At 61.6% G+C, this 56,608-nt stretch carries 53 protein-coding genes and 1 pseudogene (1 of these 54 cut by a window edge); 39 read left to right on the top strand and 15 right to left on the bottom strand.

Annotation, left to right across the window (positions count from 1 at the left end; genetic code table 11):
• The 12 genes and pseudogenes from N6L25_RS16110 to lpxC form a co-directional block, all read left to right on the top strand.
• A protein-coding gene (locus tag N6L25_RS16110) for a UDP-N-acetylmuramoyl-L-alanyl-D-glutamate--2,6-diaminopimelate ligase (RefSeq protein ID WP_271982309.1) crosses the window boundary here: on the top strand, positions 1 to 865 show its 3' portion. Its footprint begins 620 nt before the window's first position; the window shows 865 of its 1,485 coding nt (coding positions 621-1,485); its start codon lies off the left edge, out of view; its stop codon occupies positions 863 to 865.
• Positions 862 to 2,244: a UDP-N-acetylmuramoyl-tripeptide--D-alanyl-D-alanine ligase gene (locus N6L25_RS16105; RefSeq protein ID WP_271982306.1), complete on the top strand. Its 1,383-nt coding sequence runs from the start codon at positions 862 to 864 to the stop codon at positions 2,242 to 2,244. Before N6L25_RS16110 ends, N6L25_RS16105 begins: the two co-directional genes overlap by 4 nt.
• Positions 2,229 to 3,314: a phospho-N-acetylmuramoyl-pentapeptide-transferase gene (mraY, locus tag N6L25_RS16100; RefSeq protein WP_271982303.1), complete on the top strand. Its 1,086-nt coding sequence runs from the start codon at positions 2,229 to 2,231 to the stop codon at positions 3,312 to 3,314. Before N6L25_RS16105 ends, mraY begins: the two co-directional genes overlap by 16 nt.
• Positions 3,315 to 3,330: 16 nt before the next feature.
• Entirely contained in the window at positions 3,331 to 4,671 is a 1,341-nt protein-coding gene (murD, locus tag N6L25_RS16095; RefSeq protein WP_271982301.1) for a UDP-N-acetylmuramoyl-L-alanine--D-glutamate ligase, read from the top strand.
• Entirely contained in the window at positions 4,671 to 5,873 is a 1,203-nt protein-coding gene (ftsW, locus tag N6L25_RS16090) for a putative lipid II flippase FtsW (protein ID WP_271982299.1), read from the top strand. Before murD ends, ftsW begins: the two co-directional genes overlap by 1 nt.
• On the top strand, positions 5,863 to 6,945 hold the full coding sequence (murG, locus tag N6L25_RS16085) for an undecaprenyldiphospho-muramoylpentapeptide beta-N-acetylglucosaminyltransferase (protein WP_271982295.1): 1,083 nt from the start codon (positions 5,863 to 5,865) through the stop codon (positions 6,943 to 6,945). Before ftsW ends, murG begins: the two co-directional genes overlap by 11 nt.
• A complete protein-coding gene (gene murC, locus N6L25_RS16080; protein ID WP_271982292.1) occupies positions 6,938 to 8,383 on the top strand; it encodes a UDP-N-acetylmuramate--L-alanine ligase in 1,446 nt (481 codons plus the stop codon). Before murG ends, murC begins: the two co-directional genes overlap by 8 nt.
• 1 nt (position 8,384) lies before the next feature.
• On the top strand, positions 8,385 to 9,332 hold the full coding sequence (locus N6L25_RS16075) for a D-alanine--D-alanine ligase (protein ID WP_271982289.1): 948 nt from the start codon (positions 8,385 to 8,387) through the stop codon (positions 9,330 to 9,332).
• A 1-nt stretch (position 9,333) separates the two neighbouring features.
• Positions 9,334 to 10,173, top strand: a complete 840-nt coding sequence (locus N6L25_RS16070) for a cell division protein FtsQ/DivIB (protein ID WP_271982287.1) — start codon at positions 9,334 to 9,336, stop codon at positions 10,171 to 10,173.
• Positions 10,174 to 10,205: 32 nt separating this feature from the next.
• Positions 10,206 to 11,441 carry a cell division protein FtsA gene (gene ftsA / locus N6L25_RS16065; protein WP_271982285.1) on the top strand — a complete coding sequence of 412 codons (1,236 nt, stop codon included), beginning with the start codon at positions 10,206 to 10,208 and terminating at the stop codon, positions 11,439 to 11,441.
• A gap of 115 nt (positions 11,442 to 11,556) precedes the next feature.
• Positions 11,557 to 12,543 (top strand): annotated as a pseudogene (gene ftsZ, locus N6L25_RS16060) (cell division protein FtsZ); the annotation flags it as partial.
• Positions 12,544 to 12,924: 381 nt separating this feature from the next.
• Entirely contained in the window at positions 12,925 to 13,842 is a 918-nt protein-coding gene (lpxC, locus tag N6L25_RS16055; protein ID WP_271982280.1) for a UDP-3-O-acyl-N-acetylglucosamine deacetylase, read from the top strand.
• An 11-nt stretch (positions 13,843 to 13,853) separates the two neighbouring features.
• Here lpxC and N6L25_RS16050 read toward each other — a convergent pair whose 3' ends face one another.
• Positions 13,854 to 14,300, bottom strand: coding sequence for a DciA family protein (locus tag N6L25_RS16050; protein ID WP_271982278.1), 447 nt, complete (start codon positions 14,298 to 14,300; stop codon positions 13,854 to 13,856).
• 321 nt (positions 14,301 to 14,621) lie between these two features.
• Here N6L25_RS16050 and N6L25_RS16045 point away from each other — a divergent pair, with 321 nt between their 5' ends.
• The 7 genes from N6L25_RS16045 to ribA all read left to right on the top strand — a co-directional run bounded on the left by N6L25_RS16045 (position 14,622) and on the right by ribA (position 23,041).
• Positions 14,622 to 15,560 carry a M23 family metallopeptidase gene (locus tag N6L25_RS16045; RefSeq protein ID WP_271982276.1) on the top strand — a complete coding sequence of 313 codons (939 nt, stop codon included), beginning with the start codon at positions 14,622 to 14,624 and terminating at the stop codon, positions 15,558 to 15,560.
• Between the two features lie 131 nt (positions 15,561 to 15,691).
• On the top strand, positions 15,692 to 18,430 hold the full coding sequence (gene secA / locus N6L25_RS16040) for a preprotein translocase subunit SecA (protein ID WP_271982274.1): 2,739 nt from the start codon (positions 15,692 to 15,694) through the stop codon (positions 18,428 to 18,430).
• 104 nt (positions 18,431 to 18,534) lie between these two features.
• Positions 18,535 to 19,752 carry a bifunctional glutamate N-acetyltransferase/amino-acid acetyltransferase ArgJ gene (argJ, locus tag N6L25_RS16035; RefSeq protein ID WP_271982270.1) on the top strand — a complete coding sequence of 406 codons (1,218 nt, stop codon included), beginning with the start codon at positions 18,535 to 18,537 and terminating at the stop codon, positions 19,750 to 19,752.
• A 2-nt stretch (positions 19,753 to 19,754) separates the two neighbouring features.
• Positions 19,755 to 20,693: a Nudix family hydrolase gene (locus N6L25_RS16030; protein ID WP_271982267.1), complete on the top strand. Its 939-nt coding sequence runs from the start codon at positions 19,755 to 19,757 to the stop codon at positions 20,691 to 20,693.
• A gap of 63 nt (positions 20,694 to 20,756) precedes the next feature.
• The gene (gene moaC, locus N6L25_RS16025) at positions 20,757 to 21,233 is read left to right on the top strand and encodes a cyclic pyranopterin monophosphate synthase MoaC (protein WP_271982265.1); all 477 of its coding nucleotides are present in this window, start codon (positions 20,757 to 20,759) and stop codon (positions 21,231 to 21,233) included.
• A 20-nt stretch (positions 21,234 to 21,253) separates the two neighbouring features.
• Positions 21,254 to 22,264, top strand: coding sequence for a GTP 3',8-cyclase MoaA (gene moaA, locus N6L25_RS16020; protein ID WP_271982263.1), 1,011 nt, complete (start codon positions 21,254 to 21,256; stop codon positions 22,262 to 22,264).
• A gap of 162 nt (positions 22,265 to 22,426) precedes the next feature.
• Positions 22,427 to 23,041, top strand: coding sequence for a GTP cyclohydrolase II (gene ribA, locus N6L25_RS16015; RefSeq protein WP_271982260.1), 615 nt, complete (start codon positions 22,427 to 22,429; stop codon positions 23,039 to 23,041).
• 25 nt (positions 23,042 to 23,066) lie between these two features.
• Here the strand turns inward: ribA and dxs are convergent, their stop codons facing one another.
• The 4 genes from dxs to N6L25_RS15995 all read right to left on the bottom strand — a co-directional run bounded on the left by dxs (position 23,067) and on the right by N6L25_RS15995 (position 27,109).
• On the bottom strand, positions 23,067 to 25,004 hold the full coding sequence (dxs, locus tag N6L25_RS16010) for a 1-deoxy-D-xylulose-5-phosphate synthase (protein ID WP_271982258.1): 1,938 nt from the start codon (positions 25,002 to 25,004) through the stop codon (positions 23,067 to 23,069).
• A gap of 124 nt (positions 25,005 to 25,128) precedes the next feature.
• Positions 25,129 to 26,028, bottom strand: coding sequence for a polyprenyl synthetase family protein (locus tag N6L25_RS16005; protein ID WP_271982255.1), 900 nt, complete (start codon positions 26,026 to 26,028; stop codon positions 25,129 to 25,131).
• Positions 26,028 to 26,282 (bottom strand): exodeoxyribonuclease VII small subunit, encoded by a 255-nt coding sequence (locus N6L25_RS16000; RefSeq protein WP_271982253.1) that lies wholly within the window; start codon positions 26,280 to 26,282, stop codon positions 26,028 to 26,030. Before N6L25_RS16000 ends, N6L25_RS16005 begins: the two co-directional genes overlap by 1 nt.
• A 38-nt stretch (positions 26,283 to 26,320) precedes the next feature.
• The gene (locus N6L25_RS15995) at positions 26,321 to 27,109 is read right to left on the bottom strand and encodes an NRDE family protein (protein WP_271982251.1); all 789 of its coding nucleotides are present in this window, start codon (positions 27,107 to 27,109) and stop codon (positions 26,321 to 26,323) included.
• Positions 27,110 to 27,228: 119 nt separating this feature from the next.
• Between N6L25_RS15995 and N6L25_RS15990 the strand changes: the two genes are divergently transcribed.
• Genes N6L25_RS15990 through N6L25_RS15975 form a run of 4 tightly spaced genes read left to right on the top strand, consistent with a single transcriptional unit; the run spans position 27,229 to position 30,226 of the window.
• A complete protein-coding gene (locus N6L25_RS15990) occupies positions 27,229 to 28,023 on the top strand; it encodes a sulfite exporter TauE/SafE family protein (protein ID WP_271982248.1) in 795 nt (264 codons plus the stop codon).
• Between the two features lie 34 nt (positions 28,024 to 28,057).
• Positions 28,058 to 28,846, top strand: coding sequence for a prolipoprotein diacylglyceryl transferase (lgt, locus tag N6L25_RS15985; RefSeq protein WP_271982246.1), 789 nt, complete (start codon positions 28,058 to 28,060; stop codon positions 28,844 to 28,846).
• The gene (locus tag N6L25_RS15980) at positions 28,843 to 29,682 is read left to right on the top strand and encodes a thymidylate synthase (protein ID WP_271982244.1); all 840 of its coding nucleotides are present in this window, start codon (positions 28,843 to 28,845) and stop codon (positions 29,680 to 29,682) included. The genes lgt and N6L25_RS15980 overlap by 4 nt, the downstream gene beginning before the upstream one ends.
• Positions 29,683 to 29,710: 28 nt before the next feature.
• Positions 29,711 to 30,226 carry a dihydrofolate reductase gene (locus tag N6L25_RS15975; RefSeq protein ID WP_271982241.1) on the top strand — a complete coding sequence of 172 codons (516 nt, stop codon included), beginning with the start codon at positions 29,711 to 29,713 and terminating at the stop codon, positions 30,224 to 30,226.
• Here N6L25_RS15975 and N6L25_RS15970 read toward each other — a convergent pair.
• Positions 30,205 to 31,707 carry a DEAD/DEAH box helicase gene (locus N6L25_RS15970; protein ID WP_271982239.1) on the bottom strand — a complete coding sequence of 501 codons (1,503 nt, stop codon included), beginning with the start codon at positions 31,705 to 31,707 and terminating at the stop codon, positions 30,205 to 30,207. The two genes, N6L25_RS15975 and N6L25_RS15970, sit on opposite strands and share 22 nt — an antisense overlap.
• A 182-nt stretch (positions 31,708 to 31,889) precedes the next feature.
• Between N6L25_RS15970 and N6L25_RS15965 the strand changes: the two genes are divergently transcribed.
• Positions 31,890 to 32,675: an acyl-CoA thioesterase gene (locus N6L25_RS15965; protein ID WP_271982237.1), complete on the top strand. Its 786-nt coding sequence runs from the start codon at positions 31,890 to 31,892 to the stop codon at positions 32,673 to 32,675.
• Between the two features lie 27 nt (positions 32,676 to 32,702).
• Here N6L25_RS15965 and N6L25_RS15960 read toward each other — a convergent pair whose 3' ends face one another.
• The 3 genes from N6L25_RS15960 to N6L25_RS15950 form a co-directional block, all read right to left on the bottom strand.
• Positions 32,703 to 33,602: a haloalkane dehalogenase gene (locus N6L25_RS15960; protein WP_271982235.1), complete on the bottom strand. Its 900-nt coding sequence runs from the start codon at positions 33,600 to 33,602 to the stop codon at positions 32,703 to 32,705.
• 121 nt (positions 33,603 to 33,723) lie between these two features.
• Positions 33,724 to 33,972 (bottom strand): hypothetical protein, encoded by a 249-nt coding sequence (locus N6L25_RS15955; protein WP_271982233.1) that lies wholly within the window; start codon positions 33,970 to 33,972, stop codon positions 33,724 to 33,726.
• Positions 33,973 to 34,067: 95 nt separating this feature from the next.
• Positions 34,068 to 34,412 carry a hypothetical protein gene (locus N6L25_RS15950; protein WP_442915263.1) on the bottom strand — a complete coding sequence of 115 codons (345 nt, stop codon included), beginning with the start codon at positions 34,410 to 34,412 and terminating at the stop codon, positions 34,068 to 34,070.
• A gap of 147 nt (positions 34,413 to 34,559) precedes the next feature.
• Between N6L25_RS15950 and N6L25_RS15945 the strand changes: the two genes are divergently transcribed.
• Positions 34,560 to 35,684: an AI-2E family transporter gene (locus N6L25_RS15945; protein ID WP_271982231.1), complete on the top strand. Its 1,125-nt coding sequence runs from the start codon at positions 34,560 to 34,562 to the stop codon at positions 35,682 to 35,684.
• Positions 35,685 to 35,762: 78 nt separating this feature from the next.
• On the opposite strand, the gene ilvD is transcribed toward N6L25_RS15945, so the two are convergent.
• Complete coding sequence (gene ilvD / locus N6L25_RS15940) at positions 35,763 to 37,598, bottom strand: dihydroxy-acid dehydratase (RefSeq protein ID WP_271982229.1); 1,836 nt, start codon at positions 37,596 to 37,598, stop codon at positions 35,763 to 35,765.
• Between the two features lie 279 nt (positions 37,599 to 37,877).
• On the opposite strand from ilvD, the gene N6L25_RS15935 reads away from it, so the two are divergent.
• Both N6L25_RS15935 and N6L25_RS15930 read left to right on the top strand, forming a co-directional pair.
• Entirely contained in the window at positions 37,878 to 39,128 is a 1,251-nt protein-coding gene (locus N6L25_RS15935) for an HDOD domain-containing protein (RefSeq protein WP_271982227.1), read from the top strand.
• Between the two features lie 50 nt (positions 39,129 to 39,178).
• Positions 39,179 to 39,766: an LON peptidase substrate-binding domain-containing protein gene (locus N6L25_RS15930; protein WP_271982224.1), complete on the top strand. Its 588-nt coding sequence runs from the start codon at positions 39,179 to 39,181 to the stop codon at positions 39,764 to 39,766.
• Positions 39,767 to 39,775: 9 nt separating this feature from the next.
• Here N6L25_RS15930 and N6L25_RS15925 read toward each other — a convergent pair whose 3' ends face one another.
• Genes N6L25_RS15925 through N6L25_RS15915 form a run of 3 tightly spaced genes read right to left on the bottom strand, consistent with a single transcriptional unit; the run spans position 39,776 to position 43,220 of the window.
• A complete protein-coding gene (locus N6L25_RS15925; protein WP_271982222.1) occupies positions 39,776 to 41,221 on the bottom strand; it encodes a VTT domain-containing protein in 1,446 nt (481 codons plus the stop codon).
• Entirely contained in the window at positions 41,218 to 42,216 is a 999-nt protein-coding gene (locus N6L25_RS15920; protein WP_271982220.1) for a GGDEF domain-containing protein, read from the bottom strand. The genes N6L25_RS15925 and N6L25_RS15920 overlap by 4 nt, the downstream gene beginning before the upstream one ends.
• Positions 42,213 to 43,220, bottom strand: coding sequence for a GGDEF domain-containing protein (locus tag N6L25_RS15915; protein WP_271982218.1), 1,008 nt, complete (start codon positions 43,218 to 43,220; stop codon positions 42,213 to 42,215). The genes N6L25_RS15920 and N6L25_RS15915 overlap by 4 nt, the downstream gene beginning before the upstream one ends.
• Positions 43,221 to 43,567: 347 nt before the next feature.
• On the opposite strand from N6L25_RS15915, the gene N6L25_RS15910 reads away from it, so the two are divergent.
• From N6L25_RS15910 to lipB, 10 genes are all read left to right on the top strand, one after another.
• A complete protein-coding gene (locus tag N6L25_RS15910; RefSeq protein ID WP_271982215.1) occupies positions 43,568 to 44,824 on the top strand; it encodes a glutamate-5-semialdehyde dehydrogenase in 1,257 nt (418 codons plus the stop codon).
• A 5-nt stretch (positions 44,825 to 44,829) separates the two neighbouring features.
• Positions 44,830 to 45,468: a nicotinate-nucleotide adenylyltransferase gene (gene nadD, locus N6L25_RS15905; RefSeq protein ID WP_271982213.1), complete on the top strand. Its 639-nt coding sequence runs from the start codon at positions 44,830 to 44,832 to the stop codon at positions 45,466 to 45,468.
• 103 nt (positions 45,469 to 45,571) lie between these two features.
• Positions 45,572 to 45,922 carry a ribosome silencing factor gene (rsfS, locus tag N6L25_RS15900; protein WP_271982211.1) on the top strand — a complete coding sequence of 117 codons (351 nt, stop codon included), beginning with the start codon at positions 45,572 to 45,574 and terminating at the stop codon, positions 45,920 to 45,922.
• A gap of 6 nt (positions 45,923 to 45,928) precedes the next feature.
• Positions 45,929 to 46,399, top strand: coding sequence for a 23S rRNA (pseudouridine(1915)-N(3))-methyltransferase RlmH (gene rlmH, locus N6L25_RS15895; protein WP_271982209.1), 471 nt, complete (start codon positions 45,929 to 45,931; stop codon positions 46,397 to 46,399).
• A gap of 9 nt (positions 46,400 to 46,408) precedes the next feature.
• Complete coding sequence (mrdA, locus tag N6L25_RS15890) at positions 46,409 to 48,301, top strand: penicillin-binding protein 2 (RefSeq protein ID WP_271982207.1); 1,893 nt, start codon at positions 46,409 to 46,411, stop codon at positions 48,299 to 48,301.
• On the top strand, positions 48,301 to 49,443 hold the full coding sequence (gene rodA / locus N6L25_RS15885; RefSeq protein WP_271982205.1) for a rod shape-determining protein RodA: 1,143 nt from the start codon (positions 48,301 to 48,303) through the stop codon (positions 49,441 to 49,443). The genes mrdA and rodA overlap by 1 nt, the downstream gene beginning before the upstream one ends.
• Before the next feature lie 235 nt (positions 49,444 to 49,678).
• Positions 49,679 to 50,506 carry a septal ring lytic transglycosylase RlpA family protein gene (locus N6L25_RS15880; RefSeq protein WP_271982363.1) on the top strand — a complete coding sequence of 276 codons (828 nt, stop codon included), beginning with the start codon at positions 49,679 to 49,681 and terminating at the stop codon, positions 50,504 to 50,506.
• A 61-nt stretch (positions 50,507 to 50,567) separates the two neighbouring features.
• Positions 50,568 to 51,734: a D-alanyl-D-alanine carboxypeptidase family protein gene (locus N6L25_RS15875; RefSeq protein ID WP_271982203.1), complete on the top strand. Its 1,167-nt coding sequence runs from the start codon at positions 50,568 to 50,570 to the stop codon at positions 51,732 to 51,734.
• Positions 51,735 to 51,765: 31 nt separating this feature from the next.
• Entirely contained in the window at positions 51,766 to 52,035 is a 270-nt protein-coding gene (locus tag N6L25_RS15870; RefSeq protein ID WP_271982201.1) for an HP0495 family protein, read from the top strand.
• Between the two features lie 3 nt (positions 52,036 to 52,038).
• Positions 52,039 to 52,698 (top strand): lipoyl(octanoyl) transferase LipB, encoded by a 660-nt coding sequence (gene lipB / locus N6L25_RS15865; protein ID WP_271982199.1) that lies wholly within the window; start codon positions 52,039 to 52,041, stop codon positions 52,696 to 52,698.
• Between the two features lie 14 nt (positions 52,699 to 52,712).
• Here the strand turns inward: lipB and N6L25_RS15860 are convergent, their stop codons facing one another.
• Positions 52,713 to 53,807, bottom strand: coding sequence for a GGDEF domain-containing protein (locus tag N6L25_RS15860; RefSeq protein ID WP_271982197.1), 1,095 nt, complete (start codon positions 53,805 to 53,807; stop codon positions 52,713 to 52,715).
• Between the two features lie 315 nt (positions 53,808 to 54,122).
• On the opposite strand from N6L25_RS15860, the gene N6L25_RS15855 reads away from it, so the two are divergent.
• Positions 54,123 to 55,529, top strand: coding sequence for an ABC1 kinase family protein (locus N6L25_RS15855; RefSeq protein ID WP_271982195.1), 1,407 nt, complete (start codon positions 54,123 to 54,125; stop codon positions 55,527 to 55,529).
• A gap of 9 nt (positions 55,530 to 55,538) precedes the next feature.
• On the opposite strand, the gene N6L25_RS15850 is transcribed toward N6L25_RS15855, so the two are convergent.
• Positions 55,539 to 55,973: a YqaA family protein gene (locus N6L25_RS15850; RefSeq protein WP_271982193.1), complete on the bottom strand. Its 435-nt coding sequence runs from the start codon at positions 55,971 to 55,973 to the stop codon at positions 55,539 to 55,541.
• A 221-nt stretch (positions 55,974 to 56,194) separates the two neighbouring features.
• Between N6L25_RS15850 and N6L25_RS15845 the strand changes: the two genes are divergently transcribed.
• Complete coding sequence (locus N6L25_RS15845; protein WP_271982191.1) at positions 56,195 to 56,449, top strand: GrxA family glutaredoxin; 255 nt, start codon at positions 56,195 to 56,197, stop codon at positions 56,447 to 56,449.
• The last annotated feature ends 159 nt before the right edge of the window (positions 56,450 to 56,608 follow it).

Here is a 56,608-nt window from a genome sequence, read left to right as displayed (position 1 = left end):
TCGGGACCATCTGGATTATCACGGCTCCATGGAAGCCTATGGCGCCGCCAAGGCCCGTTTGTTCGAACGTGAAGAATTGCATTTCGCCGTTATCAATTTCGATGATCCGTTTGGACGCCAGCTCTACGGCCAACTGGACGGAAAATGCGACCGGGTGCGTTATAGCCTGCACGAAGCCCAGACCGAACTGTGGTTGACCCGCTTTCAACCTACTGCCGGTGGGTTCGAGGCCAGTATCGATGGTTTGTGGGGCCGCTTTGAGGTGTCGGCACCGCTGCTGGGCAGTTTCAATGCCAGCAACTTGCTGGCGGCCATGGGCGTTGTACTGAGCCTGGGCGTTCCGGTCGCCCGCGTGGTGCAGGCGGTGGAGCGTTTGACGCCTCCGGCGGGGCGGTTGGAATCGTTTGTCGGCGCCAATGGTGTCCAGGTTGTCGTGGACTACGCCCACACACCGGATGCCTTGGCCAATGCCCTGGCCGCGTTACGCCCCCACGCCGCGAAGCGCCTGATTTGCGTATTCGGTTGCGGTGGAGATCGGGATGCGGGCAAACGACCGGAAATGGCGCAAGAGGCAGAAAAGAGGGCGGATGTCGTGCTCGTCACCGATGACAACCCCAGGAGCGAGGCACCGGAACACATTGCCCGGGACATTCTGGCGGGTTTCTCCAAGCCGGGCAGTGCCACCGTTATCCATGATCGTGCCACCGCCATTCGTCAGGCGATTGCCATGGCCGAGCCGGGTGATGTGGTACTGGTGGCCGGCAAGGGCCATGAGTCTTGGCAGGAAGCCGCTGGACAGCGGCTGCCATTCAGCGATGTCGAGCAAGTGAGGCACGCCTTGGACCTTAACGGAGGCGTGGCATGATTCGGCCATTTTCCCTGGCCGAGGCGGCGGGCTGGCTGGAGGCAGTCCCGTCTTCGCTCGCGGGGCAGTTTACTGGCGTTTCCACCGATACTCGCAGCCTGGCGAGCGGCGATCTGTTTGTTGCCCTGCGGGGCGAGCGTTTTGATGGTCACAAGTTCCTGGCTGCAGCCCAGGATGCCGGTGCGGTCGCCGCCGTGGTTGATCGCGTTGACGGAACGGTGGCACTGCCTCAGTTGAAGGTGGTCGATACGCTGGTTGCCTTGGGGCAGCTTGCCGCCCGCAACCGGACCCAGAGCGACGCCCGCTTTGTCGCGGTGACCGGGAGCAGTGGCAAAACCACAGTAAAGGAAATGGTCGCGGCGATTCTCGCCCAGGCCGGATCAACGCTGGCCACGGCCGGCAACCTGAATAATCACATCGGCGTGCCGCTGACCTTGCTGCGAGTCGCCTCGGAGCACCAGTACGCCGTCATCGAGCATGGTGCCAGCGGTGTGGGCGAGATCGCACAAACCATCCAGCTGACCCGGCCGGAGGTCGGCATCATCACCAACGCCGGTGAAGCCCATCTGGAAGGCTTTGGCAGCTACGACAACATCGTGGTGGCGAAGGGTGAGCTGATCGACGGAGTCGAGGACCGTGGCGTGATGGTGCTGAACCGGGATGACCCGGCATTCCCGATCTGGCGTGATCGGGCCGGGGATCGTCAGGTGTTGAGCGTCAGCGGTCGCCAGTGCGAAGACGCCAGTTTCCGCCACGAGGCCTTGGCACTGCAGCGTGGCCAGCAGCGGTTCCGGGTCTTGGGTCCGGGCGGCTGGCACTGCAATCTGACACTGTCCCTGTTGGGCGAGCACAACGTCATCAATGCCCTGATGGCGGTGGCCGCCAGCTTCGCGCTCGGCATTCCGGCGGCAACCATCGCCGAGGGGCTGGCGAGCATGCAGCCGGTCAAGGGGCGACTCCAGCCGGTTGAACTGGCTGGCGGCATCACCCTCATTGATGACAGCTACAATGCCAACCCAACGTCCATGAAGGCGGCGCTTGGGGTGCTGGCGGGCCAGCCCGGACTTCGGGTCGCCTGTCTGGGCGCCATGGCGGAGCTCGGCAACGAGTCCGGGCGTCTGCATCAGGACATTGGCGTTGCTGCCCGGACTTTGGGGGTCGACCGATTAGTGGCCGTGGGAGCGGGATGCGACGACTACCTCACCGGCTTTGGCGAGGGCGCTGTCGCTTGCGCCAGCCACCAAGAGGCCGTCGATTATTTACTAAAGCAACTCAAGGGCCCGGCCACTGTGCTGTTCAAGGGTTCTCGCAGTTCTGCCATGGAGCGCGTGGCGGAAGGATTCAAAGATAAGGTGACCAATTCATGCTGCTCTGGCTGACAGAGATTCTTTCACAGTATTTTTCTGCCCTTACGGTGTTTCAGTACCTGACGCTGCGTGGCATTTTCGGCGTCCTGACTGCGCTGCTGATCTCATTGCTGATCGGGCCGTACATGATTCGCAAGCTCAGCCAGTATCAGATCGGTCAGGCGGTGCGCGACGATGGCCCGCAAACCCATTTGAGTAAAGCCGGCACGCCGACCATGGGCGGGGCGCTGATCCTGGTGGCCATTGCCGTCAGTACATTGCTGTGGGCGGATCTGAGCAATCGCTATGTGTGGATCACCCTCCTGGTCACGCTGCTCTTTGGCGCCATTGGCTGGGTGGACGACTACCGCAAGGTTGTGGAGCGGAACCCCCGCGGCCTGCCCGGGCGCTGGAAATACTTCTGGCAGTCGGTTATTGGCGCCATCGCTGCGGTGGCGTTGTACTACAGTGCCGCCATGCCCCAGGAAACCTCGTTGTTTGTGCCGTTCTTCAAGGACGTTTCGCTCACCTTGGGGCCGGTACTGTTTGTCCTCCTGACGTACTTTGTCATTGTTGGCAGCAGCAACGCGGTCAACCTGACTGACGGCCTCGATGGCCTGGCCATCATGCCTACCGTCATGGTGGCCGGTGCGTTGGCCATTTTTGCCTACCTGTCCGGCCATGCCCAGTTTGCCAATTACCTGCTCATTCCCCACTTACCCGGCACCGGCGAGTTGATTGTGTTCTGCGGCGCTCTGGTGGGAGCCGGGCTTGGGTTTTTGTGGTTCAACACCTATCCCGCCCAGGTCTTTATGGGCGATGTGGGGGCGCTGGCACTGGGGGCCGCTCTCGGTGTGGTGGCGGTGATCGTGCGCCAGGAAATGGTGCTGTTCATTATGGGCGGGGTGTTCGTGATGGAAACTGTCTCGGTCATCCTGCAGGTGGCTTCGTTCCGGCTCACCGGGCGGCGGATTTTTCGCATGGCGCCGTTGCACCACCACTTTGAACTGAAAGGCTGGCCGGAACCCCGTGTGATCGTGCGGTTTTGGGTCATTACCGTGGTTCTGGTCCTGGTGGGCCTGTCCACGTTGAAAATTCGCTAGGCGTTACGGGTAATCCATGACAGTCATCGTTTCGGATCGTCGCATACTGGTGGTAGGGCTCGGCAAAACCGGGCTCTCCTGCGTGCGATACCTGTGCGCCCAGGGCCGGGAAGTCGCGGTGGCTGACAGCCGCCAGTCGCCGCCTGGGCTGGCCGAGTTGCAGGCCGGCTGGCCAAACGTACCGGTCTACCTGGGCGATTTCGATGCTGAGCTGTTTTGTCGCTTTAACGAGCTGGTCGTCAGCCCAGGTATCAGCATCGCGCTGCCAGCGATCCAGGCAGCGGCCCAGCAGGGCGCCCGCGTTCGTGGTGACATTGACCTGTTCAGCGAAGCGGCCAAGGCGCCCATCGTTGCCATCACCGGTTCCAACGGCAAAACCACTGTGACCACACTGGTGGGCGAGATGGCCAAGGCGGCCGGTGTGCGGGTCGCCGTTGGTGGCAATATCGGCACCCCGGCGCTGGATCTGCTGGACCAGACCGTTGAGCTGTATGTGCTGGAACTGTCCAGCTTCCAGCTGGAAACCACTGAGACTCTCGGGGCGCTGGCGGCCACCGTGCTCAACGTCAGCGACGACCACATGGATCGTTACGAATCCAAGATGGATTACTACCAGGCCAAGCAAAGGATTTACCGTGGCTGCCAGCATGCCATCATCAATCTGGACGATGCCCTCAGCACGCCGATGGCCCGCGATAACCTGAAGTTCTTGTGCTTTGGCTTCCATCGGGTCAACCCGGACACCTTCAGCACCCGCGATGACGACGAAGGTACCTGGATCACCTTTGGCTTTGACAACCTGATTCTCAGCGAATCCCTGCACCTGCTGGGCCGGCATAACGTCAGCAATGTCATGGCCGCGTTGGCTCTGGGCCGTGCTGCCGGCTTGCCGATGGCGGCCATGCTGGCGGTGGCCCAGCAGTTTCGAGGCCTGCCCCATCGCTGCGAGTTTGTGCGGCGAGTCGAGGGCGTTGACTACATCAATGATTCCAAGGGAACGAATGTGGGCGCGACGGTGGCCGCGCTGGAAAGTCTGGCCCCCCGTGACGGACGCATCGTGCTGATTGCCGGTGGCGATGGCAAGGGCGCGGATTTCGCACCATTGAGCAAACCGGCGGCTGCCCATTGTCGGGCGGTGGTACTGATGGGCGCCGATGCCGACCGGCTGGGTCAAATCGTACCGGCGGAGGTTGAATGCCTCACTGTAGGCAGCTTGGCCGAGGCCGTGCGCAGAGCTGCGGCTATCGCCGAGCCTGGTGACCGGGTGCTGTTGTCCCCGGCCTGTGCGAGCTTCGATATGTTCCGGGATTACCTCGACCGCGGCGACCAGTTTCGGCGCCAGGTGGAGGCGTTGTGATGCCGGCCGCGCCGACTCTCGGCCTCGACCAGGGCCTGTTTGGCCGCTTCCGGCCGTTGCCGTGGCTGGTGCTCAGTGCGGCATCCCTGCTGGTGTTGGGCATCATCATGATTTCCTCTGCGTCGATGGACATGGCGGCGGAGACCGTTGGCAACAGTTATCACTATGTGCTGCGACAGCTGATCTTTGCTGCGCTGGGCTGTGCTCTGGCGCTGGCCGCGGCCAATGTGCCACTGGCCTGGTGGGAACGCAGCGGCTGGCTGCTGCTCGGCGTTGGTTTGCTGGTGCTGGTGCTGGTGCTGACGCCCCTCGGCCGCACGGTCAACGGCTCGACGCGCTGGATTCCCTTTGGGCTCTTTAACGTCCAGGTCTCGGAGATCGCCAAGTTGTGCCTGATCGCCTATCTCGCCGGTTACGTGGTGCGGCGTCGGGACGAACTGGTGAACACCTGGTCTGGCTTTATCAAGCCGGTGGGGGTGTTGACCTTCGCCTCGGTACTGCTGGTCATCGAGCCGGATTTTGGCGCTACTGTCGTGCTGATGGCCGCCGCGCTGGGAATGATCTTCTTGAGTGGCGTTCGACTCAGCCGCTTCCTGCCATTGATTGCCGTTTGCGTGGTGGTCGGAGTCGCCCTGGTGGTGACCCAGCCCTACCGTCTGAAGCGGGTGGTCAGTTACCTGGACCCGTGGAAGGACCAGTTTGATACCGGTTACCAGCTCACCCAGTCGCTGATTGCTTTCGGGCGTGGCGACTGGGCCGGGGTGGGGCTCGGCAACTCGATTCAGAAACTGTTCTACCTGCCCGAGGCCCATACCGATTTTATTTTTGCCATCGTGGCGGAGGAGTTTGGTCTGTTGGGCTCGCTGCTGGTGCTGGCCTTGCTGACGCTGCTGGTGTTGTCGGGGTTTGCCATCGCGCGCAAGGCCGAAAAGGCCGGCATGACCTTCGGTGCCTGTTTTTCCTACGGCATATCGCTGCTGATTGGGCTCCAGGCGACCATCAACATCGGCGTGAACACCGGGCTGCTGCCGACCAAGGGACTGACCCTGCCATTAATGAGTTACGGCGGCTCCAGCCTGATGGTGACCTGTGTCTGTATTGGGATTCTGGCCCGGGTGGAAATGGAGCGCTCGGATCAGCTGGAGCAGGCCGCCGCGGGTACGACAGTAAAGTCTGCAGGAGGTGCGTCCTATGACGACTAAACGCTTCCTGATTATGGCCGGCGGCACCGGCGGCCATGTGTTTCCTGCTCTGGCCACGGCGCGCATGTTGCAGGAGAAGGGGCATGAGGTTTACTGGCTGGGCTCCCGGGGCGGTATGGAGGAACGGCTGCTCGGTGCAACCGACATCCCGCTATCACTGATTGCGGTATCCGGGCTCCGAGGAAAGGGCCGGTTGGCGTTACTGGCTGCCCCGTTCAGGCTTACCCGGGCGCTGGTGCAGGCGTTGGCGATCGTGCGCAGCCTGAAGCCCGACTGCGTCATTGGAATGGGGGGCTTTGTCACCGGTCCCGGCGGTCTGGCGGCCTGGTTGACCAGGACCCCTCTGCTGGTACACGAACAGAATGCCATCGCCGGTCTCACCAACCGGATCCTGGCTCGATTCGCGAAGACCGTAATGGAAGCGTTTCCGGGTAGCTTTGGTCCCCAGAAAGTGACTCGCTGTACCGGAAATCCGGTGCGGCAGGATCTGGCCCGGATTCCCGAGCCGGTCTCCCGCTTCGAAGGACGCAGCGGCCCCCTGCGGATGCTGGTGGTGGGCGGTAGCCTGGGTGCCCAGGCGATCAACCAGCGGGTGCCGGAGGCGTTGGCCAAGCTCGACGCCGGCATTCGCCCGATCGTGCGTCACCAAAGCGGTGAACGCAACCTGGACCTGGCCCGGGAGGCCTATCAGACAGCGGGCGTGGAGGCCACCATCGAGCCGTTTATCGAAGATATGGCTCAGGCCTATGAATGGGCCGATCTGGTGCTGTGCCGCTCTGGCGCACTGACGGTGTCAGAGCTGTGTATCGCGGGCGTGGGGGCGATTCTGGTGCCGTTTCCCCATGCCGTGGATGATCATCAAACCCGCAACGGTCAGCAGATGGTGGCAGCCCAAGCTGCAATCCTGATCCCTCAGCAACGGCTGAGCGCGGAGTTACTGGCCGATACCCTGGCCGAGCTCTGCAGTGACCGGCAGCGGATAACCAACATGGCGCAGGCGGCCCGCTCTCTGGCTCGTCCTGACGCAACGGAGAGAGTTGTGAATTACTGTCTGGAGGCGGCGAATGCCTGAGATGACCAATCCACCGCTGGTGTACCAAGTGCCCGAGATGCGCCGGATCCGCAATATCCATTTCGTGGGTATCGGTGGCGCCGGCATGAGTGGAATTGCCGAGGTTCTGAAGAATCAGGGCTATGACGTGTCCGGTTCCGACATTCGTCACAGTGCGGTGACCGACCGCCTGAGCGCCCTTGGCGTCCAGGTGTTTATTGGCCATGCCGAGCAAAACAGCGCGCAGGCCGATGTGGTGGTGGTGTCCACTGCGGTGGCCCAGGACAATCCGGAAGTGGCGGCCGCGCGTGCGCGCCGGGCGCCCATCGTGCCCCGAGCCGAGATGTTGGCGGAAATCATGCGTTACCGGCATGGCATAGCGGTGGCTGGAACCCACGGCAAGACCACGACCACCAGCCTGATTGCCTCGATTCTTGGCGAGGCCGGGCTCGATCCCACCTTCGTGATCGGTGGCAAACTCAACAGCGCTGGCACCAATGCCCAATTGGGCGGTTCGCGTTACCTGGTTGCGGAAGCGGACGAGAGCGATGCGTCGTTCCTGCATCTGACGCCGGTGATTTCGGTGGTGACCAACATCGAAGCCGATCACATGGATACCTATGGCGGCGATGTGGGGAAGCTCAAGCAGACCTTTATCGACTTTCTGCACAACTTGCCGTTCTACGGCGTCGCCGTGATGTGTGTGGACGATGCCTATGTCCAGGAAGTCATCCCGAAGATCTCCCGAGCGATCATCACCTATGGCATCGATAACCTCGAGGCCGATTATCGGGCTGAGCAAATTCAATTCGACGGCCTGTGTAGTCGCTTTGTCGTCAAGCGTCCGGGCGGACGGGCTGACCTGAAGGTGGAGCTGAAAATGCCGGGGCGGCACAACGTGCTCAACGCCCTGGCGGCCATCGCGGTGGCCACCGATGAGGGTGTGGATGATGCTGCCATCTGTCGTGGCTTGGCGGGATTCGCCGGCGTCGGCCGGCGCTTCCAGGTCTACGGCGATTATCAGACCAGGAATGGCAACGTGACGTTGGTGGACGATTACGGCCACCATCCCACCGAAGTCGAGGCGGTGATCAAGGCAGCACGGGAGGCCTATCCCGGCCGCCGCTTGGTGATGTTGTATCAGCCCCATCGTTACAGTCGTACCCGTGATCTCTACGAAGACTTCGTCCGAGTGCTGTCGGAAGTCGATGGCCTGCTGCTGATGGAGGTCTACGCCGCGGGAGAGCCCGCCGTACCGGGAGCCGACGGACGGGCCCTGTGCCGAAGTATCCGTCAGCGAGGCAAGCTCGAACCGGTATTCGTGGAGAGCAACGAACACGTTGAACAACTGCTGGCGGGCGTGCTGCAGGATGGCGACCTGCTGATCACGCAGGGAGCCGGCGATATTGGCGGAGTAGCCGCGCGACTGGCCGCCGCGGGGGTAATTGCAAGTGAGTGAGATGAGCGAGCAGGTATACCGGGTCGATGGCGACACCCGACAGGCATTGGGGCGGGTAGCCGTGTTTATGGGCGGAGATTCCGCGGAGCGTGCGGTGTCGCTGAAAAGCGGTGCCGCCGTGGTCAGTGCCCTGCAGTCTGCCGGTGTGGACGCCTACGGTGTCGATGTTCAGGGCTGCTTGCTGGAAACCGTCAAGGAGCCGGAATTCGATCGGGTGTTTATAGCGTTGCATGGCCGTGGCGGTGAAGACGGCACGCTGCAGGCTATCCTGGCCCAGGCCGGAATCCCCTATACCGGCAGTGAGGTTCTGGCATCGGCCCTGGCCATGGACAAGTTGCGGACCAAGTACGTGTTCGAGGGCTGCGGACTGCCGACTCCAAAGTTCCGGGCGATGGCGTCCCTGGACGAGGCGGATGAGGTGTTGGCTGCGCTGTCGTTGCCGCTGAGCGTCAAGCCGTCCCGCGAAGGCTCCAGCATCGGAATCTTCAAGGTGACCAGCCGGGACGAGCTGATTCGAGCCTACCGGAATGCCAGCGAACACGACTCGCTGGTGCTGGTGGAGGAGTGGATCGAGGGGCCGGAATTTACCGTCAGCGTGCTCCAGGGGCGGGCGCTGCCGGCCATCGGCCTGAGTACCGATCATGAGTTTTATGACTACGACGCCAAGTACCTGACGGACGATACCCAGTACCGCATTCCTTGTGGCCTGGCGCCGGATCTGGAGCTTGAACTGCAGCATCTGGCGGTGAACGCGTTCCAGGTTCTGGGCTGTCGCACCTGGGGCCGGGTAGACGTGATGCAGGACGAGGACGGAGGCTTCTGGTTGCTGGAGGTGAACACGTCGCCGGGCATGACGGATCACAGTCTGGTGCCCATGGCGGCCAGAGCCGCGGGTATCAGTTTTGAGGAGCTGGTGGTGCGCATCCTGCGCGACACCTTGGAGGGCTGAGATGCTTGATCGGGTACTGGTGCGCGGGCGCGCCATACCCCCCGAGCCGCCACGGCGACGGGGGGCAACCTCCCTGGAGCCGGATGGTGAACGGTTCAATCCGTTCCGCGCCCTTTGGGAGGCGCTGCCGTGGATGCAGGTGGGCCTCGGCGCCGTGGTGGTGACGCTGGCCGCCCTGGTGCCCTGGGGCGCGGGTGAAGTGCTGAACACCATGGACCGCCAGATCATGGCCATTGATGTGCGCGGAGAGTTGGTGGGTGAAAGCCAGACCGACCTGGAGCGTCAAGTCAGTAAATGGGTCGGCCGCAGCTTCTTCGCCACCGACCTGGCGGACGTGAAGACGGCTCTCGAGCAACGGCCCTGGATCGCCAGTGCGGCGGTACGTCGAATCTGGCCAGACCGGCTGCTGGTGGAGGTTCGGGAGAAGAAGCCGCTGGCGTTCTGGAACCATGGTCAGCTGGTCAGTCGCTCAGGCCAGCTCTTTGCGCCACCGAATCGGGACGTGGCCGGTCGCTTACCGCATCTGGCCGGCCCCGACGACCGGGTGCGAGACGTCATCGATATGGCCCGGGGCATGGCCGAAGTGCTGGCACAACGGGAGTTGGGTTTTGCAGGCCTGACCCTCGAGCCTCGCGGAGCCTGGACCCTGACCCTGGCCAACGGCATCGAAGTATCGCTGGGGCGGGACCAGGTAGAGCAACGCTTTGAACGCTTCATCACCGTGTATCAGGAACGCCTGGCAACACGAGCGGGTGAGGTACAACGGATTGATGCCCGTTATAGCAACGGTGTGGCGGTTCAGTGGAAGCCGCTGGACGAGACATCGGGCAATAAATCATAGACGCAATTTAGAACCACGTTTTGGTGAAACACATGTCATCGGTTGATACGGAAAACATGATTGTCGGCCTCGATATCGGCACTTCGAAAGTAGTGGCGATTGTCGGCAAGCGAAAGTTGGACGGCACCATCGAAGTTGTCGGGATCGGATCACACCCCTCCCGTGGTCTGAAACGGGGTGTGGTGGTGAATATTGAAACCACCGTTCAGGCGATTCAGCGTGCGGTCGAGGAGGCCGAGTTGATGGCAGGCTGCCGGATTCATTCGGTCTACGCCGGCATCGCGGGCAGCCATATCAAGAGCCTGAACTCCCATGGCATCGTCGCCATCCGCGACCGGGAGGTCACCCAGGCCGATATCGACCGGGTCATTGATGCCGCCCAGGCGGTTGCCATTCCGGCTGACCAGAAAGTGCTGCATATCCTGCCCCAGGAGTTCGTTATCGATAACCAGGAGGGCATCAAGGAGCCGATGGGCATGTCCGGCGTGCGGTTGGAAGCCAAGGTGCACCTGGTGACCTGTGCCGTCAATGCCGCTCAGAACATCGAAAAGTGTGTTCGCCGGTGCGGTCTGGACGTCGATGACATCATTCTCGAACAGTTGGCGTCCAGCTACGCCGTACTGACTGAGGATGAGAAAGAGCTGGGGGTCTGTGTGGTGGATATCGGTGGTGGCACCACCGATATTGCGGTGTTCACCGGCGGCGCCATTCGCCATACCGCGGTGATTCCCATCGCCGGTGACCAGGTGACCAACGACATAGCCATGGCGTTGCGGACCCCGACTCAGAACGCCGAGGAAATCAAAATCAAGTATGCCTGTGCCCTGACCCAGTTGGCCGGCGCCGATGAAACCATCAAGGTGCCCAGCGTTGGCGACCGGGCGCCCCGGGATCTGTCGCGCCAGGCCCTGGCCGAGGTGGTGGAGCCGCGCTACGAGGAACTGTTCACTCTGGTGCAGTCCGAATTGCGCCGCTCAGGGTTTGAGGAATTGATCCCCGCAGGGGTGGTGATTACCGGCGGCTCTTCCACCATGGAAGGTGTGGTGGAGCTGGCCGAGGAAATCTTCCACATGCCGGTTCGGCTGGCCTGTCCGCAGGCCGTCTCCGGTATGACGGAGGTGGTCAACAATCCGATTTACGCCACCGGCGTTGGGTTGCTGATCTATGGCTTCCGCCAGATGGATCTGGGGGTAGAGCCTGTGCTCAAAGGCGAGGAACCAGTCTCACTGGTGGAGCGCATGAAAAACTGGTTCACCGGCAATTTCTAGGTAACCAGGGCAGTAACCGGCCCCAGGCCGGCGCGTTAACGAAGGTATCTCGAAAACTGAAGACTCAAAAAATCAGCCGGGACAGGCTGATCATCGCACGAAGGAGTAGGGGAAAATGTTTGAACTAGTCGATAACGTCCAGCAAAACGCTGTGATCAAAGTCGTCGGTGTAGGCGGTGGTGGCGGCAACGCCGTGCGTCACATGCTCAGCAGCGACATCGAAGGGGTGGAGTTCATCTGTGCGAACACCGATGCTCAGGCCCTGACCGACCTTGAGGCCCGCCAGGTCATTCAGCTCGGCGGAAACATCACCAAAGGCCTGGGAGCCGGTGCGAACCCCGAAGTGGGTCGACAGTCCGCCCTGGAGGATCGGGACCGGATTTCCGAGGCCCTGCAGGGTGCGGACATGGTGTTCATTACCGCGGGCATGGGTGGTGGTACCGGTACCGGTGCGGCTCCCATCGTCGCCGATGTGGCCCGTGAAATGGGCATCCTGACCGTGGCGGTGGTAACCAAGCCGTTCATATTTGAAGGTGGCAAGCGAATGAGCGTGGCGGAGTCCGGATTGAAGGACCTCGAGGAATGCGTTGATTCGCTGATTACCATTCCCAACGAAAAACTGCTGGCCGTCATGGGTAAGAAAACCAGCCTGCTGGACGCCTTTGCCGCGGCCAACGATGTGCTGCTGGGCGCGGTCCAGGGCATTGCCGACCTGATCACCCGTAACGGTATGATCAACGTCGACTTTGCCGACGTGAAGACGGTTATGTCCGAGATGGGTATGGCGATGATGGGCACCGCCCGGGCCTCCGGCGAGAACCGGGCCCAGGAAGCTGCCGAAGCCGCGATCCGCAGTCCGCTGCTCGAAGACATCAACCTTCAGGGCGCCAAGGGTATTCTGGTCAATATTACCGCGGGCATGGACCTGAACCTGGGCGAGTTCTCCGAAGTGGGCGACATCGTGCGCGAATTCGCATCGGATACCGCCACGGTGGTGGTGGGTACCGTTATCGATCCGGAGATGACCGACGAGCTGAAGGTGACGGTTGTGGCCACCGGTCTGGGTGGAGAACGCGACAAGCCAACCAAGGTGGTGGATAACTCCCGCACCCTGGACGGCACCACCGATTACCATCAGCTGGATCGTCCGGCGGTACTGCGTCGTCGCGCGGTTACCAATGGCAATGTTGCCCTTGACCAAAGCAAGGAGAGTGAGGAACAGAGTGTCGACTATCTCGATATTCCCGCATTCCTCCGCCGCCAGGCTGACTGATAGTCTGGCGGTAACCGGCGTTAGGCGCTTCTGTTGCTGGTCAGCAGGGTCAACGCTTGCAGAGTGTTGCTGAGGTAATATGGGTTAACTGGGCCACGGTCTGGCGTTGCCAGGTTGGTTAAATGGTATTCAGTTACGTTCTCTGGTATCCTCTGGCCAAATTTTTTCTGCCCAGAAGATATCTACTTTTTGTTACGGGTAAATGTGCCAATGATCAGACAACGGACCCTCAAAAACACCATCCGAGCCACTGGAGTGGGCTTGCATTCGGGTGAGAAAGTCTACCTCACGCTGAAGCCGGCACCGGTGGATTCCGGCATTGTGTTCCGACGAACGGACCTCGAACCGGTTGTGGAGATCCAGGCCCGTGCCGAGAACGTTGGCGAAACCATGTTGTCCACCACCTTGGTCAAGGACGGCGTTCGTGTGGCTACGGTCGAGCACCTGCTGTCCGCTATGGCTGGGCTGGGCATCGACAACTGCTACGTCGAACTGAGTGCCGCCGAAGTGCCGATCATGGACGGCAGTGCAGGACCTTTCGTCTTTTTGCTGCAGTCTGCCGGTATTGCCGAGCAGGACTCCGCCAAGCGGTTTATCCGCATCAAGCGGGAAGTGACTGTGGAAGAGGGCGACAAGAAGGCTACCTTCCTGCCGTTTGAAGGCTTCAAGGTGAGCTTCGGCATTGATTTCGACCACCCGGTGTTCAAGGGGCGCGCGCAGACAGCGTCGGTCGACTTCTCCAGCACCTCGTTCGTCAAAGAAGTCAGTCGCGCCCGTACCTTTGGCTTCATGCGCGATATCGAGAAGTTGCGTGCTATGAACCTGGCCCTGGGCGGAAGTGTGGACAACGCCATCGTTGTGGATGATTACAAGATTCTCAACGAAGATGGCCTGCGCTACGACGATGAGTTCGTCAAGCACAAGGTGTTGGATGCCATTGGCGACCTGTACTTGCTGGGTAACAGTCTGATTGGTGAATTCCGTGGCGTGAAATCTGGCCATGACCTGAACAACAAGTTGTTGCGCAAGCTGATTGCCGAGGAAGACGCCTGGGAGGTTGTGACCTTCGATGATGAAGCGACGGCGCCCATTTCTTACCTGAAGCCTGTGTTGGCCGCGCAAGCTTAAGTCAGGACGACTTAATCCCGCGCATGGCTTGCGAGTTTTTCGAGAACCTCGCGTAGTTTTTTATCCTTCGTGTGCCCGGCTTCCTCTTTGAGGAGCCGGGCATTTTCGTTGCTGAGCGGTTGCATGGTTCGGGACCGGCTGCGTTGGTGACGCGCCGGACGGACCTTGACGGTAAGCTTCCAGGCGAACCGGAAAGGATCTTGCTGTCGCAGAGCTTCCAACACCTCATGCTGGCGGTAGCGTAGCTGGCTGGCGATGGTGGCGTTCTCCGCGCTCAGGGTGAGTTCGCCGTCGTGAAAGCTGACAAAACGAATCCGGCTTTTCAGCATGGCAGGAATCGCGCTAAGCACCGCCCTTTCGGCATGGGCATGAAGCTGAGCTTTGCTGAGCAGGTCGTTGAGCGTCGACGCCGGGCGGCTGCTTTCGGGAGTCAGGCGCAAACTGGGTTTCTGTTTCATGAAAAAACCTATACTCGACGGCGATAGTAACGATTGGTTACACTTGGGCACGTTTATTCAGTAGGCACTTCATTACACTCATGTAATATTGATTGCCGGGAGTGTATTCAAGGTGTCGGCTGATTCTTATCTTATTTTGTGGTCGTTGCCTACAGGATGCACCTTTTTTTAAACAATAAAAGGTACATGCTGCCCAAGATCGAGTCGTCGGGGAAGGGATCCCCGTATCTGGCACTGGATGGCTGGCAGGTCCTATGGGATCGCAGGAGATGCTCGACTACGCGGATGCTGGGGCGGCTCTGGATGAACCCTGAACACAATATGAACATCATTCTAGTTGGTAAGAAGCACGGCCAGTCCCGTGTGCTTCCAGTGACATTGCCTTTGGCGCTGCTCTTCGTCTGCCTTATTGCGGCAGTGGCGAGTGTTTCGGCCTGGTTGGCGTACCGGGCGGCCCAGGGCGCCGAGGTTGAAAATCGCGCCGAGCTGACCCCATTGGTGGTCGAGGTCTGGCAGCAGCGTTTATTGCAGCAGCGGGAGCAGCTGGCGAATCTGGAGACCTTAAGCCGTCAGCAGGTGGATGCGCTGACCCTGCGGCTGGGGGAAATGCAGGGTCGTCTGCTACGGCTGGATGCCATGGGGCAGCGGTTCGTGGAGTCGGGCCTGATCGCCAGCGATGAATTCGATTTTGATCAGCCCGCAGCGGTCGGGGGGCCTGAGGATGCGCTGCCGGGGGAATCCTATACCACGCCGGCACTGAGCGACATGATTGCCGAACTTGAGGCCCGCATTGGCGATCGCGAGCAGCAGCTGCGACTGCTGGACTCTCTCATTTCCCGCAAGCAGATGGAAGATGACCGATTTGTGGCGGGACGCCCCATCACCTGGGGTTGGCTGTCTTCCCGTTACGGTTATCGCTCGGATCCGTTTAACGGCCGCCGTACCTGGCACGCTGGGGTGGATCTTGCCGGCAAGGAGGGCAGCGATATCATTGCTGTGGCTGCCGGGGTCGTTACTTATGCCGACGATCGCCATGGTTATGGCAATCTGGTGGAAATCGATCATGGGGATGGTTTGGTGACCCGTTACGCCCACTGCAAGACCATCGCAGTGAATGTCGGCGACATTGTCCAGAAGGGGCAGGTGGTTGCGCTGATGGGAAGTACCGGCCGTTCCACTGGCCCCCATGTCCATTTCGAAGTGCTCCGTGACGGTCGGCCCCAGAACCCGGAACACTATATCCAGCGAGCCAGTCGTTAGTTCGGCTGGCCGCCCCGTCTATTTGTCATTTCCGCTCCAGCCGGCCAATACCTTGCGCCCTGCCTTTTTTCCTTTCGCCAAATAAGGTTAGAATGCCGGCTTCGTCCGTTTAATCAAAGAAGCAGTGGTTTATGTTCACGAAGCTCGCGACCAAGATGTTCGGCAGTAAGAATGCCAGGGAAATCAAAAGAATGCGCAAGACAGTCTTGCACATTAATGAACTCGAGGAGCAACTTGGCGGATTGTCCGACAGCGAGCTTCAAGGCAAGACCGCTGAACTCCGTCACCGTCTGGCCGAAGGTGCCTCGCTTGATGATCTGCTGCCCGAGGCCTTTGCGACGGTCCGCGAAGCGGGTCGTCGTGCCATGGGCATGCGGCATTACGATGTTCAGTTGATTGGCGGTATCACCCTGCACGAGGGGCGGATCGCCGAGATGAAGACCGGTGAGGGTAAGACCCTGGTGGCAACCGCCGCGGTTTACCTGAACGCCCTGTCTGGACAGGGTGTGCACGTGGTCACGGTGAATGACTACCTGGCCCGGCGAGATGCCGAATGGATGGGCAAGCTTTATCGCTTCCTCGGCCTTCAGGTGGGCGTGATCGCCTCCGGCCAGAGTCCCGATGAGAAGCGGGCGGCCTATCAGGCGGATATCACCTACGGTACCAATAACGAGTTCGGCTTCGACTACCTGCGCGACAATATGGCGTTCAGCTCGGCCGACAAGGTGCAGCGGGGGCTCAACTTCGCCATTGTGGATGAGGTGGACTCCATCTTGATCGACGAGGCCCGTACTCCGTTGATCATTTCCGGTGCCGCCGAAGACAGCTCCAAGCTGTACCGGGAGATCAACGCCCTGGTGCCGAGTCTGGTCAAAGGCGAGGAGACCGAGGAGGGCGAACCGGAAGGCGACTTCACCATCGATGAGAAGTCCCGTCAGGTTGAGCTCACCGAGGCCGGCCACGAAAAGGTCGAGGAGCTGCTGCTCAGTCGCGGCCTGCTGAAGGAAGGTGAAAGCCTCTATTCAGCCGCCAATCTTGGCTTGCTGCACCACGTGCATTCCGCCTTGCGAGCCCATCACCTTTTCCAGAAGGACGTGGACTACATCGTCCAGGGCGGTCAGGTGGTGATTGTAGACGAGCACACCGGTCGGACCATGCCGGGGCGGCGCTGGAGCGAGGGGCTGCATCAGTCCATCGAGGCCAAGGAGGGGGTTAACATCCAGGCCGAAAGTCAGACCCTGGCCTCCACCACCTTCCAGAACTATTTCCGCCTGTACGACAAGCTGGCAGGCATGACCGGTACCGCAGACACCGAGGCGTTCGAGTTCCGCCAGATTTATGGTCTGGATGTGGTGGTGATCCCGCCCAACCGGCCGGTGCAGCGGATCGACCAAAACGACCTGATCTACCTCACCCAGGAAGAGAAGTTCCACGCCATTATCGACGAGATCAAGGACGTCACCGCTGAGGGCCGTCCGATCCTGGTGGGTACCGCCTCCATCGAGGCCTCCGAGCTGCTGTCCATGCTGCTCAAGAAGGCCCGCATCGAGCACAAGATTCTCAACGCCAAGCAGCATGAGAGTGAGGCGCATATCATTGCCCAGGCCGGTCGTCAGGGCGCGGTCACCATTGCCACCAACATGGCCGGACGTGGTACCGACATTGTGCTGGGGGGCAACTGGGAGTTTGAGGTCGCGGAACTGGATAACCCCACGGAAGAGCAGATCGGAAAGATCAAGGCAGCCTGGAGCGAGCGCCACAATCAGGTGCTGGAGGCTGGCGGCCTGCACATCGTCGGCACCGAACGGCATGAGTCCCGTCGCATCGACAACCAGCTTCGCGGTCGTGCAGGCCGTCAGGGTGATCCGGGCTCGTCCCGCTTCTTCCTGTCGCTGGAAGACAACCTGATGCGGATTTTTGCGCCGGATCGGGTCAAGAGCCTGATGCAGGCCATGGGGATGAAAAAAGGCGAAGCCATCGAGCATCGGATGGTCACCAACGCCATCGAGAAGTCCCAGCGTAAGGTTGAAGGCCGCAACTTCGATATGCGGAAAACCCTGCTGGAATACGATGACGTGGCCAACGACCAGCGCACGGTGATCTATGAACAGCGCAACGAGGTGATGGCTTCCGAGGACATCTCGGGCATGATCGAAACCATTCGTGAAGATGTGGTGGCCGGATTGGTCAGCGAGTTCATTCCGCCCCAGAGCATGCCGGAACAGTGGGATGTTGCCGGGCTGGAGGCGCAGCTGCAGTCTGAGATGGCAGTTGAGCTGCCGATTCAGAAGTGGCTGGATGAGGACAGCAAGCTCTACGAGGAGACCCTGCATCAGCGTATCCTGGACGAGGTGGTCACCGTTTACGCCGGCAAGGAGCAGGTGGTGGGTGCTGAATCCATGCGCAAGTTCGAGAAGCAGGTGGTGCTGCAGGTGCTGGATACCCTGTGGAAGGAGCATCTGTCCAACATGGATCACCTGCGTCGTGGCATCCATTTGCGTGGCTATGCCCAGAAAAACCCGAAACAGGAATACAAGCGCGAAGCCTTCAACCTGTTTGAATCGCTGCTTGAGACCATGAAGCGGGACATCACGCGGGTTCTGTGCCACGTCAAGGTGCAGAGCCGGGAAGAAATGGAAGAGGTGGAGCGTCGTCGCAAGGCCGAGCTGGAGCGGGAGCTGGCCAAGGCCAAATTGCGCCATGACGAAACCTCGGTGACCGGATCGGCACCGGAGGGCCAGCGGGAAGGCGGCGCGGCGCCGGCGACACCGGACACCTTCGTCCGACAGGAGCGCAAGGTGGGCCGAAACGAGCCTTGTCCCTGCGGGTCCGGGAAGAAGTATAAGCAGTGTCACGGTAAAGTGACCTGATACAGACACACTGAATCCTAACCCGCACCCTGGACAACGCAGGCTGCGGGTTTTTCGTTTAAGTCGGAAAGGTTCCGGCGGACAGTAGCAAGAGGAGAGAGAAGATGGCGGTAGGGCCAGGCACATTACCTGAGTTTTTTCCCGTCGCCGGCGTGCGGCTGGGCATCGCCAGCGCGGGGATCAAGACCCCGGGGCGCAAGGACCTGGTGGTGCTGGAGCTGGCGGAAGGTAGCCGCGTGGCGGGAATCTTCACCACCAATCAATTTTGTGCGGCGCCGGTGACCGTCGCCCGACAGCATCTGGCCACGGCGCAGCCCCGTTTTTTGGTGATCAACACCGGCAATGCGAATGCCGGTACCGGTGTGCAGGGTATGAGCGATGCACTGGAAACCTGCTCCGCCCTCGCCCGTGAGGCCGGCGTTGAGGCTGCCGCGGTGCTGCCGTTTTCCACCGGTGTTATCGGCGAACCGCTGCCGCTGGGCCGGTTGGTGACGGCCTTGCCGGCGGCGCTGGCGGACCTGTCCGAGGATCACTGGGCCGAGGCGGCGGCCGGTATCATGACCACCGATACCCGGCCTAAGGGCAGTTCGCGTCAGGTCATGATCGACGGTCAGCGGGTAACCATTTCAGGGATCAGCAAAGGTGCCGGCATGATCCGCCCGAACATGGCCACCATGTTGGGCTTCATCGCCACCGACGCCCACATTGAACCGAGGCTGTTGCAAGAACTGGCCAGTGAGTTGGGCGACCTGTCGTTCAATCGCATCACCATTGATAGCGATACCTCCACCAACGATGCCTGCATGCTGATTGCAACCGGCCAGTGCGGTGCCGGCGAAATCGACCGGCAGAGCCCAGGGCTGCCGGCGCTACGGGAAGCTCTGGCTGAGGTCTTCCTGGAGTTGGCTCACGCCATTGTGCGCGATGGCGAGGGTGCCACCAAGTTTGTGACGCTGGAGGTGAGCGAGGCCGCCAACCAGGATGAAGCGTTGGCGGTGGCCTACACGGTGGCGCATTCTCCGCTGGTAAAAACCGCGCTGTACGCCTCAGACCCCAACTGGGGGCGCATTCTGGCTGCGGTGGGTCGTGCCGGCGTGGCGGGCCTGGATCTGGATGCCATTGAAATTTGGCTGGGCAACGTGTGTCTGGTTCGCGACGGCGGCCGGGCAGAGGATTACAGCGAGGCGCGTGGCCAGGCGGTCATGGATCAGGAGGAAATCACCATTCACATCAAACTGAAGCGGGGTGAGGTGCGGGAGCGGGTGTGGACCTGCGATTTCTCCCACGATTACGTGACCATCAATGCCGAGTACCGGACCTGACCATGGCGGAGGTGCATGTGGCGGTCGCGGTGATCCGGCGAGGTGAGCGGGTGTTGATTGCCCGGCGTCCGGATCACGTCCATCAGGGGGGGCTGCTGGAGTTTCCTGGGGGCAAGGTCGAACCCGGGGAAACGGTGCAGGCGGCGCTGGTGCGGGAGATCCATGAGGAAACTGGCTTGGTGGTGGCGCCGGACTCGTTGCGACCGGTGATCGGGATTCGGCACGATTATGGCGACAAGCGGGTTTTTCTCGACGTCTGGAGCACCGCTGCGGTGACTGGCGAGGCCCATGGCCGTGAAGGACAGGAGGTCGGCTGGCTGCCGCTGGCGGACTTGCGTGATGCCGATTTTCCTGCCGCCAATCGCCCCATCATCCGCGCCCTCAATCTGCCCCATCGCTATGCCATTACCGGGTACTTTGATGAAATCGGCGCTGGCTTGTTGCGGCTCGAGCGGGCTCTGGCGCGTCATCGCCCCGGCATGGTGTTGCTGCGTGCGCCCTGGTTGCCGGCGCCAGCCTATCGCCAGTTTGCCGAGGCCGGGCTGGCGTTGTGTCAGGCGGCCGGAGCCGCGGTCATGTTGCACGGTCGGGCCGAGTATGGGCATGTCCCTGGGGTTGCCGGCGTCCATCTGCCCTGGCGTGAGGCCGCGGCCCTGTCGGAGAGACCGCTGGAGTCCGGCTGGTTGCTGGCGGTGTCCTGTCATAATGCGGCGGAACTGCGCCAGGCCATGGCCCTGGGCGCAGACTTTGCCACACTGGGGCCGGTGCAACCCACGGCGTCCCATCCGGACGCCCAGCCATTGGGATGGGAGCGGTTCCGGCAGCTCGTGGCGGGTGTCGCTGTGCCGGTGTTCGCACTGGGCGGGACAGGTCCTGGCGACGTGGGTTGTTCCCGGGAGCGCGGCGGTCAGGGGATCGCCGGCATTGGCTACTGGTGGTAAACCCTGCCGCTGATAGGCTGGAATCGGGTACACTGGGAGGAGTTGATTGAAGCAGGAGTGATTGTGAGCGAATTGACTCATCTGGATGACAAGGGTGCGGCCCGGATGGTGGATGTTACCGCCAAAGCGGTTACCGAGCGGGAAGCCCGGGCGCAGGGGTTTGTGCGCATGGCGCCGGAGACCCTGGCGATGATTGTGGATGGCCAGCATCCCAAGGGGGATGTGTTGGCAGTGGCCCGAATTGCCGGCATCATGGCCGCCAAGAAAACCCACGAACTGATCCCGTTGTGTCATGCCCTGAATCTGACTTCAGTAAAGCTCGAACTAACCCCGCAACAGCAGCCATCCGGGGTGCAGATCGAAGCGCGCTGCAAGCTGGCCGGCCAGACCGGCGTCGAGATGGAAGCATTGACGGCGGTCAGTGTCGCCGGACTGACCCTGTATGACATGTGCAAGGCGGTGGACCGGGCCATGGTGATCGAGCAGGTCCGTTTGCTGGAGAAGCGCGGCGGGCGTAGCGGGCACTGGCGGGCTGAGTGATGCGGTCGCCGGGAGATTCCATGACTAAGCCGCAGCCCCTGATAGACAATTTTGGGCGTCAGGTGACCTACGTGCGTCTGTCGGTCACTGATCGTTGTGACTTTCGTTGCGTCTACTGCATGGCCGAAGAGATGACCTTCCTGCCCAAGGCCCAGGTGTTATCGCTGGAAGAAATGGCGGTGCTGGCCCGCAACCTGGTGGCCTGTGGCGTGACCAAGATTCGGCTGACCGGGGGTGAGCCCCTGGTGCGTCCTGGCGTGGTGGAGTTGGTCCGTACGCTGAGTGCGTTGCCGGGGCTCCAGGAGCTGTGCATGACCACCAACGGTGGGCGGCTGCAGGATCTGGCGCAGCCGCTCAAGGACGCCGGCTTGCACCGGTTGAATATCAGTCTCGACAGTCTGGATGCCGAGCGGTTTCACGCCCTGACCCGTACTGGGCGGCTGGGGCGTGTGCTGGCGGGGATCCAGGCGGCGCAGGATGCGGGCTTTGAGCGCACCAAGCTCAATGCGGTGATACTGCGGGGACGCAACGAGGACGAGGCACTGCCATTGGTGCGGTTCGCCCTAGCCCATCGACTCGACCTGAGCTTTATCGAGGAAATGCCGCTGGGGGTGATCACCGAGCACGACCGGGCCGAGGCCTTTATCTCCAGTGATGAGTTGCGGGCGATGATTCGCCGCGAATTCACGCTGGAAGCGGCAGCCGAAAATACCGGCGGGCCATCGCGTTATTACCGGGTGCCGGGACATCCGGTGCGGATTGGTTTCATTTCTCCCCACAGTCACAATTTTTGTGGCGATTGCAATCGGGTGCGGATCACCACCGAGGGACGCCTGTTGCTGTGCCTCGGCAATGAGCACGCGGTGGATCTGCGGGCGGCATTGCGTGACGGGCCGCAACAGCCGGAAGCCGTGGATGGCCGGGTTCAGGCCGCGTTGCAGGCCGCCATGGCGATCAAACCGGAGCGGCATGACTTCACCCTGGACGACGAGCCCCAGATTCTGCGTTTCATGAATGCCACCGGCGGGTAGGGGGTAAGACCTCGTGGGAGGTTTCTTCGTACTACGCCAATTGGCGGCCTTCTGTTAAAATGCCCGGCTTAATCAGACTGAGGGGTCGCTGATACTACCCCGTCTGGCTCGCCCGAGTGCTCGGGACCGACGGTGGCGACTCCCTAATTATGAGGATTTATTGTGGCTGTTCGCTACGTTCAGACCTGCCGGCTGCCCACTCCGTTCGGTGTCTTCGACATGCACGGTTTTGAAGAGCCGGATACGGGCAAGGAGCACGTCGCCCTGACGCTGGGCTCGCTGGATAGTGACGAGCCCCTGTTGGCCCGTACCCACTCCGAATGTCTGACTGGTGACGCACTGTACAGTATGCGTTGTGATTGCGGTTACCAGCTCGAGGAGGCGCTGCGGAGCATCGCCCGGGAAGGTCGTGGCATCCTGTTGTACTTGCGTCAGGAAGGTCGTGGCATTGGCTTGCTGAACAAAATCCGTGCGTACAACCTGCAGGACCAGGGCGCCGACACGGTGGAAGCCAACGAGCAGCTGGGCTTTGCTGCCGATCTGCGGGATTACAGCATGTGCCGGGATATGCTTTCCCATCTGGGCATTAGCAGTCTTCGGTTGATGACCAATAATCCCCGTAAAGTGGAAGCCTTGAAGTCCTACGGCATTGATATCGTCGAGCGGGTGCCTCTCCATGTTGGGCGCAACCCGCATAACGAAGGTTATCTCAATACCAAGCAGAGCAAACTGGGGCACTGGTTAGAAACCCACCAGGACGACGACCCGCTCGAGTAAGCAGGGGCGGCGCTAGCCCCGCCCGCTAGCGTACGATCTTCAGCGCCTGATGGGCACGCAGCAGGTCCAGGCGGTGCTCAATGGCCTGCTCGATGCCGCTGGCGTCGAGGCCGCAGTCCGCCAGCAAGTCCCCGTGCTTACCGTGTTCGACGAACGCGTCGGGCAGGCCCAGCTGCAGGATCGGCTGGGCGAGGCCCTGTTGATTCAGGAATTCGCTGACCGCACTGCCGGCACCACCGGCGATCACGTTCTCCTCCACCGTCACCAGCAGCTCATGCTGCTCGGCCAGTTCCAGCACCAGAGTCTCATCGAGCGGCTTGACGAAGCGCATATCGGCCACGGTGGCATCCAGGGCTTCGGCCGCCGCCAGCGCTGGGGTCAGCAGGGTGCCGAAATTCAGGATGGCCACCCCACTGCCTTCCCGTATCCGCCGTCCCCGTCCCAGTGGCAGTGCCGCCAATTCTGACTGGATCTCGCTGCCGGGGCCGGTGCCCCGAGGGTAGCGGACCGCCGCCGGACCGTTGTGGGTCATGCCGGTATGCAGCAGTTGGCGGGTTTCGTTCTCATCCGAGGGGGTCATCACCACCATGTTGGGGATGCAGCGCAGGTAGCTGATATCGAAAGCACCGGCGTGGGTTGGGCCATCTTCACCCACCAGGCCGGCCCGGTCGATGGCGAACAGGACGTCCAGGTTCTGTATGGCCACGTCGTGAATCAGCTGGTCATAGCCCCGCTGCAGAAAGGTAGAGTAGATGGCCACCACCGGTTTGGCGCCGTCGCAGGCAAGGCCTGCGGCCAGGGTGACCGAGTGCTGCTCGGCAATGGCCACGTCAAAATAGCGATCCGGGAATCGCCGGCAAAAGGCCAGCAGGTCGGAGCCCTCGCACATGGCTGGGGTGATGCCGACAATGCGTTCGTCCAGTTCAGCCGCATCACACAGCCACTGGCCGAAGACATTGGCGTACTTGGGCTTGGAGGGTGTTTTCTTGGTGACCGGTGCAGGCTTGCTGGCCGGGGTTGGTTCGATCTTGTTGATGGCATGATAGCCAATGGGATCGGCTTCGGCCGGGGCGAAGCCCTTGCCTTTTTTGGTGACCACATGCAGGAACTGGGGGCCGTCCAGTTCCCGAATATTTTCCAGGGTGTCCACCAGCAGCGGCAGATCATGGCCATCGATGGGGCCAATGTAATTGAACCCCAGCTCTTCAAACAGGGTGCCGGGGGCGATCATCCCCTTGAAGTGTTCTTCGGTCTTGCGGGCCAATGCCATCAGCTGTGGCTTGCCCTGCAGCACCCGCTTGCCGCTGTCGCGCACCTGGTTGTAGGTGCGACTGGCCAGCAGTTTGGCAAAGTAGTTGGACAGGCCGCCGACGTTATGGGAAATCGACATATCGTTGTCGTTCAGCACCACCAGCATGTTGGCGTGCAGGTGCCCGGCGTGGTTGAGTGCCTCAAAAGCCATACCTGCCGTCATCGCGCCGTCGCCGATGACAGCGATGCTTCGACGGGCACTGTGTTGCATGCGAGCAGCAATGGCCATGCCCAGCGCGGCGCTGATGGAGGTGCTGGAATGGCCGACGCCGAAGGTGTCATACTCGCTCTCGCCCCGCTTCGGAAAACCGGCCAGGCCGTCTTGCTGGCGAATGCTGGTCATGCGCTCACGACGGCCAGTGAGAATCTTGTGCGGATAGGCCTGGTGGCCCACATCCCAAACCAGCCGATCTTCTGGCGTATTGAACACGTAGTGCAGTGCGATGGTCAGCTCCAGCACGCCAAGGCCCGCGCCGAAGTGGCCGCCGCTCTGGCCCACCGACCACAGCAGAAAAGCACGCAATTCCCGGGCTAGCTGGGGTAGCTGATCGTCAATCAGCAGGCGCAGTTGGTCTGGCGTGTCAATCCGGTCCAGCAGCGGCGTGTTGGGCCGCTGGGGTGGGATTTCCTTGAAAATATATGTGTCCTGCATCCGCTTGGGTCTTTTCCGCGTGTCAGCTACTGGTGATTAACGTCGTATTATACGGGATGATCGGCGCCAGTTTCACACTGAATGGGGCGCTTGCCAATGGCCTTTGTCGGCCGCACCATCCCGATCAGTGAGACCGGGCAACGACAAAGTCGGCCATGGCCCTGAGTGGGTCCGCCTCGGGACCGAATTCCCGCAGGCTGCCCAGGGCGCTGTCGAGTAACTGCTGAAGGTGGTCTCTGGCGCCATCAATACCTAGCAATGCGGGGTAGGTCGGTTTATCCCTGGCCGCATCGGAGCCTTGGGGTTTGCCAATCACCTCGGTGTCTCCCTCGATATCCAGCAGGTCGTCCTGAACCTGGAACGCCAACCCAAGGGCTTGGGCAAACTGTGTCAGCTGCGCCAGCTTTTCAGCGCTTGGGGACTGCGCGGTCAAGGCGCCAATGCGCACGCTGGTCTCGATCAGGGCGCCGGTTTTGTGTCGGTGCATGGTTTCCAGGGTAGCCAGAGCCAGCCGCTTGCCTACGGATTCCAGATCGATGGCCTGGCCGCCAACCATGCCGTTGGCACCGCTGGCCTGGGCGAGTTCCCGAACCATGGCGACCCGGGTCTCCGCAGTGAGGCGGGGGGCCTCGCTGAGCCAGTCGAACGCGGCTGCCTGCAGGGCGTCACCCGCCAGAATGGCGGTCGCTTCGTCAAAGGCAATGTGCACGGTTGGACGACCACGGCGAAGGTCGTCGTCGTCCATGGCCGGTAAGTCGTCGTGGACCAGCGAGTAGGCGTGGATGGCTTCAATCGCGCAGGCGGGAACCAGCGCAGCCTGGGCATCCTGCGCCATGGCCTGCGCCGCGCCCAGGCAGAGCGCGGGCCGGATGCGTTTGCCGCCGCCGAGAAGGCTGTATTCCATGGCCTTCTGCAGTCGCGACGAAGGCGACCGCGAGGCGGTGAGCAGGCGTTTCAGCTCGTTATCCACCAGGCTCTGGCTGTGTTCCAGGAAGGCGAGGGTAGCGGCGGTCGGTACGGCCATCAGGCGGACTCGTCCGGGGTGAAGGGCGTGCTCGCCAGACTGCCATCCTCCAGCTGCACCAACTGTTCAATGCGTTGCTCGGCGGATTTCAGCGCCTGTTGGCAGTCGCGGGTCAGTTTAACGCCCCGCTCGAACGCACTGAGCGATTGCTCCAGCGACAGTTCTCCCTGCTCCAGATCCTTGACCAGGCTTTCCAGTTCGTTGAGGGCCTTCTCGAAATCGGCGATGGATGTTGCGCTTGGCTGGTCAGCCATAATGCCGGCTCTCCGGTAGTTGCACGGATTTTGGCGGATTATATCAGAGGTTCCCGTTGCCAGCAGAACTGTCTTGTGCCGACGGCGTCGCCTGTGGGCGACCAGCTCTGTTCCGTCACGGCAACCTCGCCGTCACGACGAACGGTCACGACGGTGGTCGCCCGGGTGCCATAGTGGGGGCCAAGGATAAACGGTGCTGACAGAAAGCGCTCGGTGGCGAGCCCGACGCCGGTATCGGGGAGCACATGATCCGGCGCCGGGGTGGTGTCCTGCAGCTGGCCAACCAGTTGTCGGTGCAGGCTGGTGGTGGGCTGGGCGGCGTGGCTGGCCAGGGTGGCGGCTACCGCATTGCGCAGGCGCAGCAATTTGGGCCACGGGCTCTGCAGTAGATGGTTGCTGAGGCCGTAGCTGCCGCGGTGCAGGTGGCGGCCGGGGTGGGCATCCCGGTTGCTGTAGTACCAGCCCGAACCCTGGTGCTCCGACGACAGCCGGATCAGGTTGAAGCCGGAGTAGTCGTCTTGGTGATCCATTAGGCGTCCCTGCAGCGTCTCGGTGGCGGTGGTCAGCGCCTGCAGGGGGAGTTCCCCCCGGGAGTGGCGCCCGGTTTCCGGGGTGCCCTCGCGGACATTGGTGACGGCGGCTACGTTCCCGCTCCGATCGACGGCAAGCCAGGTGCCGCCGGATTTCAGGTCACGACCGGCGAGCAGGTCGGGCTGTGGCCACCAGTCCATGGCGGCGGTCGGGCGTTGGTGAAACTCGTCGCGGTTAGCGGCGACCACCAGGGGAAAGTCGGGATGCTGGCCAATCGAGACGATGATCAGACACATAACTGGGCGGTTCCTTGGGGCGCAGGGGGGGCGACGACAGTGTGTTTGGTACGGTGATAATCTGACGCCTGCTTGTGTATCATACCAGCCTTCATAAGTTGACCAGATCTGGGCGAACCATGTCGATCATCATGCTGTTTGGATTGTACCTCGGATTGGGCGCGCTGGCGGGAACCCTGGCCGGGCTGTTCGGCATCGGCGGCGGCCTGGTCATTGTCCCGGTGTTGATCTTCAGCTTTGGCCTGCAAGGGGTCAATGCCGAGGTGGCGGCCCACCTGGCAGTGGGTACCTCGCTGGCGACCATCGTGTTCACCTCGCTCAGCTCCGTGCGCTCCCATCACCGTAAGCAGGGGGTGCGCTGGGACATTTTCCGGCCGATGACCGCGGGTATCGTGCTTGGCGCCATACTGGGGGCCTGGACGGCGTCCCTGCTTAGTGGTCCGGCGCTGGAGCTGATCATCGGGGTGTTTGTGATCCTGGTGGCGCTGAAAATGCTGCTGGATGTGAATCCCAGCGCGGGGCGTGGCATCCCCGGGACGACTGGGTTAGGTGCCGCCGGTGCCGGCATCGGTTGGGCGTCGGCGATCTTTGGCATTGGCGGCGGTACGCTGACGGTGCCGTTCCTGAGCTGGTGCAACGTCCGCATGCAGCAGGCGGTGGGAACTTCGGCCGCCTGTGGGCTGCCCATCGCCATCGCCGGTGCGCTGACCAACATCGCCACCGGTTGGCGGCAGCCGGAACTGCCCGAGCTGAGTCTGGGCTTCATCTACTTGCCGGCGCTGGTCGGCATCGTAGTGACCAGCGTGTTTTTTGCCCGCTTCGGCGCGGAGTTGGCCCACCGGCTCGACGCCCAGCTCTTGAAGCGAATTTTCGCCGTTGTGCTGATTCTGGTGGGTATCCGATTCTTACTGTGACTTCCGATTCGACTCCTGATCCGAGAGGTTTTTGATGCTGCGTCATCCGCAATTCGATCCTGTCGCCATATCCCTGGGCCCGCTGAAGGTGCACTGGTATGGCCTGACTTATCTGGTGGGTTTCATCGTGGGCTGGTGGCTGGGCCGCATCCGGGCCCGCAAGCCCTGGTCGCCCATCAATGAACAGCAAATGGGCGACGTGCTGTTCTACATTGCCATCGGCGTGATCCTGGGCGGTCGTTTTGGCTATGTGCTGTTTTACAACTTTGATCGTTTCCTGGTGGACCCACTCTGGCTGCTGCGGGTGTGGGAGGGTGGCATGTCGTTCCATGGCGGCCTGCTCGGTGTTATGTTGGCGATGTGGTGGTTTGGCCGTAAGGTCGGACGCAGCTTCTTCGAGATCGCCGATTTCATCGCGCCGCTGGTGCCGGTGGGATTGGGTGCCGGCCGCATCGGCAACTTCATCAATGGCGAGCTTTGGGGGCGGGCTACGGACCTGCCCTGGGGCATGGTCTTTCCCCAAGCGCCGGATGACTTGGCGCGACACCCTTCCCAGCTCTACCAGTTTGCCCTGGAAGGGGTGGTGTTGTTCGCGGCGTTGTGGTGGTTCTCGTCACGGCCGCGGCCGAAAATGGCGGTTTCCGGATTGTTCCTCGCACTGTACGGCAGCTTCCGTTTCCTGGTGGAATTCGTGCGCCAGCCAGACCCCCAGTTGGGCTATTTGGCCTTCGACTGGCTCACCATGGGTCAGTTGCTGTCCCTGCCGATGATCGTGGCAGGGCTGGCGTTGATGTTCTTTGCTTACCGGAGGGACGCGGCATGAAAGCCTATCTCGACTTGATGAAAGACGTCGTCGACAACGGCGTCGACCGGGGCGACCGTACCGGAGTCGGCACCCGTTCGGTATTCGGCCGCCAGATCCGCTTCGACCTGGCGCAGGGCTTTCCGCTGGTGACCACCAAAAAGGTGCACCTGCGCAGCATTATTTACGAGTTGCTGTGGTTCCTTAACGGTTCGACCGACAACAACTGGCTCAAGGAACGCAAGGTTTCCATCTGGGATGAATGGGCCTTGGACAATGGCGACCTGGGACCGATCTACGGCAAGCAGTGGCGCAGTTGGCAGTGCCCCAATGGCGACGTGGTGGACCAGGTCACCGAGGTGATCGAGCAGATCCGTCACAAGCCCAACTCCCGTAGACTGATCGTCTCTGCCTGGAATCCGGCCGAGCTGCCGGATGAAACCATTGGGCCGCAGACCAATGTGGCGCAGGGGCGCATGGCGCTGGCACCGTGCCATTGCCTGTTTCAGTTCTACGTATCGAATGGCCGACTGTCCTGTCAGCTCTATCAGCGCAGCGCCGACCTGTTCCTGGGCGTGCCGTTCAACATTGCCTCCTACAGCCTGCTGACCCACATGATCGCCCAGCAGTGCGATCTGGAGGTGGGCGAGTTCGTGCATACCTTCGGTGACTGTCACCTTTATCAGAACCACCTCACCGACGATATCGTCTTTGAACAGCTGAAGCGGGAGCCACGACCACTGCCGCGGCTCAACATTCGCCGTCGGCCCGACAGTATTTTCGACTACCAGCTGGAAGACTTCGAGTTCGAAGGCTATGAACCCTGGCCGTTGATTCGAGCACCTATAGCGATCTAACTCGCGCCATCTGACTTTGGACGCCGTCATGAGAAAAGCCCTGATCGTCGCCATGGCCCGCAACCGGGTGATTGGCCGTAACAATGCCTTGCCCTGGTATCTGCCGGGAGATCTGCGTTACTTCAAGCAGGCAACCATGGGCAAGCCCATCATCATGGGGCGTAAAACCTGGGATTCCATCGGTCGGCCGTTACCCGGCCGGCTGAACGTGGTGATTACCCGGAAAGCCGACTGGCCGGTGCCGGATGGCGTTCGACAGGCCGCGTCGTTGGCGGATGCGTTGGTGACGGCGGAGGCTCAGGCGGAACTGGAAGGCGGTGATGAGGTAATGGTGATTGGCGGCGGGCAAATCTACGCCGAGGCCTTACCCTTGGTGGATCGCATGTACATCACTCAGGTACATGCCGAGGTGGCCGGTGACGCCCACTTCCCGATAGTGAATTGGGACGAGTGGGAAGAAATCGGACGGGAGGATTTCTCCGCGTCCGATAACAACCCTTACGACTACAGTTTCGTGGTGTATCAGCGGCTGCGGCTGGGCTGACGTCCGGCGTTGGGCTTGCCCTTGCCACCAGGCCGGCTTTTGCCGCCATGATTGCCTTTCTTGAAGCCGGATTTGTAGCCGGGCTTGCCGCCCCGGCGCTTCTCGCCGGGCTTGCCGCCGGACTTATGCCGTGGCGTCGCCGAGGGGACGGGCAGTGCCGACGGTTGCTCCAGTGGCAGGGCGCCAGGCTGGGCCGCCTCCATGCCGCAGGCCAGGGCGCCAGCGAGCATGGCAATGTCGATGTCGTTGCGCTCGGCGATGTCGTCCAGCAGGGCCATGGCCTTAGCCAGTTTCGGATCGTCGACAAAGGCCAGCAACTGGGTCTCGAACTGTTGTTCCCGCAATTTCTGCAGTTCTGTCGGTGATGGCAGCTGATAGGCCTCCATCGGCGAATTGGTGGCGCGCTCCAGGGTGCGCAACCAGCTGCGTTCCCGTGGGGTGACCAGCAGTATCGCCTTGCCACTGCGACCGGCACGGCCGGTCCGTCCGACGCGGTGGATGTAGGCCTCACTGTCGTAGGGCACGTCGTAGTTGATGACGTGGGTGATTCGGGGTACATCCAGGCCACGGGCGGCGACGTCGGTCGCAATGACAATGTCCTTCTTGCCGCTCTTGAGATCCTCTACCGTCTGTTCCCGCTGGCGTTGGTTCAGGTCGCCATTCAGTGGCGCGACGGCATGACCGCGAGCGGCCAGTTTTTCGGCCAGCAGGGTGGTTTCCGCTTTGGTACGGACGAAGATGATGGAGGCGTCGAACGGTTCCACTTCCAGGATGCGGGTAAGGGCATCGAGTTTGCGTTCGGCGTACACCGGCAGCATGAACTGGGCAATGCGGTCGACGGTGCGGGTCTCGCTGGCAATCTTGACCTCTTGGGCATTGCTCAGGTAGGTCTGGGCAACCTTGCGAATCTGCCCCGGCATGGTGGCGGAGAACAGCGCGCGCTGACAGGTGTCGGGGGTTGCCGCGAGAATCGCCTCGACATCGTCAATGAAACCCATCCGCAGCATTTCATCCGCTTCGTCCAGCACCAGGGACTTCAGCGATGCCAGCGACAAAGTGCCGCGTCGTAGGTGATCCAGGGTCCGGCCAGGCGTGCCGACGATGACCTGGGCGCCACGTCTGAGCGCCTTGAGCTGAGGATAGAAATCCTGACCGCCGTAGATGGGCAGCACATGGAAATCGCGGAACCGGCTAGCGTAGGTGCCAAACGCCTCGGCAACCTGGATGGCCAGCTCCCGGGTTGGTGTCAGTACCAGGATCTGTGGTTCGTGGACGCTGGCGTCGATGCGGCTCAGCAGCGGCAGCGCAAAGGCCGCGGTTTTACCGGTGCCGGTCTGGGCGATGCCCAGCAGGTTATCTCCTCGCATCAAGATGGGGATGGCCTGGGCCTGGATCGGGGAGGGGGTTTCATAACCTACGGCGCTGACGGCTTCCAGTACGGACGCGTCGAGGCCGAGATCGGCAAATGCTTGTGTAGACATCGGATTACTCGGGATTCGGGAAGGTAGGCATCGTACGGAACGACGCGTGATGGCCGCTATTATAGAGCCTTTGGCGCAGCTTTGATACGTGGCTGTTGGGGGATTGCGTAGGTAGTTGCCGGTGCGGGGTTGCCGAAACCTGCGCGCTGCGGCACTCTTATGGTTTTGTTAGGGGGCTATCTATGCAGTTTGATGAGCTATTGGCGGGCGTGGCGCAGGAAGCCGTGGTGCTGCCCGCCAGCTGGGGACAGGGCCGAGCCACCTTTGGTGGCCTGGTTGCGGCACTGGTTACCCGACGTATGCAGCAGGTCGTCGCCGATGGCCGTGCCCTGCGTTCGCTGCAAATTTCCTTCGTCGGGCCGGTCGCGGTCGAGCAGCCGGTGCAGGTTGAGGTGGAATTGCTGCGGGAAGGCAAGGCGGTGAGTCAGGTTCAGGGTCGGCTGGTACAGGCCGGCGAGGTGAAGCTGGCCATGCTGGCAAGCTTTGGCGGTGACCGGGCGTCCCAGGTAGCGGTGGCGGCAGATACCGCGCCCGCCGTGTCAGCGCCCGAGGGTCTGCCACCCATGCCCTATCTGGCCGGCATCACACCGGAGTTCGTGCAGCACATCGACATGCGCTGGACCTTCGGCGGCTTGCCTTTCAGCGGTCAGACTGCCCGCGAAATGGGGGGCTGGATGCAGTTCCGCGAGTCGCCGGAACAACTGACCGACGCCCATCTGGTGGCGTTGATTGATGCCTGGCCTCCCGCTGTGTTGCCTCATCTCAAACAGCCGGCTCCGGCCAGTTCGCTGAGCTGGACACTGGAATTCGTCTACCCCCGACCGGCGTTGGCGGCAGGTGACTGGTTGCTGTATCGGGCCACGATTGACCAGGCGGGCGCGGGCTACGGTCATACCCAGGCCCAGATCTGGGGACCGGACGGCAACCTGCTGGCGTTAAGCCGGCAAGTGGTCACGGTGTTTGGCTAACCGCGCGCAAGCGCGGTCAGGGCCCGCTCAGGCGGCGAGTTCCGCCTTGCAGGCATCGGTAATGACCCGGGCGAAAGCGTCGGGAGAGTCTTCCTGTAGGAAATGACCGCCCCTCAGGGTGATGTGTGGCTGACCGTGGGCACCGGGAATCCGCCGCTGCATGTAACGGTCGCTGCCGCGGGAGATCGGGTCGCCGTTGCTGAAGCAGGTGATGAACGGCTTGCGCCATTTCTCCAGCGCCTTCCAGGCGGCGCGGTTGGTTTCGCCCAGCGGATCCTGCGGTGACAGGGGGATCAGTTGGGGGAAGGCACGGACGCCAGACTTGTAACGGGATGACGGAAACGGCGCCTCATAGGCGGCCAGCTCCTGGCGGCTGAGAGAGCGTCCGGTGCCCAGTTGCACCAGTCGGCTGACTGGCAGCCAGGGACTATGGATGGCAAACTTTTTACACAATGCAAACATCGCCGGAACCCGGTCCTCGCCGGTTGGCAGCGAACCGTTGCCGACGATGATGCGCTGGAAACGGTCCGGTTGCTCCGCCACCAGGCGCAGTCCCAGCAGTGAGCCCCAGTTCTGGCAAACCAGCGTGATGTTGCGCAGATTGAGTTGGTCCAGCCATTGTTCCAGCCAGGCCATGTGCCGATCGTAACTGTAGTCGTCAACCCGCGCCGGCTTGTCGGATTTGCCGAAACCAATCAAGTCTGGCGCCAGTACCCGGTGGCCCGCTCCGCTTACTTTGGGAATCATATGCCGGTATAGGTAGGACCAGGACGGTTCGCCGTGCAGCATCACTACCGGATCGGCGTCACCGGGGCCTTCATCCACGTAGTGCATCCGCAGTCCCGGTGCAACGTCCAGATAATGGGGATCGAACGGGTAGTCCGGAAGGTCCGCAAAGCGGGCCTCGTCGGTTCTCAAGATACGCATGCCATCGACTGTCCTAACTGATTGGTAGCGTGGCCGACATCTGCGGCCCAAGTTCAGTCAGCATAAAACAGTTGGCGACGAGTAGTGTGTGGTTTGCGTAACAGTGCGTTGACCGTTTGATTCAGGATGCGATCTGGCGAACCAGGTCCGGATTTTCCAGTTCAGATAGCGCCGAGTCGCAGCAGTTGAGGGCACCGCAATCATCCGCGGAACAGGCGGCCAGCGTCTGGCAGAGGGTGTCGACGCGGGCATCGCCCTGGTTCAGAAACATCCGGGTTCGGGATAGGGTGGACTGGCAGTGGCCGCACAGTAGGGTCGGGATGGCATGGCCTTTCGCGAGTATTGCCTGAAAATGTTCTGGTGTGTCCATGTGACTCCTCCTTGGTAATCGCCAGCATACCTGCTGAATGTGACAATTCGACAATTCCTATCGCAAGGTGGCGGATACCAACGTCGCAGGCGGCATCAGTCGTTGGTGCCAGCGACCGGGCGACGATTGGAACGCTTGTCGTCCCAGTCGAGATCCTTGGGGTTGTACCAGTCCAGTGTTGTCAGCACCTTGTCTCTGGTTGGATTGGAAAGCGTGGGCCAAAGGCACAGGAACGCCTCCAGGCCCTGCTCGCGAACCCGCTGCTGCTTGCTTTGCAGGCGGCGGATGATTTGCGGCAGGTGCAGAGCCTCACCGAGCTGACCGGGTACCAGGACCTCATGGCCCATGACTTTCCGGCGGTGGCGGCGCGCGGACAGTACCTTGCTCAGGGCAAGCGCGGCCTCCAGAGCCGTTTCGATGCTGAAATCTGCCGTATCCACGTCTATGACCCGTATTGTTCAGGGGTTCCCAAACCATTCACTATACCCCCAATGCCCTCCTCGGGGCCATGGTGCCGTGCTACTCTGTAGCGGCCCCGGCTGGAGGCCGGCGGCGGTCCAAGGACAATCGGAGGTATCGTGGGAAGCATGTACGAAAAACTGGAGAGGCGCACTTTCCTGGCCATGTTGGTGGGGGTTTCGCTGGCCTTTATTCTATTGATGAAGCCGTTTTTTGGCCCAATCTTCTGGGCCGTGGCCATCGCCTTGATTTTTCATCCGGTGCAGCAATGGATGCGCTCCCGGCTTGGCGATAGGCCGAACACCGTCGCCCTGCTCACCCTGGCGCTGTGCTTGGTGATCGTGGTGATGCCGGTGATCGTGCTGGTGTCGTCGTTGATTGCAGAAGGCGTGTCCCTGTACCAGCAGATTCAAAGTGGTGAACTCCGTCCCGGAGACTACATCGACAAGGTGACCCAGTCCTTTCCGGCCATCCAGTCGTTGCTGGGGCGGTTTGATATCGACCTGTCCGGGTTGCGCGAGCGGGTGGTCAACGCCTTCGTCGGCGGTAGCCAGTTTCTTGCCCGCCAAGCCCTGGACGTGGGGCAGAATACTTTCCGGTTTTTCCTCAGCCTGGCGTTGATGATCTACCTTGCCTTCTTCCTGCTGCGGGACGGCAGTCGGTTGGTGGAATTGATGATCAAGGCGCTGCCCTTGGGGGACGAGCGCGAGCGGCTGCTGTTCGCCAAGTTTGCCGAAGTCACGCGGGCGACCGTCAAGGGTAACCTGTTGATTGCCATTATCCAGGGTGCCCTTGGGGGGCTGATCTTCTGGGTGCTGGGCATCCGCGGCGCACTGTTGTGGGGGGTGGTGATGGCTGTCGTCTCGTTACTGCCGGCGGTCGGTGCGGCGCTGGTCTGGGTGCCGGTGGCGATTTACCTGGCGGCGGTGGGCGAGTTGCTCCAGGCCGCTGTTCTGACCGGCTTTGGTGTGGTGGTGATTGGGCTGGCGGATAATATTCTGCGGCCAATCTTTGTTGGCCGGGATACCAAGCTGCCGGATTACATTGTCCTGCTTTCAACCCTGGGCGGCATTATCATGTTCGGCATCAACGGTTTCGTGATGGGGCCGCTGGTGGCGGCGCTGTTCATGGCGTTTTGGGGGATCTTCATCCGCGAGTTCGGCGAGCAGGGTATGACGCTGGCGGGAACCGCGCCGGCAGGCGCTGGCGGAAACGATGGCGACGAGCAGGGTGAGGACGTCGAGGCGCGGTGACGTTGTCGACCGGTCTGGGGGGTTAGGGCGCCCGCTGGCACCGCGTTTCGAGTCGCGGTGCCAGCGGCAAGATCCCGCTCAGTCCAGTTTGCTGAGATCGCGCACGGCGCCCTTGTCGGCACTGGTGGCCAGTAGGGCGTAGGCTTTCAGGGCCGCGGAGACCTTGCGGTCACGCGGTTGGGCCGGTTTCCAGCCCTTCTGCTCCTGCTGCTCCCGGCGACGATCCAGCTCGTTCTGGTCAAGCTGAACGTTGATGGTTCGATTGGGAATGTCGATGAGAATGACATCGCCGTTCTCGATCAGGCCGATGGCGCCACCCGCCGCCGCCTCCGGGGAGGCATGACCGATGGACAGGCCGGAGGTGCCGCCGGAGAAGCGGCCGTCGGTCAGCAAGGCGCAGGATTTGCCGAGGCCTTTGGACTTCAGGTAGCTGGTCGGATACAGCATTTCCTGCATGCCAGGACCGCCTTTGGGACCTTCGTAACGAATGATCACCACTTCGCCGGCCTGTACCTCGTCGTTCAGGATGCCGTGAACGGCGGCATCCTGGCTCTCGAATACCCGGGCGCGACCTTCGAACACATAGATGCTCTCATCCACGCCGGCGGTTTTTACCACGCAGCCGTCGCGGGCAATGTTGCCGTACAGTACCGCCAGGCCACCTTCTGACGAATAGGCGTGTTCCTCGGAGCGGATGCAGCCGTTGGCCCGGTCACCATCGAGGGAGGGCCATCGTGTGCTTTGACTGAAGGCCTGCTGGGTGGGAATGCCTGCCGGTCCGGCCTTGTACATTTCCACCACCTCGGGCGCTGGCTGGCGCATGATATCCCACTGGTCGAGGGCGTCGGCCAAGGTTTTGCTGTGTACCGTCGGAAGATCCGTGGTGAGCAGCCCGGCCCGGTCCAGTTCGCCCAGAATCGCCATGATGCCGCCGGCCCGGTGCACGTCTTCCATGTGGTATTTTGGTGAGTTTGGGGCCACCTTGCACAGCTGCGGCACTTTGCGGGACAGCTGGTCGATTTCATTCAGGCTGAACGGAACGCCACCTTCCTGGGCCGCTGCCAGCAGGTGCAGAATGGTGTTGGTGGAACCGCCCATGGCGACGTCGAGTACCATGGCATTCTCGAACGCCGCCATCGAGGCAATGCTCAGCGGCAGTACGCTGGCATCGTTTTCTTCGTAGTAGCGTTTGGCGTTTTCGACGATGCGGCGACCGGCTTCCAGGAACAACCGTTCCCGGTCGGCGTGGGTGGCCAGCAGCGAGCCGTTGCCCGGTAGCGCCAGACCGATGGCTTCGGTCAGGCAGTTCATGGAGTTGGCGGTGAACATGCCGGAACAGGAGCCGCAGGTGGGGCACGCGCTACGCTCGTACTCTGCGACTTCTTCGTCAGTGGCGTTGGGGTCAGCGGCGATGACCATCGCGTCCACCAGGTCCAGTTTGTGTTCCGACAGCTTGGTCTTTCCGGCTTCCATCGGGCCACCGGAAACAAAAATGGTGGGAATGTTCAGGCGCATGGCTGCCATCAGCATGCCCGGGGTGATCTTGTCGCAGTTGGATATGCACACCAGGGCGTCCGCGCAATGGGCGTTGACCATGTACTCCACGGAGTCGGCGATGATCTCCCGGGACGGCAGTGAATACAGCATGCCGTCGTGCCCCATGGCGATGCCGTCGTCAACGGCAATGGTGTTGAACTCCTTGGCCACACCGCCGGACGCTTCAATCTCCCGGCAAACCAGTTGCCCCAGATCCTTGAGATGGACGTGGCCAGGCACGAATTGGGTGAAGGAGTTGGCGACCGCAATGATGGGCTTGCCAAAATCTTCGTTTTTCATGCCGGTGGCGCGCCAGAGCGCACGGGCGCCGGCCATGTTGCGGCCGGCGGTTGAAGTCTTGGAGCGATACTGTGGCATTGGCTATCCGTCTCTTGTCTTCATCGGGTTTCAAAACACAAAGCATACCAGATTCCGGCTGGGGTGTAGTCAATTCGGGGCATCGCCATCGGCACAGCCGGCACCGTCATGACTGACTAATGGACATGGTGGAGCTGGCCTGGCGCCGTTACACTAACTAAGATTGTCTTGGGAGCCTCTGAATAACTCCGAGTCGTCTCTGCGCGCTGTGAACGCCAAGGATGATCCGGAGCTAATCGGAGGCTCCCTTGTTCGCTCTAACGCCCAAGGAGTTTGCTTATGGCTGGCCAGGAATGCCTGCCGGTTCAACGCCTCAGACAGTTCAAGCCATTAAATCGCCTGGCTGAAGACCAATTGGTCCTGCTGGCCAGTCGGGCCGAACGGCGGCGGCATACCCCGGGGCAGAAAGTGGCTGAGCGGGGCGCTCGTGACGGACTCGATTTCTATCTGCTCTCCGGCGCCGTTGAGCTGGAGTCCATCGACGGTCGCAAATCCGAGATTACGGCCGACAGCGACCAGGCCGCCAACGCCGTCGCCCGATTACAGCCCCGCATGTACGATGTGATCGCCACCCAGCCCTGCGAGTTTCTGGTGGTGGCGCAGGACGTGCTGAACCGGTTACTGCGAGTGGCACCACTGGAGTCGACGGAGTCTGTGTCCGAGGAGGACGAAGACGCCGATGAAGAATACCAGTTGCTGATGGAGTTCTATGCCGAGCTGCGCTCCAACCAGCTCAGCTTGCCCAGCGTGCCGGACGTTGCCTGGAAGGTGCGGCGCATGGCCGACCGGGAAGACGCCACCGCGAGCCAGATCGCCAGCGCGATTACCGCCGACCCGGCCATGGCGGCAAAGTTGGTGCGGGCCTGTAACAGCCCTCTGTACCGGGGCTTCAGCGATGTCCGCAATGTCCGCGAGGCGGTGGTGCGGTTGGGCACCAATACCACCCGCCAGTTGGTGACTGTGTTCGCGCTGAGGGAAGTGTTCCAGACCCGTCAGCCGTTGTTGCAGAAGGCCATGGAGGCTTTGTGGCAGCACTCGCGGGAAGTCGCCGCGCTGTGCTGGGTGCTGGCGGACAGCGTGACCCGTATTAATCCGGAAGAGGCCCTGCTGGCCGGGTTGTTGCACGATATTGGCGTGGTGCCGGTGGTGGTCCAGGCGGAGCACCACGTTAACCTGTTCGCCGACCAGGTGAACCTGGATCGTGCGATTGCCGAGTTGCGGGGTGATGTCGGCGGGGCCGTGCTGGATAATTGGGGCTTCCCCGAGGGCTTTGCGGAAGCGGCCCGGTTCGCCGAGACTTGGGATTACGATTGCCGCAAACCCGCACCCCAGATTGTGGATATCGTTATAGTGGCACAGCTGCACGCTAGAATCGGTAGCCATCAGAGTCAGGGCTTGCCGGCTTTTGATGAGGTGCCGGCTTATCACCGCCTGGGCGAGCTGGAGCTGAACGTTTCCCGTAGCCTGAAGCTGCTTACCGAGGCAAGGGCCCGGGTGGATGAAGTCCAGAAATTGCTGTCTATTTACTAGCACGGCCTGTCGTCATCATGACCCAGGCAAGCTGCGGAGAACACTAACAGGTGACCCTTTCCAGTATGCATGTCCCGCTCTTTCCGTTGAACTCCATTGTCCTCCCTCGGGGGCGGATTCCGCTACAGCTGTTCGAACCCCGCTACATCGACATGCTGACACGCTGCCTCAAGGACGATCGGGGCTTCGTGATCGTGTTGCTGCGGGAGGGGGCTGAGACCAGCACCACCGCCGCGTTTTACGACATCGGCACCTACGTCCGCATCATCGATTTCCAGCAGCTGGAGAATGGCATGTTGGGCATCACCGTGGAGGGGGAGGCAAAGGTGGCGGTCACCCGGACCTGGCGGGCGCCTGACGGGCTCAACATGGGCGATGTGGCGCACCTGCTGGATGAGGAGGTGTGGGCGATTCCCGAGGCGTTCTCCGATCTGTCGGCGGTTTTGCGGGCATTGTTCCGGCACCCGGTGGTGAGTGATCTGAATATGCAGGTTGACTTCGACGATGCCCGGGAGGTGGGCTGGCGGCTCACCGAACTGTTGCCCATCGACAAGCAGGAAAAACAGCGGCTGGTAGAACTGCAGGATCCCATCGAACGCCTGGGGCGGCTCAAAGCATTGCTGGACGAGCTTGAGTGACGGCGGTGCTCAGCCGAGCGCTGGGCCGAGCGCGTCCGGGGCCGCTCCGGTCAGATAGCACATTGCCAGACCCAGCCACAGCAGGCCGGCGAGTATCAGGGTGACGTCTGGCCAGATTGGGATCTGGTCGTAGCGGCTGTAGCTTGCCCGTACCAGCCCGCAGATCGACAACCCCAGCAGGATGCCGCCGATGACGTCGCTGAGCCCGTGTCCGCCCAGGTATAGCTGGCTGATTCCGACCAGCACCATGGGCAGGCTTAGGGTCAGGTAGGTGCGCCAGCGCAGGTGGCGGGGTTGTTCGCGGGCAATAAAGCTGGCCAGGAGACCCAGGAAAACCGTGATCCCGGCGGTGTGGCTGCTGGGATACGTGCTGTGCTGCAGCGCCGCCGCCGTTGCGTCCAGCCCGGGAGTGGCCGCCCCGGTGTTTATGATCCACACGCTGGTGGCGGCCAGTGACAGTGCCGCCAGGGCATGGGCCGCCGCCGCGTAATAGCCGCGGAACCAGAGTGTCAGCGTCGAGAGCAGCCCGCCAGCCGTCAGGATCACCGGATTACCCAGCGCGGAGAGCAACGTCATGGTTGATTCCAGCAACGGATGCCGGAGACCGGAGAAGAAGCGCTGGGCGGCCTGATCGGCGGCGGTCAACCATTCCATGTAGTGTGTCAGCAATGTCCACAAGATGAGCAGGGCGCCACTGCCCAGCGCCAGCATTAGCGAGGGCAGCGGGAACTCGCCGGCGCTGGCTGGGCGCTCGCTGGTGAGCAGGCGCCAGAACTGGTGGGTGCTGTTGTAGCGGCCCATCCAGCTGGCTAGGCGGGCGTACAGCCGGCTGTCGCTGCTCAGGCCGAGCTGTACGCGAAACAGGATCAGATAGATCAGCGACAGGGTGAGCAGGCTGATACCCAGTACCGGATAGAAATGGCGCGGCAGCGTCAGCTCGCTGCCCAGGGCGCTCCCAACCAGGAAGCCCGGCAGGATGTACACGGGCGCCCAACCGATGGCAGAAATGATATTGAACGCCAGGAATCGGCGCCAGGGCATCATCAGCGCACCGGCCACCAACGGTATGATTGGCCGGATCGGGCCCACGAATCGACCAATCACCACGCTTTTGCCGCCATGCTGACGGAAGAGTTGTTCACCCTTGTGAATGACCACCGGGTATCGGCTGAAAGGCCAGACCTGGTCCAACCGGCCATGGAACTGCCGGCCCAGCCAGAAGCTGGCACCGTCCCCGGCCACAGCCCCGAGGCCGGCCCACAGCAGAGCCTCGCTCAGGGGGAGACCGGACTGGCCGGCCAGCGCCGCAACGCCAAACAAAATGGCGACGCCGGGCACCAGTATGCCGGCAATGGCGAGGGATTCGAGGAAGGACACCAGAAACAGGGCCAGTACCAGCCAGGCTGAATTCTGCGCCAGCCAGTCGATCAAGGGTTGTAGCCAGTCGACGCTCATGCCTGTTGAGGAGTTCCTGCGCTAAACCAGGTATTGTCATGCCCCCGTTTGTGGGCATCCTCCAGGGCCTTGGCGGCGCGTTTGCGCAGGGTGTCCGCCAGATTGTCGCCGGCAACGCGGGTGGTGCAGCCGACACTGACCGTGACCCGGCCCACAATGGGCCACTCCTTTTCGGCGAAAGAGCGTCGAACTCGCTCGGCGATAACCCGGACACCTTCTTCCGGTGTGTACGGGAATAACAGGAAAAACTCCCCGTTTCCCAGTGTGTAGAGGGTGTCGCCGGCACGAATAACGCCGAACAGGTGCTGGGTCGCTTCCCGATAAAACGATGCCAGGCCGTCCTCGCCGTGCAGGTCCAGGGTTTGCTCCCGGTAATCCAGGGCCAGCGTGGCCACGGACAGCGGGTGGCCGGTGACGTTGCTGCGACTGATTTCTTTCTGCAGCGTTTCGTCGAGAAAGCGGGCGTTGTGGGCGCCGGTATTGGGATCGATGATGGCCAGATCTTCAGCGGACTGGGTCATGTGGTCATACTGCCAGATGTACAGTGAGCCACAACTGAGCAGGATGACGGCAGCGAAGCCAACGAGGATGGCTTCCGGCAGCGGGTCGCGACTGATCAGAAAGCCGATCAGCAGTCCGGTGCTCAGCAGCGACAGGACCGTGCCCTGGCGCAGCGGCAGGATCAGCAGGTTCAGCAGGATCGCCGGCAGGCACCAGTGGCTGATGTTGGTATCTTTTAGCGAGAACAGCGCGGCGAGGATGATGGCGTTGATCGTGGCCAGAATAAACAGGTGGCCGGGCGCGCGCAGCTGTTGGCGGCGGGCAAGGGCCGTGTAGGCGAGCCCAGCCAGGGTCAGTGCGGTCAGACTGACGGCCAGGTAGAACAGTTGGTAGAACCCGTAGCGGAGGTTCTGGATTGCCAGCGATGCAAGGAACAGCGTGGCGATGCCATAGCCGCTCAAGTGGGTATAGGTGCGCAGTCGGGTTTCGGTCACTGTAGGTGCCCCTTGGCGGTCGAGGTCTGGGGGTGCGACCAGGTGCTGTAGGACTGTACGCGGTTGCCCCCCTGTTGTTGCGCCCGGCGCAGGGCATTGGCGGCAGACTGCTGCAGGCTGTCGGCATCATCGCCGATGTTGAGGCCGGCAATACCGGCGCTCACCGTCAGGTTCAGGTCGTACGACGTCAGTAAGGTGCCCAGGCCCTTGCGTATCTGCTCGCCCCGGCTGGCCGCCTCGGCGGTGGCAATGCCTGGCAGGATGACCAGGAACTGGAGATCGGCAACTCGGTAATAGGTGTCGAAATCCCGCAGCTGGGAGTGCAGGAAGCGGCCAATCCGCGGCAGGATTGCGCGAATGTCCTCGTCCGGATCCTGGTCGCTGAGATGCAGGTCCAGGCCGATCAGGATCACCGCCATATCGGTGCCTTCCCGCTCGCTGCGCTGGATTTCCTTGTGCAGGTCGGCGGACAGATACTCCCGGCTGGCGGCTTGGGTCAGCTCGTCGGTGCGTCGCAGTGGCGCTAGCTGGCGGTTTTTGTATTCGCGCAAAAAAATCAGGATGCCGGAGAGGCAGAGGGTCAGCAACAGTGAGCTGATGAACTGGTGTCGTTCCGGCAGCCCCACGGCCGCCTGGTTGGCCGCGAGGATCGAGACGGTGCCGAGCAGGGTCAGTAACGCGGCCCAGCTCATTGGCAGCAGGCCAAAGGCGATCAGGGGCAGGGCATAGAGCCAGTGGCCCATAATCCACGGCGACAGCCAGAGGCTGACGCACAGGGTTAGCACCAGCGCGAGTAACAGCGCCCAGCTCATGGCTTGCCAGGGCTGTCGTGACCGGTCAGGGCGGAAGGCGGGGGTGGCCCAGACCAGGGTGGCGCCGGTGATTGCGGCGATGGCTGCGATCCCGATGCCCTGCCAGGCGGTGAATGCGCCGAGCGCCAGCAAGGCGGCGAAGCTGAATCGGGCGAATCGACTTAACAGGAATAATTCGGCCATTTGGCTCATGGTGTCCGTCCTATCCTCGGCGTCCATCTGCTTTCAGCATACTGCAGGAACTGGCCTTTGGCCTGCCGGGTGCCGTGAGTGCCTGCGTTTGCGAGCCTGGACTTGCCAAATTGCCGTTCTGTGTTGATACCACCCGATGGCTTGGCATCGGGTGGTGGCGTTCAAGGGGCCGGTTCAGTGCGGCCTCAGCAGCGGTATAATAAAGCAACGTCGGCATAAGTCGAACCACCCCGCACCAACGAGGTGGTTTTGTGGGGGCATTGCTGGTTCTGCCAGCGTGCGTTATGGGGGCTGGCGATGTAAAGTGAGGCCCTGTTTCAGATCGATACTTTGATAAGGGTGTACCGATGGATATTGCAGGATACATGGCGGAGGTTGGTGAACAGGCTCGGGCGGCGGCGGCCCTGGTGGCGCGCTCAACCACCGCTGTGCGTAACCAGGCGTTGTTGGCCATGGCCGAGGCGTTGGACGCTGCCCGCGGCGAACTGGCAATGGCCAATGGCAAGGACCTTGAGAAAGGTCGGGAGAATGGGCTTGACCCGGCCATGCTCGATCGCCTGGAGTTAACTCCTGCCCGCATCGACACCATGATCGAGGGGTTGCGTCAGGTGGCCGCGCTGCCGGACCCCATCGGCCAGATCACCGATATGGCCTATCGCCCTTCCGGTATTCAGGTAGGACGTATGCGGGTGCCGCTCGGGGTCATCGGCATCATTTACGAGTCCCGCCCCAACGTCACGGTCGAGGCGGCCAGCCTGTGCCTCAAGTCGGGCAACGCCACCATCCTGCGTGGCGGCTCCGAGGCGATCCATTCCAACCAGGCCATAGCCGGCTGCATTGCGCGCGGGTTGGCGGACGCCGGTCTGCCTGAGCAAGCGGTGCAAGTGATCAAAACCACCGACCGGGCCGCGGTGGGTGAGCTGATTACCATGCCCAAGTATGTCGATGTCATTGTACCCCGCGGCGGCAAGGGGCTGATCGAGCGGATCAGCCAGGAGGCCCGGGTGCCGGTGATCAAACACCTGGACGGCATCTGTCATGTCTACATCGACCGCTTCGCGGATGCCGAGAAGGCGCTGAAGGTGGCGGTCAATGCCAAAACCCACCGCTATGGCACCTGTAACACCATGGAGACCCTGCTGCTGGACCAGGACGTTGCCGCCGATATGCTGCCGGCGCTGGCGGAAGCCTTTATCGCCAAGGGCGTGGAATTGCGAGGGTGCGAGCGGACCCGGCAGGTATTGCCGGATCTGATCGCGGCGACGGAAGCGGACTGGGGCGAAGAGTATCTGGCCCCGATTCTCGCGATCAAGGTGGTTGACGGCCTGGACGGCGCCATCGCCCACATCAATCGCTACAGCTCCCAGCATACCGACAGCATCATCACGGAAAACTACACCCGCGCCCGCCGTTTCCTGACCGAGGTGGACTCCAGTTCGGTGATGGTCAACGCCTCGACCCGGTTCGCCGATGGATTCGAGTATGGCCTGGGCGCTGAAATCGGGATTTCCACGGACAAGATCCACGCCCGTGGGCCGGTGGGCCTGGAAGGGCTGACGTCGCAGAAATACGTGGTCTTCGGAGACGGCCATATCCGGACCTGATGCCCATGCATGTTCTCTACGGTGGCACCTTCGATCCCGTCCACCACGGTCATTTACGGCTCGCGGTGGAGCTGCGGGAGCGGTTGGGCGTTGCGGAACTGGCCTTGGTGCCGTGTCACATGCCCCCGCACCGGGGTGATCCCGGTGGCAGCAGCGCTGACCGACTGGCACTGCTGCGGCTGGCGACTGCCCAGGAGCCGGGGCTGGTGGTGGACGACCGCGAGCTGGTGCGAGGCGGGCCATCCTACACCGCCGAAACCCTGGGTCAGCTGCGTACTGAGCTGGGCGCGTCGGAACCGCTGGTGATGGTGGTGGGCAGCGATGCCTTCGCGGGCTTCGAGCGCTGGCGGGATTGGCAGGCGATACCCGGGCTGGCTCATATCGTGGTCGTTCATCGCCCCGGTGCCGAACTGCCCCGGCACGGAGTGGTGGCACAGCTGATGCGGGACCGCGGCTGCACATCGGTTGCCGAGCTGCACCAGGCCCCTTGTGGTCGCATCCTGCCGCTGACTCTGCCGTTGCTGGAAATTTCCGCCACCTCGATCCGGGAGCGGATCCGGGAAGGGCGTTCGCCGCGCTACCTGGTGCCGGATCGGGTGTGGCAGGAAATTCAGGCCCGGTCACTGTATGGCGCCGGCCGCTAAGGCGGCAATGCATCTGCCCTCCTGGCGCTCTTTAATGCTACAATCCGGACTGACAGGACTATAGGTTGCACCCGTCCCGGGGTAACCGCTCAACAGGGTGACTATGCAGGCAGAGCAGCTGAAAAACTTGGTGGTAAATGCGCTGGAAGATGTGAAGGCTCAGGATATCAGCATCATCGATGTGCGAGACCGCACCAGCGTTACCGATTACATGGTGCTGGCTTCCGGCACCTCCAACCGACATGTCAAATCACTGGCCGATTCGGTCATCGAAGAAGCGAAAGACCAAGGCGTTCGGGCTGCCAATGTTGAAGGGGCCAGTGCGAGCGACTGGATCCTGGTCGATCTTGGCGACGTTGTTGTGCATGTGATGATGCCGGCAACCCGCGAATTTTATGACCTCGAGCGCTTTTGGCGCGATGCCCCGGATCTGGGCGCGGCAGGCAGCGAGTAACTTGCCGTGCGGCTCCGCATGATCTGCGTCGGGCAGAAGATGCCCGACTGGGTGAACCAGGGTTATGCCGACTTCGCGCGGCGGATGCCAGCGGAGCTCGCCCTTGAGCTGTCGGAAATTCCTTTGGCCCATCGCGGCAAGAATCCGGACGTTCCCCGGCTGATGCAGAAAGAAGGCGAAGCGCTGCTGGCGGCAGCCGGCCCCCGTGATCGGGTGATCGCCATGGAGGTGGGCGGGCGTTCCTGGTCCACCGAGCAGTTGGCGGAACAGCTCGAGAAGTGGCAGTTGGACGGTCGGGATGTCAGTTTCCTGGTGGGCGGTCCAGACGGTTTGGCACCCGCTTGCCGAGACCGTGCGGACCAGCATTGGTCGCTGTCGCCGTTGACCCTGCCGCACCCGCTGGTGCGTATTCTGCTGGCCGAACAGCTGTACCGGGCCTGGACCATTACCCGCAACCATCCCTATCACCGTGCTTAGGTAATCACCATGCCCTGGGGCGAATTCAAAGACACCGCAGCGGAGCGGCGCCTGTTTCAGCGGCGTACTCTGGTGGTGTTCGGCTTCGTGGTGCTGATGCTGGGTGGCTTGCTGGGCCGTATGTACCAGCTCCAGGTCCTTGAGCACGACACCTACACCACGCTGTCCGACAAGAACCGCGTGCAGGTTCAATCGGTGGCGCCAACCCGCGGCTTGATTTACGATCGCAACGGCACCCTGCTGGCGGAAAACCGGCCGGTATTCAGTGTCACCATCGTGCCCGAGCGGGTGTCGGATATGGACACCACCCTCGCCCAGCTGACGCAATTGCTGAGCATTTCCGAGGAAGACCTGGAACGTTTTCAACGCCGCTTGACCGAACCGCGCCGGCCCTATCAGGAACTGCCGCTGCGCTACGACCTCGATGAGCAGGAAATCGCCGCGTTGGCGGTGCACCGCCACGAGCTACCCGGGGTTGAAGTGTCTGCGGAACTGGTTCGTTACTACCCCTATGGTGAAATCACCTCCCATGCCCTGGGCTATGTCGGGCGCATCAACCGGGAGGAGCTGCAGCGGATCGATCCGGTTAACTATGCCGGCACCAACTACATCGGCAAATCTGGCATCGAGTACTTCTACGAGGAGAAACTGCACGGTCGGGTCGGCTACCAGCATGTGGAAACCAACGCCCGCGGACGAACCCTGAGGGTATTGGAGCGTGAAAACCCGGTTCCCGGAGAAGACCTGCGCCTGCACCTGGACCTGCAACTGCAGAAACTCGCCTACCAGCTGTTGGACGGTCGCCGCGGAGCCATCGTTGCCGTTGAACCGACCACCGGAGGGTTGCTGGCACTGGCCAGCGTGCCGGGTTTCGATGCCAACCTGTTCGTGACCGGGATCGGAGTTGCCGCTTACCGGGAATTGAGCACATCGCACGACAAGCCGCTGTTTAACAGGGCGTTACGCGGCCAATATCCGCCAGGCTCCACCATCAAGCCGATGATGGGCATTGCCGCCCTGGACAGTGGCGTAACGACTCGCGACCGGGTCGTGTGGGACCCGGGCTACTTCCAGCTCCAGGCCGGAGGGCGGCGCTACCGGGACTGGAAGCGTGGCGGGCACGGCTGGGTGGATCTGACCGATTCCATCGCCGAATCCTGCGATATTTATTTCTACGATGCCGCCGTACGGATGGGCATCGACACCATGCACGACTACATGGACCGATTTGGTTTCGGTCAGGATACCTCGCTGGACGTCAGCGGAGCCCTGTCCGGATTGTTGCCGTCACGGGACTGGAAGAAGGCGGTCCGTAACGAACCCTGGTATCCGGGTGATTCCGTTAACATGGGGATTGGCCAGGGGTTCCTGTTGGCTACCCCGCTGCAGTTGGCCACCGCCACCGCGGTTGTTGCCAATCGCGGCACCTGGGCCGAGCCCCGATTGCTGCTGGATGTGGTCGGCGATGATTCGCTGGAGGCGGTGCTGCCGGAAACGACTAGGGAAAGTGTGGTCTTGAAGAACCCGGACGATTGGGAATTCGTGGTCAACGCCATGGCGGAAGTGATGCATGGCCGTCGCGGCACGGCGCGACGGGCCGCCTTGGGGGCGCCCTACCGGATGGCGGGTAAGACCGGCACCGCGCAAGTGTTCAGTTTGGCCCAGGATGAGGAATACGACGAAGAGGAGGTTCGTGAGAGGCTGCGGGACCATGCCCTGTTCGTTGGATTTGCCCCCCTGGATGAGCCCAAGATCGCCGTTGCGGTGATAGTCGAAAACGGCGGCAGTGGCAGCGGCACGGCTGCGCCGGTGGCCCGGGCGATGTTTGACGCCTGGCTGCTGGGCTTCCCGGAAGATCCGGCGCCAGTGGTCATCGGTGCCCACTCGGAGGGGGGCGAGTAATGCTGAGTAAGAGTCTGCTGGGACAGCCGCCAAACCGAGGCCTCGGAACATCTCGCAGCATCTGGGCGGTGCTGCACCTGGACCCGCTCCTGCTGGTGCTGCTGCTGGTCCTGGTCAGCGGTGGTCTGGTGGTGCTGTACAGCGGGGCCGATCGGAACATCGAGGTGGTCAAAGCCCAGGGCGTGCGCATGGCGGTGGCCTTTGTAGTGATGTTGGTCTTCGCCCAACTGGACCCCTCCGTATACCGGCGCTGGGCCCCCTGGCTCTACTTGGTCGGGCTGGGCGCGTTGTTGGCGGTGTTGCTGTTCGGCGTGGGGGCGAAAGGTGCTCAGCGCTGGCTGGCGTTGCCAGGGTTGCCGCGGTTCCAACCGTCGGAACTGATGAAACTGGTGGTACCGATGATGGCGGCCTGGTTTCTGTCCCGGCATTTCCTGCCACCCCGGTTGACCCATGTGGCGGTCTCACTGGCCATCGTACTGATACCCATGGCGATGATCATCCAGCAGCCCGACCTGGGAACCGCTTTGCTGGTGGGTACCGCGGGCTTGTTCGTGGTGTTTTTTGCCGGCATTAGCTGGAAGTTGATTGGCGCTTTTGTTGGCATGGCCTCGGTGGCGGCGCCACTGATGTGGTTCTTCGTCATGCGGGATTATCAGAAACAGCGGGTACTGACCCTGCTCGATCCGCAAAGTGATCCCCTGGGCGCGGGCTGGAACATCATTCAATCCAAGACCGCCATCGGTTCTGGTGGCTGGAGTGGCAAAGGCTGGCTTCAGGGGACCCAGTCGCACCTGGAGTTTTTGCCTGAGAGTCACACCGATTTTATCGTCGCGGTATTGGCGGAAGAGTTCGGGTTTGTTGGCATGCTGGCGTTGATGGCCGTCTACCTGTTGATTCTGATGCGTTGTCTGTACATTGCGGTGAACGCTCAGGATTCGTTCGGTCGCTTGCTGGCTGGCGCGCTGACCATGACCTTCTTCATCTATATTTTCGTCAATGTCGGTATGGTCAGTGGGCTGCTGCCGGTGGTTGGGGTGCCGCTTCCGCTGATCAGTTATGGTGGTACTTCGATCGTGACCCTGATGGCTGCTTTCGGCGTGTTGATGTCGGTGCATACCCATCGGCGGATGATCTCGGCCTGAGCTAGTTGCATTGGCGAGGTGACCGCCGGGTAATGGTTGTGGTCATGGCGCCATGCTATGGTATCGCTGCCCGACCTTGCGGCAGCGTGCCGACAGGACACCACGATAGACGCCGTTAACCGGTATGACACAGCCTCGCCCCTGGTAGCGAAGGCCTCTGGACAGGAACTGGTAGCCAGTGAACACATCAGCAGTCCGCCGCAATGCCTTGACCGGCACCTGCCTCATTTTGGTGATGGCCGTGGTTTCCGGCTGTGCCTCGTCGCCCAGCTCGTCCTCCCGCTATGCCTTGAGTCAGGACCGTGCGCCGTCCGGCGATTTTGATGCCTCGGGGTTGGCGGATGCGGTACCCCGCTACGAGCCCCGGCGTGCGGCGGGCAACAAATCGCCGTATACCGTGTGGGGCAAACAGTATTGGGTGCTGGACAGCGCCGCTGGCTACGTCCAGCAGGGCACGGCGAGCTGGTACGGCGAGAAATTTCATGGTCACAGGACCTCCAATGGTGAGGTCTTTGATATGTATGCGATGTCGGCGGCGCACAAGAGTCTGCCGATTCCCTGCTATGCCCGGGTGACCAACCTGGAGAATGGGCGCAGCGTGATTGTACGGGTCAATGATCGGGGGCCATTTTACGGCGACCGGCTGATCGATCTGTCCTATGCCGCTGCGATCAAACTCGGTTACCAGGGTCAGGGCACCGCCCGGGTGGAGGTGGCTGCCATCACCGTGACGCCGGATGGCGCCTTGACGGTGGCGGGGGAGTCGATGCCGGAGGTGGGCTCGGTTGCCGGTGGCGGGACTGGTCCCGGCGCTGACGGCGCCATGGCGCTGTTCCTGCAGCTGGGCTCGTTCAGTCACCAGGCGCCTGCTCAACTGATGGCGGAGCAGGCCGAGGCTGTTGTGGCATCCGCCGTTAGGGTGCGGGAAGTCGAGACCGCCGCCGGGCGTTTTCACCGTGTTCAGGTTGGCCCTTTCCAGAATGACGGAGAGGCCCAGAGGACGCGGCGGGAGCTGGAGGCCCGCGGCTTTGAGGAATCAATTCTGCTGACCGACACCCGTTGAAGTTTGTACGGCCCCGGAGCCGGATCTGATACAAAACCGTCAACCAACTATGAATGGACCCATGGCACACATCACCGTAATTCGATCTTTCGTTACCGTCCTCCTGCTCACCCTGCTACCTGCGTGGGTGAGCGCGGCGCAATCCATGTTGATTCCGTCGCCGCCTCAAATCGGCGCCAGCTCTTATGTGTTGATGGACCCACACAGTGGCCGGATCATTATGGAGAGCAACAGCAATGAGCGTTTGCCGCCGGCCAGTTTGACCAAGATGATGACCGCCTACATCGTTGAACGGGAACTTGCCGAAGGCCGGATCGGCATGGACGACATGGTGCCGGTCAGCGTCAACGCCTGGAAAACCGAGGGCTCCCGGACGTTTGTGCGGGAAGGCACGCAGGTGAGGGTGGAGGAGCTACTCAAAGGTGTGATCATCCAGTCCGGCAACGATGCCTCGGTCGCCCTGGCGGAGTTTGTTGCTGGTAGCGAGGGGGCCTTTACCGACATCATGAACCAGCAGGCACAGCTGCTGGGCATGCGGGACACCCGCTTTGCCAACGCCACCGGGCTGCCGGCCGCGGATCACTTTTCCACCGCCCTGGACCTGGCGGTCCTGGCCCGGGCGATCATCAACGACTACCCGGAAAACTACGGCATTTACGCCCAGAAGCACTTTACCTACAACAACATCCGTCAGCCCAACCGCAACTCCCTGCTGTGGCGCGACCCGAGCGTTGACGGTCTGAAAACTGGCCATACCGATGAGGCTGGCTACTGTCTGGTGGCCTCAGCCCTGCGCAATGACACCCGTCTGATCGGCGTGGTCATGGGTACCTCCAGCAATGCGGCGCGGTCCCAGGAAATGCAGAAGATGCTCAATTATGGCTTCCGCTATTACGAGTCGGAGAAGCTGTTTTCCGCAGGCCAGCAGTTACTGGAGAGCCGGGTCTGGGGTGGTCAGGCCAATGAACTGGCCATCGGCGTAAAGGATGAGGTATTTGTCACCATTCCTCGCGGTTCCAAAGCGTCGCTCGAATCGGTGGTCGACGTCGATACCGTGATCAAGGCGCCGGTGTCCATTGGTGACGAAGTGGGCCGGGTTCGGGTGACCTTGAACGGTGAAGTCTACGTTGATGAGCCGGTGCTTGCCTTGCAGGATATTCCCGAAGGCGGTTTCCTCAAGCGTTTGTGGGACGCCATCAAGTTGTTCTTTATCCAGCTGTTTTCATGACAGCGGTCGACGTAGCGGGAGCTAGGGAATCATGACCGAACCGAAAGCGCCAAAGATAGAATTTCCCTGTGACTACATGATCAAGGTGATTGGCACGGCGGCACCGGATTTTCGCGAGTTTGTTGTTTCGGTGGTCGAGCGCCATGCACCCGGTATCAGCGAAGACCGAATCTCGGTCAACGATAGCCGGAACGGACGCTTCACTTCGGTCCAGCTGACCATCGTGGCCACCGGCGAGGCGCAGCTACAAGCGCTCTTTGAGGAACTCAAGGCCAGCGGCCGGGTTCATATGGTGCTTTGAGCCATGTCCGAACTGGTTGTGCGAAATCTGGGGTTGCAGCCCTATCAGGAAGTCTGGGAGGCCATGAAGGCCTATACCGCGGATCGTGATGACCAGACCCCGGACGAGCTTTGGTGCCTGGAGCATCCACGGGTCTACACCCAGGGTCAGGCCGGCAAAGCCGAGCATATCCTGGCACCGGGTGACATACCGGTGATCCAGGTCGACCGGGGCGGACAGGTCACCTATCACGGGCCAGGCCAGTTGGTGATCTACCTGATGCTGGATCTGGGGCGCGCCAAACTGGGGGTTCGAGTCCTGGTGGATCATATCGAACAGGCCATCGTCGAGGTGCTCGGCGAGCTCGGCATAGAGGCGGCGCCCCGTGCCGACGCGCCTGGGGTCTATGTCGGCAGCGCCAAGATCGCGTCACTGGGGCTGCGGGTGCGACGAGGCTGCTCCTTCCATGGGTTGGCGTTGAATGTGGACATGGACATGACGCCGTTTGCCAGGATCAATCCCTGTGGTTACGCCGGCATGTCGATGTGTCAGGTGGTGGATTTTGCGCCCGACGCCTCGGTGGCATCGTTGGCCCAGAGCCTGACCCAGGCGCTGAGCCGGCGGCTGGCGGCCGATCATGTCAAAGCCCTGGACGGCTGGCAGGGGCTGCGTCCCGCCAGCTGATTCACGCTCCCGGTTCAGGCAGCGGAGTGCTGGTTGATGCCTCCGCACACCTTGTTGCGGCCCTCACTCTTGGCCTGGTAAAGGGCCTCATCGGCGCGCTGCAACAGCCGGTCGATGGACTCTGCGCCCTGAATCGTAGCGACGCCGACGCTGATGGTGGCGCTAACGGCCTGGCCCTCGAACTCGATGGACTGAGAGGCAATGGATTCGCGGATGCGATTGGCGATTTTGACCGCCACCGCGTTCGAGGTTTCCGGCAGCAAGACCAGGAACTCCTCACCACCCCAGCGGGCCAGGGTATCGACCCGCCGGCATTCCGCCTTCAGGGTGTTGGCCACCAGCAGGATTATCCGGTCTCCAGCCTGATGGCCAAAGTTATCGTTCACACTCTTGAATAGATCAATGTCCATCAGCAGCGTGGAAAACTCACGGCGGTTGCGCAGGTAACGTTCGTATTCATCATTCAGCCGGGCATGACCCTCGCGGCGATTGGCCAGACCGGTGAGGGCGTCGTGCTTGGCCGCGTATTCGAACTGATTGGCCAACTTGATCAGGCCGAGTTTACTGCGCCGTCGACTCTGATCCAGTACGTAGCAGGTGGCCATCTCAAAGCCCAATATGATGATCATATTCAGGCTGAAACTGGCACTGTAGGGCGTATCGACAATGGCTTTGCCCACTGGCGAAAACAGCAGGGCCAACCCGCTCCAGCCCCCGATGCAGGCAATGATGCCAACCCGGGCATCGCTGATGTAGAACACGAGGGGTGGATAGGCGAATAACCACAGCACTCCGGTCCCATCCTCAATGGCAGACAACGCCAGGAAGGAGAACAGAGCGGTAATAAGCACGATAAAGCCCTGCTGCAACCGGGTGCCGTTGTGGCTACTGAGATAGACCAGGCTGTTGGCCGCCAGCAAGGATGCAAGCAGAAGGAGCGCGATGACATTGAAGGATTCCGCTCGCAGATAGGCGCGGAAGGCGAAGAAGCAGAGGACCGGCACCGCTGCGCAAGTGAGCCAGGTGATCAGCACCGGAACCGGAATTTCGCCCTTCACCCGGAACTCGGCGAACTGATGATCGGGGCGCTGGTTATTCAGCTGAGGCATACGATGAGTTCACTGTTATTGTTGGATCGTGCTCTAGATAGCGTTTTTATTGGTGTTGTTGATCTCCAGCTTAACGCCAATTGGCAGGATCGAATGTAGAATATCGTAAACTTATTGAAGTTGACGTTATTTTAACCCCTCGTTTGGTTAAATGGCATCCAATCAGCCGGGTTCATTGGCTCGGGCGTCGGTGCGTTCCGGGCACCGCTGTGTCCAGATGTGCGTGGGATATCCGTATAATGCTTTAGTGAGGGTTTCCATGGGCGGTGAACGTCGCTCGGGCAACCGCGATGCACCATGATCGGAAAGGAATTCATGACTTCCAAGCGACAAGGCAGCACAGTATCCCGCATCAAGACCGGCAGTTTTGAACGTCGTCTCTCCCTGACCCGGGCCGGTTTGTTTGCGGGCACCCGTATGGCTTCCCACATGGCCACCAACTGGTTCTCCAGCAAGGAAACCCGGGAGCAGCGCCATCGCGCCATGCTGTCCAATCAGGCCGAGTTCCTGGTGGAGGAGCTGGGAAAGCTCAAGGGCAGTGTCGTCAAGATCGGTCAGGTCATGGCGCTGTATGGCGAGCACTTCCTGCCCGAGGAAGTGACCGAGGCACTGCATACCCTAGAGGATCAAACCACGTCGCTGGCGTGGCCGTCGATCAAGGCGGTCCTGGAAGCGGAACTGGGCGCGGGCCGGCTGGCCGAACTGGACATTGATCCAGACCCCATTGGCGCCGCTTCGCTTGGCCAGGTACACCGTGCCCGTCGTCGCAGCGATGGCCTGGAGTTGGTCTTGAAGGTGCAGTACCCAGGGGTTGCCGATGCCGTTGACAGCGACCTGAACGCGGTGGCCCAGTTGCTGCGTATTGCCCGTCTGGTATCCATCGGCCCGGAATTCAACGACTGGCTCGAGGAAGTGCGGGAGATGATGCACCGGGAGGTGGACTACCGCCTCGAAGCCCGTACTACCGAGCACTTCCGCAAGATGCTGGTGGATGACGACCGGTTTGTGGTGCCCAGGGTGCTGGCCGAGTATTCCACCGCCCATGTCATCGCCTCCACCTACGAAGCCGGGCATTCGGTCAGTGCCGTGGCGGTCCGGGATTTGCCTCAGGAACGTCGCAACAGGCTGGGACAGGCGGCTCTGGAACTGTTCTTCAAGGAACTGTTTGTCTGGGGCGAGATTCAGACCGATCCGAATTTCGGAAACTATCGCATACGGATTGCCGGTGAACCGGGCTCCGAGGCCGGGCACGACCAGATTGTGTTGCTGGATTTCGGGGCCGTGCAGAAGTACCCCGACAGTTTTCTGCAGCCGGTGATTGCCATGATTCGGGCTTCCTACGAGGGCGATCGGGACGGGGTTATCGATGGCGGAGTAGCATTGCATTTCATGAGTCGGGATTGGCCCAAGGAGGTGCTGGGGACCTTCGCCGAGGTGTGCATGTCGGTACTGGAGCCGCTGAGTTCCGAACGCAGCAAATGGCCGGATAACGCGGTCAACGAGCAGGGCGAGTACCGTTGGAAGCAGAGCGATCTGCCGTCCCGGGTGGCTCGCCAGGCAGCGCGTTCCGCCATCAGTCGCTATTTCCGCATCCCGCCCAAGGAGTTTGTGTTCCTCAACCGGAAGCTGATTGGGGTCTACACCTTCATCGCCGTGCTCTACGCCGAGTTCAATGGCGAAGATCTGTTGGCCGCTTACTTGTACCGGGATCGCTCTGCCTGATCACCGCCGTTAGGGCTGGTACGTCGTGGACTGGAGCACCAGCCACAGCACCACGGCGTACCGAATGCCCTTGCCCATGGCCACCAGTACCACGAAGTTCAGCCAGGGTACGCGCATGATGCCGCCAATCAGCGTGAGTGCATCGCCCCCGATGGGGAGCCAGCCAAACAGCAGCGACCACTGGCCATAGCGGTTAAACCGGTCACGGGCCTTGTCCAGCTGCGCCGTGGAGAAGGGGAACCAGCGCTTGGCCTTGAAGCGGTCGACCTGCCGGCCGATCAGCCCGTTCACCACCGAGCCCAGTGTGTTGCCCAGGGTCGCCCAGAACCACAGCCACCACAGCGAGTAACCCTGCAGTACCAGCCCGCCGAGTAACACCTCGGAATAGGCCGGCAGCAGCGTGGCCGCCAGGAAGGCCGTGGTGAAGAGGCTCAAATACGCCAAGGGTTACTCCTCTGCCGGCAGGAACCGTGGCACATAAGGCCTGAATGGGCCCCGGCGGCAACGGGTCTCGGTTCGGGATTGAGTGAGACTATGAGCATCATGCAAATCGGCAAGTATCATTTTTGATGATGGGCTGCCATGATAGCATCCGTTGTTGAATCTGCGGGTGACCCGAGCAATGGGCGTGGTCACCGGCGTGCACCGTTGCTGGAGGTTGATAAATGGAGCGCGTGACAATTTTTGGTCGTCCGTCTTGTGGTTTCTGTGTCCGGGCCAAACAGCTGTGTGAGATCAAGGAGCTGCCATTCCGCTTCATCAATATGCTCGAAGAAGGCATTAGCAAGGCGGACCTGGCCCAGACCATCGGTAAGCCGGTGCAAACGGTGCCGCAAATTTTTGTCGGTGACCAGCACGTGGGTGGCTATACCGAATTTTCCGCGTTTCTCCGCCAGCAGACCGAGACTTCGGTCAGTTAAGCTGCTGCCAGCTGCCAACAAAAAAGGCGCTCATCAAGAGGCTGTGTGAAAACAGTCTCCGAAGCTGGCAAAATAACCGCGACATGGTTCGCGGTTATTTTTATGAGGCACAAGGAAGGCACACCTCGCAGTCAGACGCTTCTGCTCCCCCCGAGCGTT

It is taken from the genome of Marinobacter sp. SS21, from assembly GCF_028369065.1.
Lineage (GTDB): Bacteria > Pseudomonadota > Gammaproteobacteria > Pseudomonadales > Oleiphilaceae > Marinobacter.
Note: the sequence above shows the minus strand (reverse complement) of the source record. Positions and strands in the feature narration are given on the sequence as shown.

Coding starts and splice junctions, on each gene's coding strand:
- N6L25_RS16105 (WP_271982306.1), top strand. CDS start 862: ATGATTCGGCCATTTTCCCTGGCCGAGGCGGCGGGCTGGCTGGAGGCA.
- mraY (WP_271982303.1), top strand. CDS start 2,229: ATGCTGCTCTGGCTGACAGAGATTCTTTCACAGTATTTTTCTGCCCTT.
- murD (WP_271982301.1), top strand. CDS start 3,331: ATGACAGTCATCGTTTCGGATCGTCGCATACTGGTGGTAGGGCTCGGC.
- ftsW (WP_271982299.1), top strand. CDS start 4,671: ATGCCGGCCGCGCCGACTCTCGGCCTCGACCAGGGCCTGTTTGGCCGC.
- murG (WP_271982295.1), top strand. CDS start 5,863: ATGACGACTAAACGCTTCCTGATTATGGCCGGCGGCACCGGCGGCCAT.
- murC (WP_271982292.1), top strand. CDS start 6,938: ATGCCTGAGATGACCAATCCACCGCTGGTGTACCAAGTGCCCGAGATG.
- N6L25_RS16075 (WP_271982289.1), top strand. CDS start 8,385: ATGAGCGAGCAGGTATACCGGGTCGATGGCGACACCCGACAGGCATTG.
- N6L25_RS16070 (WP_271982287.1), top strand. CDS start 9,334: ATGCTTGATCGGGTACTGGTGCGCGGGCGCGCCATACCCCCCGAGCCG.
- ftsA (WP_271982285.1), top strand. CDS start 10,206: ATGTCATCGGTTGATACGGAAAACATGATTGTCGGCCTCGATATCGGC.
- lpxC (WP_271982280.1), top strand. CDS start 12,925: ATGATCAGACAACGGACCCTCAAAAACACCATCCGAGCCACTGGAGTG.
- N6L25_RS16050 (WP_271982278.1), bottom strand. CDS start 14,300: ATGAAACAGAAACCCAGTTTGCGCCTGACTCCCGAAAGCAGCCGCCCG.
- N6L25_RS16045 (WP_271982276.1), top strand. CDS start 14,622: ATGAACATCATTCTAGTTGGTAAGAAGCACGGCCAGTCCCGTGTGCTT.
- secA (WP_271982274.1), top strand. CDS start 15,692: ATGTTCACGAAGCTCGCGACCAAGATGTTCGGCAGTAAGAATGCCAGG.
- argJ (WP_271982270.1), top strand. CDS start 18,535: ATGGCGGTAGGGCCAGGCACATTACCTGAGTTTTTTCCCGTCGCCGGC.
- N6L25_RS16030 (WP_271982267.1), top strand. CDS start 19,755: ATGGCGGAGGTGCATGTGGCGGTCGCGGTGATCCGGCGAGGTGAGCGG.
- moaA (WP_271982263.1), top strand. CDS start 21,254: ATGACTAAGCCGCAGCCCCTGATAGACAATTTTGGGCGTCAGGTGACC.
- dxs (WP_271982258.1), bottom strand. CDS start 25,004: ATGCAGGACACATATATTTTCAAGGAAATCCCACCCCAGCGGCCCAAC.
- N6L25_RS16005 (WP_271982255.1), bottom strand. CDS start 26,028: ATGGCCGTACCGACCGCCGCTACCCTCGCCTTCCTGGAACACAGCCAG.
- N6L25_RS16000 (WP_271982253.1), bottom strand. CDS start 26,282: ATGGCTGACCAGCCAAGCGCAACATCCATCGCCGATTTCGAGAAGGCC.
- N6L25_RS15995 (WP_271982251.1), bottom strand. CDS start 27,109: ATGTGTCTGATCATCGTCTCGATTGGCCAGCATCCCGACTTTCCCCTG.
- N6L25_RS15990 (WP_271982248.1), top strand. CDS start 27,229: ATGTCGATCATCATGCTGTTTGGATTGTACCTCGGATTGGGCGCGCTG.
- lgt (WP_271982246.1), top strand. CDS start 28,058: ATGCTGCGTCATCCGCAATTCGATCCTGTCGCCATATCCCTGGGCCCG.
- N6L25_RS15980 (WP_271982244.1), top strand. CDS start 28,843: ATGAAAGCCTATCTCGACTTGATGAAAGACGTCGTCGACAACGGCGTC.
- N6L25_RS15975 (WP_271982241.1), top strand. CDS start 29,711: ATGAGAAAAGCCCTGATCGTCGCCATGGCCCGCAACCGGGTGATTGGC.
- N6L25_RS15970 (WP_271982239.1), bottom strand. CDS start 31,707: ATGTCTACACAAGCATTTGCCGATCTCGGCCTCGACGCGTCCGTACTG.
- N6L25_RS15965 (WP_271982237.1), top strand. CDS start 31,890: ATGCAGTTTGATGAGCTATTGGCGGGCGTGGCGCAGGAAGCCGTGGTG.
- N6L25_RS15960 (WP_271982235.1), bottom strand. CDS start 33,602: ATGCGTATCTTGAGAACCGACGAGGCCCGCTTTGCGGACCTTCCGGAC.
- N6L25_RS15955 (WP_271982233.1), bottom strand. CDS start 33,972: ATGGACACACCAGAACATTTTCAGGCAATACTCGCGAAAGGCCATGCC.
- N6L25_RS15945 (WP_271982231.1), top strand. CDS start 34,560: ATGTACGAAAAACTGGAGAGGCGCACTTTCCTGGCCATGTTGGTGGGG.
- ilvD (WP_271982229.1), bottom strand. CDS start 37,598: ATGCCACAGTATCGCTCCAAGACTTCAACCGCCGGCCGCAACATGGCC.
- N6L25_RS15935 (WP_271982227.1), top strand. CDS start 37,878: ATGGCTGGCCAGGAATGCCTGCCGGTTCAACGCCTCAGACAGTTCAAG.
- N6L25_RS15925 (WP_271982222.1), bottom strand. CDS start 41,221: ATGAGCGTCGACTGGCTACAACCCTTGATCGACTGGCTGGCGCAGAAT.
- N6L25_RS15915 (WP_271982218.1), bottom strand. CDS start 43,220: ATGAGCCAAATGGCCGAATTATTCCTGTTAAGTCGATTCGCCCGATTC.
- N6L25_RS15910 (WP_271982215.1), top strand. CDS start 43,568: ATGGATATTGCAGGATACATGGCGGAGGTTGGTGAACAGGCTCGGGCG.
- nadD (WP_271982213.1), top strand. CDS start 44,830: ATGCATGTTCTCTACGGTGGCACCTTCGATCCCGTCCACCACGGTCAT.
- rsfS (WP_271982211.1), top strand. CDS start 45,572: ATGCAGGCAGAGCAGCTGAAAAACTTGGTGGTAAATGCGCTGGAAGAT.
- mrdA (WP_271982207.1), top strand. CDS start 46,409: ATGCCCTGGGGCGAATTCAAAGACACCGCAGCGGAGCGGCGCCTGTTT.
- rodA (WP_271982205.1), top strand. CDS start 48,301: ATGCTGAGTAAGAGTCTGCTGGGACAGCCGCCAAACCGAGGCCTCGGA.
- N6L25_RS15880 (WP_271982363.1), top strand. CDS start 49,679: ATGGCCGTGGTTTCCGGCTGTGCCTCGTCGCCCAGCTCGTCCTCCCGC.
- N6L25_RS15875 (WP_271982203.1), top strand. CDS start 50,568: ATGGCACACATCACCGTAATTCGATCTTTCGTTACCGTCCTCCTGCTC.
- N6L25_RS15870 (WP_271982201.1), top strand. CDS start 51,766: ATGACCGAACCGAAAGCGCCAAAGATAGAATTTCCCTGTGACTACATG.
- lipB (WP_271982199.1), top strand. CDS start 52,039: ATGTCCGAACTGGTTGTGCGAAATCTGGGGTTGCAGCCCTATCAGGAA.
- N6L25_RS15860 (WP_271982197.1), bottom strand. CDS start 53,807: ATGCCTCAGCTGAATAACCAGCGCCCCGATCATCAGTTCGCCGAGTTC.
- N6L25_RS15855 (WP_271982195.1), top strand. CDS start 54,123: ATGACTTCCAAGCGACAAGGCAGCACAGTATCCCGCATCAAGACCGGC.
- N6L25_RS15845 (WP_271982191.1), top strand. CDS start 56,195: ATGGAGCGCGTGACAATTTTTGGTCGTCCGTCTTGTGGTTTCTGTGTC.